A 43,978-nucleotide genomic window follows, 5' to 3' on the forward strand; every position below is an offset into this window, starting at 1 on the left:
CGGCGGGAACGGCCGGCCGCCATGGGTGTTCCGATCTCGCCTGGACAGCCGCACGAGCAGCACTCGATCATGCGCATGTTTCGGACTCCCCCGAACGCGAAAACGCTATCGCCACCCGATACCTGGTATGGGTGCTCGTGCGACAAGCTCGATTCGCCGAGGCCGAACGGGTAGCCGTAGCGGCCGCCGAACGTATCGCCCCGGCCATGTTCGATCACGACATCCAACGCGCCGGAATATTCGGCAATCTCCTGTTCAACGCTGCCACCGCCGCCACCCTCGCGAACAGCCACAGCCGGGCAGCCGATCTGCTCACCGAAGCTCGCACCGCTGCTGTTCGAGCTCCGGTCGACCAGATCAGCGAGGCCGCCATCTTCGGACAACGCGTCGCTGCGCTCCAAACCATCGAGCACACTATCCGCGCCGGAGAACCCGACATGGCCTTGCGCCAGGCAGCGGTAGTTCCCGACGGGCGAACACCAGCGTTCTGGGAAGCCGGGCATCACCTCATGCTGGCCGCTGCCGAACTAGAACTTCGACAGCGTGACAACGCTTTTGCCCGGCTCACCAAGGCAGTGAGCCTCGCTCCCGGATGGGCTCCCACTCAGCCACTCGGACGTCGCATCATGCGCGCTCTGGTCGATCGCGCACCTCGCCGCCGTAACCCTGAATTCGCTCGCCTTGCCACCATCTACCAAGCGGTATAAGCCTTGTGCTGGCGCCCGCACCGCAGAGCTCACCAGCTCTGCAGCAGCTGTTCGGCGAGCAGCGCGAGACCGATCAGGATCATGGCGGCCCCGGAGACTCGGCTGATTCCCCGCGCCAGTCGCGGTTTGGTGCCGAGCACATCGCGGGCGAGTAGCCCGACGCCGAAGTAGACGCAGGCGCACACCAGCAGGTGCACGCAGCCGAGCAGCACGGTCTGCACGGTGACGGGCCAGTGCGCCTGGCGGCTGAGGAACTGCGGCAGCACGGCGAGGTAGAGCATCAGCGCCTTGGGGTTGAGTCCGCTGACCCCGGCACCGCGCAGCAGCACACCGCCGGGGGAACCGGGTCCGTTCGCCCCGTCCCCGGTGTTCGCGGTCCCGGGACGCACGAGGGTCTGCACGCCGAGCAGCAGCAGGTACCCGGCCCCGGCGACGGTGAGGCCGGTGAGCAGCGCGGGGTTGGCGGCGACGAGCGCGGCGAGCCCGAGCACCACGAGCAGGGTGTGCCCGACGTAGCCGAGCAGCAGTCCGCCGACCGCCGGGGTGACGAAGCGGCCGCGCAGCCCGGCAGCGATCGCATAGGCCCAATCCGCGCCGGGCGTCAGCACCAGCAGTACATCCACCCCGAGGAAGGCACCGACCATGCCTGCGTTCACCGTGTTCCCACCTTTCTCCCTCGAGAGGTGAGACTAGGCGGGTTTTCCGGGCAGATGGCTGCAAATCGATGCGCTATCCCCGCCACAGCCGGTAGGATTTTGCGCATGGATGCCGTTGACGAGAAGATCCTTGCTGAGCTACAGCAGGATGGCAGGCTGACGGTCACCGAGCTGGCGGAGCGGGTCAATCTGTCCGCCTCACCCGCCCACCGCAGGCTGCGCGAGCTCGAACGCTCCGGAGCGATCCGCGGTTATCAGGCGATCGTGGACGCGGACGCGCTCGGGCTGGGTTTCGAGGCGCTGGTGTTCATCACGATGCGGCTGGAGGACCGGGACACGGTGGACCGGTTCGAGTCCGCACTCACCGAGGTGCCGCATCTCCAGCAGGCGCAACGGCTCTTCGGTGATCCGGACTATCTGCTGCGCGTGCTGACCACGGATCTGGCCGCGTACCAACGGCTCTACGATGAGCACCTGGCCACGCTCCCCGGGGTGCAGCACATCACATCCACACTGGTGATGAAGCAGGTCGTCGCCGAGCGTCCGCTACGAAGGCATTGAACCGACCGCGAAGGAGGGGCCATGACGACGCCGAACGGGGTCGGGCTGACCTCGGTACTGGTCGCCGAGGCACGGGCACGGGAATCCCGGCGGGCCGACCGGCTCTTCGAGGATCCGTTCGCGCAGCGGTTCGTGGACGCCTCCGGGTGGCAGCCGAGTGCGGAATCGAGGCGGACCACCGCGGACCGCTACGGGTTCACCTGGGTCAGTCTGCGGACCCGGTTCCTCGACGATGTACTCCGCGAGGCACTGGACGACGGCTGCACGCAGGTCGTCCTGCTCGGTGCGGGCCTGGACACCCGGGCACTGCGGCTGGGGATCGAGGTTCCGGTGTTCGAACTGGACACCGCGGAGGTGCACGCGTTCAAGCGTTCGGTGCTGCACGAGCCTTCGAGCCGGGTGGAGGTGGTCGCCGATCTGCGCGAGGACTGGCCGGATACCTTGCGCGCCTTGGGGTTCCGCGCCGACCGGCGGACCGCATGGATCGCCGAGGGGGTCCTGCTCTACCTGAGCGCGGCGGAGGTCGAGGCCGTACTGACGCAGGTGAGCGCACTGTCCGTCCCGGGAAGCGTCTTCGGCACCACCCTCACCCCGGCCGGGTACCTCGACCGGATCGAGACGCCGGCCGAACCGGACGGTGATCCGCTGGCCCCGGGCAATGTCGCGGCGATGTGGCGCTCCGACGGTCCGGCCGACCCCGCCGGGTGGTTCGCCGGATTCGGCTGGCGCGCCACGGTGTTCCGGCCAGGAGAACGAGCACGGGCCTACGGGCGGGATTTCCCGGACAATCCCAACCCGAACCGGCTGCTCGTCTCGGCCGTGCGGGAGACACCGGCCCCGCGCCCGGACACCGGCACGCCGCGCTAACCTCTCGAACACGAGAAACGCAGGGAGGTGCGGTGCTTACCGAGATCGCCACAACGCCCCTGCCCTATCTCGCCTTCCCGGTGCTCGGCGCGCTCGCCGGGTTCATCGCCCTGTCCCTCGGCTGGTTCCTCGCCTACGGCCTGGACCGCCACTCGGTGCTCACCGCGCACTCCGGGCCGATCGCGAACCGCATCGCACACCTGGTCGCCGCGGAGTTGAGCGCGCAGGAGCTGCTCTCCCGCATCGATCCGGAGACAGTGGCCGCGCGGCTGGACGGCCCGCTGCGCAAACTGGTCGACGAGACCACGGTCGAGCTGATGCAGCGGCACAAACCGGACCTGTGGGAGCTGCTGCCGCTGCGGATCAAGCGGGTGGTGATCGAACGTGCCCGGGACCGGGCGCCCGAGTTGGCCAGCGCGGTACTGGCCGCGCTCGAGGCGGATGCCGGGGATGTGCTCGAGCTCGAACCTCTCATCCAGCGGGTGCTCAGCGAGGATCCGGTGCTGCTCGCCAGGATCGGCCGGGAGGTGAGTACACCGATCCGGAACGCGCACACCCGTCGCGGAACACTGTTCTCGTTTCTGATCGGTGTTCTGGAAATCCCGCTCGTCGCCGGTACCCACTCCGCGCTGGCCGCCGCCCTCGCCCCGCTGGTGCTCGTTCCCGCGGCACGCTGGCTCGCCGGGCTGCGGCTGCCTGCCGATCTGGAACACAGCCGGGCACGGATCGCGGCCGCACTCGGCGAACGCATCGCCGATCCGGTGCTCGGCTTCGGCAACATCATCACCGAGCTCGTCTCCGGCCCGCGCAGCGAACGGGTGCGCCAGCTGGTCCGCAGGGAGGTCACCTCGGCCATCGACGCACAGGCCAGCGTGGCGAAACCACTCGTCTCCGCCGCACTCGGCGCGAACAAGTTCCAGCACATCAAGCGCGGGGCCGCGGAACGCGCACTGTCCGGGGCGCCCGCGCTCACCCGGCTCGTCGACGAGTACGCCGAGGAGTCCATGCAGGTGCGTGCCGCGCTCGCGTTCCGGCTGCGGCGCACTCCGGTGGACCGGCTCGAACCGCCGCTGCGCGCGGTGCTCGCCGCGGCGCGGGCGCGCTGCTACCTGATCGCGGTGCTCATCGCCCTCGTGCTCGGCGGGGCGCAGTTCGCGATCACCGCGGGAATGCCTGGCGTATCCTGATGCGATGATTCCCGCGACCGGGCCATCTGGGGAGGTGGGCTTGCATGCACGAGTTGCTCGTCGATTTTCGCGAGCACTGGCTGGTCTATTCTTCGATGCCGATCATCGCCGCGGTGATCGGGTATGTCACCAAGCGGGTCGCCATCGAAATGATGTTCAAGCCGATTGAATTCGTCGGTATTCCGGATACCAAGATCGGCTGGCAGGGCGTCCTCCCGGCGAACGCGCGGCGGATGGCCACCATCGCGATGGATCTGCTGATGAGCAAACTCGTGCAGCCACGAGAGATCTTCGGCAGGCTCGATCCGGACCAGATCGCGGCCGAACTCGAGAAACCGCTGTTGGCCACGGTGGACGACATCACAAGGGATGTACTCGAGCGCTATGAGCCGAACGTCTGGGAGATGCTGCCGCGCGGCGCGCAATCGCTGCTCATCAAGCGCGTGCAGGCGCAAGCCCCGCGGGTGATCAAGAGCCTCACCAAGGAATTGCGCACCGATATCGAGGCCGTGCTCGATGTCCGGGAAATGGCGATCAACGCGTGCACAAGGGACAAGCGCCTGCTCAATCGGCTGCTGAAAGAGGCGGGCGGCCCGGAATTCCGCTTCATCGCGCGCAGCGGTGTCTACTTCGGTCTCATCATCGGCGTGATCCAGATGTTCACCTGGGCGCTCACCAAAGAAGAGCTGATCATGCCCATATTCGGTTTCTTCGTCGGATTCATCACCGACTGGCTGGCGCTGAAACTGATTTTCTTCCCCCGGGAACCGGTGCGCGTTCTCGGCCTCACCTTCCAGGGCAAGTTCCAGAAGCGGCGCACCCAGGTCGCCGCGGACTACGGGCGGCTGATCGCCTCCGAGGTGCTCACCGTGCACAACGTGCTCGAGGCCGCGATCACCGGTCCCCGCTCGGACAAGCTGTTCGCGATGATCCAGCGCGTCGTGCAGCAGACCATCGACGAGCAGGCGAGCTTCGCGAAACCGTTCCTGGTGCTCGCCACCGGGACCGACACCTACAGGCAGATGAAGCAGACGGCCGCCGAACAGGTCATGGCCAAGGTCCCGGACACGATCCGGCACATCGAGGGCTACGCCACCGCGACCCTCGACGTGCAGGGCACCATCGTGCGCGGAATGAGCCAGCTCGACCCGATCGAGTACGAGGGGCTGCTGCGCCCGGCCTTCAAACAGGACGAGTGGAAGCTGATCCTGGTCGGCGCGGTCATCGGCGGCCTGGTCGGTGAACTGCAGACCCTGCTGGTCACCAACGCCGCCTAGACTCCGAGTCCGCCGGAAAGGGTGCGCACGAGCCGGGCGGCGAATCCCTCGGGCGCCGCGGGATCACCGGCGAAGTTCCCCAGGAAGGCCTGTTGCAGGCAGGCGCCGAGCAACAGCGCGGCGGCCGCTTCCGGATCCGCGGCCGCCGCGATCCCGCCCGCCGCCTGCTCGGCAGCGAGGTACCCGGCGACCGCATCGCGCACCGCGTGCGGACCCGCGCCCACCGCGTACAGGGCGCTGCGGTGCGCCGCGAGCAGTTCCGGTTCGGCGAACAGGGCGGCAGCCATCGGAAAGGTCTCGCCGTAGAAATCGAGTGCGGCCTGCGCGACCTCCTCGAGCGTCTCGGTCACCGCGCCCTCGCCCGCCCGCTCCCCGAGCCCGGCCAGCAGTGCGGCCAGCTCACCGGGCACCCGTTCGTGCAGCACCCCGATGAACAGCTCGGTCTTGTCCCGGAAGTGCTTGTACAGCGTGGCCTCCGAGTAACCCGCCTGCTTGGCGATCTCCTTCGTGGTCGCCCGCGCCAGGCCGCGACTCCGCATCACCTGCGCCGCCCCGTCGAGGATCCGTTCCCTGGTGCTTGACAACTCCCGCCCTCGTCCCAATAGTGGTGAGTAAGTATTCACTCACCTTAGCACGGCGAATACCCCGGAGGAACACATGTCCGAAACCACCGTTGTCTGCCTCGGCGACAGCATCACCCGGGGCCAGGTCAGCGTGCCCTACGTGGACCTGCTGCGCAGCCGGTTCCCGGAGCACCGCATCGTCAACGCCGGGGTGAACTACGACCTCGCCTACAACGCGCTCGGCCGCCTCGAGCAGGTGATCGCCGAGCGACCGGATGTGGTCACGGTGCTGCTGGGCACCAACGATGCGAACGCCACCCTCAGCGAGCGCAATCGCCGGATGATGACCAGGACCCGCAAACTGCCCACCCGCCCGACCGCGCAGTGGTTCCGGGAGAACCTGGAGGCCATCGTGACCCGGCTCGGCGCGGAGACCGGTGCCCGCATCGCACTGCTCGGGCTCCCGGTGATCGGCGAGGAGCTCGACTCGGAACCGCTGCGGCGGGCGGGCGAGTACAGCGGGATCGTGCGCGAGGTCGCCGCCGCGCACGACTGCGCCTATCTCCCGCTGCACGAGCGCCAGGTGGAGTATCTGCGCGCGACCGGACACCGGCCGGGAACCCGGTACCGCGACGGAATGCTGCTCTCCTCGACCGCGGCCACCCAGCATTTCGTGCTGCGCCGTGAATTCGACGCGATCTCGGCGGGCCGCGGCCTGCTGCTGAGCACCGACACGGTGCACCAGAACAGCACCGGGGCGCGGATGATCGCCGAGCTGATCGCCGAGTTCGTCGAAGTCGGCTAGGTGGCGATGGCCGGAGTGGCGTACTGCGGCCGGGTCCGGGCGAACACCCGGCAGCCGAGGTAGATCAGGAACGAGATCGTGGTGACGAAGGCACTCACCGGAGCACCGGGTGCGAGCGAGAGCACGATCCCGCCGAGCATCGAGACCTCCGCGAAGATCACCGCGAGCACCGTGGTGACCAGCGGACTGGAGCTCACCCGCGCGGCGGCCGCCCCCGGGGTGATCATCAGCGCGACCACGAGCAGCGCGCCGACGGTCTGCACCCCCAGCGAGGTCGCCACCCCGACGAGTACCGCGAACAGCGGGTTGAGCAGCTTGGTCGGCACCCCGCGTGCGGTGGCCATCTCGGGATCCACACTGGAGAACAGCACCGGGCGGTAGATCAGCGCGAGCACCACGAGCACCACGAGCGTGCACGTGATCATCAGGGTCAGGTCCGGGCCCTGGAGGCTGATGATCTGGCCGACGAGCAGGCCGAACTTGTTCGAGCCGCGCCCCGGATAGAGCCACAGCAACAGGATCCCGATGCCGAGGCCGAAGGAGAGCACCGCACCGATCACCGAATCCCGTTCGCTGCCCCGGCGCGCGAGCAGGCCGAGCGCGAGCGCGATGAGCACCGCGGCACCGAGCGCGCCGTACTGCACCCCGATCCCGGCCAGCAGCGCCGCCGCCCCACCGGCGAACGCGATCTCCGAGGTCGCGTGCACCGAGAACGCCATGCCACGGGCCACGATCAGCGGACCGATCAGCCCGGCGACCAAGCCGAGCAGGGCACCGGCGAGCAGGGCCTGCTGCACGAAGCCGAACCCGAGCAGTTCGCCGGTCGTGCCGAAGTCGAACAGCTTGCCCATCAGTCCTCCCCCTCCTCCGCGTGGTGGCACCCGGCCTCGTCCGCGCCGACCACGACCAGCTTTTCCCGTACCCGCACCACTTCGACCGGGGAACGGTAAAGCTCGGTGAGCGTCTCGGTGGTCATCACCTCGGCGGGCGCACCGATCCGGAACCGCCCGTCGACCAGGTAGAGAATGCGGTCGGCGAACTTGAGCACCGGGTTGATCTCGTGGGTCACGAACACCACCGCCGCACCGGATTCCCGGGCCGCGGTCCCGATGAGCTCACTCACCGAATGCTGATGGGCGAGGTCGAGGGAGAGCAGCGGTTCATCGCAGAGCAGCACATCCGGTTCGCCGACAAGGGCCTGGGCCACCCGCAGCCGCTGCTGTTCGCCCCCGGAGAGTGCGCCGATCGGGCGGTCGGCGTACTCGCTCGCGCCGACCGCGGCCAGCGCTGCCTCGACTTTCTCGCGCCGCTGCTTCCGCGCGCGCAGTCCGATCCCCCAGCGGTGCCCGTCCAGGCCGAGCCCGACCAGATCGCGCCCGCGCACCGAATACGAACCGCCCAGGGTTTTCTGCTGCGGCACGTATCCGACCCTGCGATTGCCCGCACCGGCCGCCTCGCCCGCCACGGCCACGCTGCCCCCGGTCAGCCCCTGCAGGCCGAGCAGCACCCGCAGCAGGCTGGTCTTGCCCGAACCGTTCGGGCCGAGCACGACGAGGAATTCCCCCTGCGCGACCGAGAGGTTCAGCCCCTCCCACAACGTGCGCTTGCCGAACCCGAGTCCGGCATCACGCAGCTCGATCGCGGACGGTTCCCCAGACGGAATTCCTTGTGCCACACCGACTTCCCGTGCAGCGGTCATCGTGCTCGCCCCTCTCATGCCCCGGCCTTGGCCAGCTGCTCGATCTCTGCGCCCATCCAGGCGAGGTAGTCGTCGGTGCCCTTGGGGAAGGTCTCGGTCACCGCGACGACCGGCAGGCCCGCCCGCTTGGCATTATCGCGCAGCTGATTCGCGGTGTCCGTCTGCGTCTGGGTGTTGTCCACGAGCATGCTCACCTTGTGCCCGGTGATGAGCTGATTGGTCTCCGCGATCGCGGCCGCCGGGATGTCCTGGTCCTTCTCCACCGCCTCGGCATAACCGGCCGGGGTCGCCTCCCGCACCCCGGCGGCCTCGAGCAGGTAGTCCGCCACGGATTCGGTGGCCAGCGCGGAGAGCTGCTTGCCCTGCCCGATTCCGCGGGCCTTCGCGATCAGCCCGTCGATCTTGCCGTCGAATTCCTTCGCGTTCTTGGTGAAGGTCTCCTTGGCCGAGCCGTCGATCGAACTCAGCTTCCGTGCGATTTCGTCGGCGACCTTTTTCACCGTCGGCAAATCGTAGAACACGTGCTCGTTCACATCGTCCCCGTGTTTTCCGGAGAGGGCGAACGCGTCCACATCCTCTTTCTGTTCCCCGCTCGCCTTGACCGCCTTACCGAAGAAATCGTCGTAGCCGCCGCCGTTGCGCACGGTCAGTTTCGCCTTGGCGATCTTCGCGGTGTCCGCGGCGCTGGACTCGTAATCGTGCGGGTCCTTCTCCGGGGAATCGATGAGCGAGCTCACCGAAACCTTGTCGCCGCCGACCGCCTTGGCCACCGAGCCCCACACGTTCGTCGAGGCGACCACGTCGATCTTGCCCGAGTCGCCCTGACTCGCCGAACCACCGCCCGAACCGCATCCGGCGAGGGCGAGCACCCCGGCGAAGCAGGCTGCGGACAAGGCGATCGTGCGGCTAGACATGAAGCACTCCTCGAAAATCGGTAATGGGAACCGTTTTCAACAATGTTACCCGAACATCGTGTTCACTCGCCGTTGGGGAGCAATACACGTAATGCGATTTTCCCGATACGGGGGAGCCCGTTCTTCTGAAACGGCTTCTGAACCGTTACGGTCTGCTGCATGCCCCGCTCTACCCCTGGTCGACGGCCCGCCACGCTGGCCTCGCTCGCTGCCGAGCTCGGTGTGTCCCGCACGACCGTCTCCAACGCGTACAACCGGCCCGACCAGCTGTCCCCGGAACTGCGTAAGCGCGTGCTCGACACGGCGCGGGTACTCGGTTATCCGGGCCCGGATCCGGTGGCCCGCTCGCTGCGCACCCGTAAGGCGGGCGCGGTCGGCCTGCTGCTGACCGAGAACCTCTCCTATGCCTTCCGCGATCCGGGCGCGATCGAATTCCTCGAAGGTCTCGCGCTCGCCTGCGAGGACGCCGGTCAGGGTCTGCACCTGGTGCCGGCAAGCCCGGAACGCGAGGACGTGGCCTCGGTGCACCGCGCCGGTGTCGACGGCTTCGTCGTCTACTCGGTGCCCGAGGACGACCCGCACCTGGCCGCGGTGCTCGAACGGCCGCTGCCCACGGTGATCGCCGACCAGCCGAGGGCGGCCTCGGTGGACCACGTCGGCATCGACGACCACGCCGCGATGCAGCGGCTCGCGCGGCACGTGATCGAGCTCGGCCACAAACACGTCGGGGTGCTGTGCATGCGGCTCGGCAGGGACCGCAACGACGGTTTCGTCAGCCTTCCCCGCCAGCACAGCGCGCGCTATCACGTGCAGCGAGCCCGGCTGGCCGGGCTGCGCGACGCGTTCGAGGCGGCCGGGGTGGACTGGAACACGGTCCCGGTTGTCGAGCGGTTCGACCACAGCCTCGCCGACGGGGCGCGCGCCGCGGGCCAGCTGCTGGACCGCGATCCGCAGGTCACCGCGATCCTGTGCACATCCGATCTGCTCGCGCTCGGTGCGCTCGACGAGGCGGGCCGCCGCGGGCTGCGGGTGCCCCAGGATCTGACCGTCACCGGTTTCGACGGGATCGCCGAGGCCCTGCGCACCGAACTGACCACGGTGCGCCAGCCGGTACTGGACAAGGGCCGCACCGCGGGCGAACTACTGCTGTCCACAAAGGACCCCGGACGGCCGCGCTCGGTCACCCTGGACACCGAGCTGATCACCGGGAAGACCTCGGCGGGACCGCGCGGCTACGAGGAGCCGTGGTTCGGGCCGTAACAGGCCGCTGGGGAGCCTCCTCCGTCACGAGCGGGAGTCAGCGTGCGGACGCCCCGCTGGACACCCGCACCCGAGATCAGCAAGAGTGGTCTCTAACAAACGGTGCTACCGAGCGCGCGGGCGAAAGCGCGCACGTTCTCGGTCTCGTTGTGCCGGGACCACACCAGCCCCAGATTCGAGGCGGGCAGCCCGGTGACCGGGACGAAGCGGATGTTCTCCCGGTTGTGGTAGTCGGCGGTCTGCCTGCACAGCAGCATGCCGCCGCGGTTCGCCGCGGCCAGGGTCAGCCCCTCCGCGATGGTGCGCACCGCCAGCTCGGTACGCAGCGGGGTGCCCGCCGGCGTCCGGTCCGGGGTCCAGGCCCGCCGCCAGTACTCCGGGGCGGGCCCGTCCACGCCGATCAACGGGCACCCGGCCAGGTCCTCCGCGGTGAGCTCGCCGCGATCGGCCAGCGGATGATCCCGCGCCAGCGCGAGGGTGGGCGGCTGCTTCGGTAGCACCGGACCGAGCACGAGATCCGGTTCGCACACCGGAAGCAGCACGACCGCGGCATCGAGTTCGGCGCGCTGCAGCGGACCGAACGGGTCCCCCAGCGGAATCTCGGTGACCTCGGTGCGCACCTGGGGATGCTGCTTCTCGAACGCGGCGATGGCACTGGTGAGCTGATCGTCGACGGTGCCCTGGAAGCCGATCCGCACGCTGCCGTGCACCCCGGCCGCCGCGCGCCGCGCCCGCTGCACGGTCTCGCTGAGCTCGGCGTAGGCGGGGCGCAGCTCCGCGAGGAACCGCTCACCGGCCGGGCTGAGCCGGACCACGCGGCTGGTCCGCTGCACCAGCACGGCACCGATGCGCCGCTCCAGCGCCCGCAACAGCTGGCTGACCCGGCTCTGGGTGAGGTAGAGCCGCTGCGCGGTCCGGCCGAAGTGCAGCTCTTCGGCGAGCACCAGGAAACACTCGAGCTCGCGCAGGTCCACCCGGGCACTCCTTTCGATAAGCCTGACTCATAGAAGGTTCGCGGATCGTTCGTTGTTCCCTGGCCCGGATCCGGCTTGGCTCGATGTCGTGACACAGACTTCGATCCAGGCTCCGGTACGCCCCATTCCCGCGGTGCTCGCCCTCGCCGCGAGCAGCTTCACCGTGGTGACCGCCGAGATGCTGCCCGTCGGCCTGCTCACCCCGCTCAGCGCCGCGCTCGGGGTGCGCGAGGGAACCGCGGGCCTCGCGCTCACCGTGACCGGATTCGTCGCCGCACTCGCCGCCCCGCTGCTGATTACCGCACTCGGCCGGTTCGACCGGCGCACCGTGCTCGGCGCGCTCATGCTGCTGCTGACGCTGGGCAATCTGATCGCCGCCCTCGCACCGGATTTCGCGGTGCTCATGCTCGGCAGGGTGCTCATCGGGATCGTCGTCGGCGGGCTCTGGTCGATCGCGGCGAGCATCCCGGCCCGGCTCGTCGCCCCGGCCAGGGTCTCCGCGGCCACCTCGGTGGTGTTCAGCGGGATCGGCATCGCCTCGGTGCTCGGGGTACCCGCGGGCACCTATCTCGGCGCGCTCGCGGGGTGGCGCGCCGGGTTCCTCGCGGTCGCCGCACTGGGCCTGCTGCTCGCCTTCGCGCTGCGGGCGAGCCTGCCGCGGCTCGCCGCGGAACCGGCGACCCGGTTCTCCGGGCTGCCCGGGCTGCTGCGAATCCCCGCGCTGCGCACCGGGCTCGCGGTCACCGCGCTGCTCGTCCTCGCGCACTTCGCGGCGTACACCTATGTGCGCCCAGCCGTCGAATCGAGCATCGCGGTCACCCCGGCCACGCTGAGCGCGCTGCTGCTTGGTTACGGGATCGCCGGGGTGTGCGGGAACTTCCTCGGTGGTTTCGGGGCCGGCCGCGCGCCACGGTGGACCGCGGTCGTGCTCGCCGCGCTGATCGCCGCCGCGCTGTTGGCCTGGACCGGTACCCACTCGCCCCTGCTGCTGACCGTGCTGCTGCTGGTGTGGGGGCTCGGCTACGGCGGGATCTCGGTGACCGCGCAGACCTGGCTGCTCGCCTCGGCACCGCAGGCGCGGGAGCTGGCCTCGGCGCTGTTCGTCGGGGTGTTCAATGCCGCTATCGCCGCGGGCGCACTGCTCGGCGGGCTGCTCGTGGACTCGGCGGGGTTGACGACGCTGCTACTCACCGGCGGTTCGCTCGCGATCGCCGGGCTGCTGGTGTGCCTGTTCGGCCGGGCACCGAAGGCCGATCGCTAGGTGATGCTGAACCGGACCGGCATGCTCGGCACCGGACCGAGCTTCGCGGTGACCTGGTAGTCGCCCTGCTTGACCGCGGTCCGTTTCGCGGGGCAACCGGGAGCGGAGGTGCGCCCGGCCCACTGCACGGAGAACGTGATCGGTTTGCCGGGCTGCATCGTCCGCTTCTCCGGCTTGGTCGCGGCGAAGGAACAGTCGCCCGAACCCCACAGCCGGCTACCGCCCGAATCGCTGATGACCAGTTCGCGCTGGGCGTGCCCCACATCCTGGATGCAGGGCTGACCGCCGATGTTCAGCACGCTCATGGTCAGCTTCGGCTGCTCGCCGAGTTTGTAGCTCGGCTTGTCGGTGGTGGCGAGCACGTGCAGGAACGAGGGATCGCACGGCTTCGGCGGGGCGGGCGGCGGTTTGGGCGCACTCGAGGACGGCGCGCCCGAGGACGGGGCGGCACCCGAGGAGGGCGCGGCACTGGACGACGGTGGCGCGGAGGAGGACGGCTGACCGCTCGGCGCGGCGCTCGAGGAACCCGCGGGAACCGGAGCACCGTGGTTCGGCGGCTGATCGTCGACGTTCCCCGTCTTCACCGCGTCGGCGTCCCGCTGTGTAGTGCCCGAGAACAGGGCCCCCAATCCCCAGACGACCAGCACGAACGCGAGGACGCCACCGGCGATCGCCAAGGCCCGGCGGCGCACATACACCGAGTGGGGCGCTGGCCCTCCTGGTTGCGTCATGCCGCGACCGTAACCCGGGAAACGCGGTGAGTTGTGCTTTCCAGGGTTTAGGCCATTCGGGCGTGTCGCAATGGGCGATACATTTAGCCCATATGGAGTACACACAGTTCAGTGACAAGATAAAATGACCACGGAGCGTCTCAATAAGGAGTTATGAGTGACCGCAATCGACGAACTGCTCGCCCGCCATTCCGGAGGCATCGACACCGGCCACCCGGAGATCCCGACTCCGGTGCCCAATATGCATGTCGCGATCGTGACCTGTATGGATGCGCGAATCAAGGTCTTCGACGTGTTCGGCCTCAAGCACGGTGAAGCCCATATCCTGCGCAATGCCGGTGGTGTGGTCACCGATGACATCATCCGCTCGCTCGCGCTGTCCCAGCGCAAACTCGAGACCCGCGAAGTGATCGTCATGCAGCACAATTCCTGCGGGCTCAATTCGGTCACCGAGGACGGGTTCAAGGACGAGATCGAGGAGGAGACCGGAATTCGGCCACCGTGGGCGGTCGAGGCGTTCCGGGACCTGGAGGCGAGCGTCCGCCAGTCGATGCAGCGGGTGCGCAGGAGCCCGTTCATCCCGTACCAGGACAAGGTGCGCGGATTCACCTACGACGTGGGTACCGCGCAGGTCACCGAGGTGCACTGAGCCCGCTGACAGCCCCCCGGCCGCGCGTGACAGCGCGGTGTGCGCACCATGCCAGCGCGGCCGGGCAACCTCGGTGGCATGACAGATGCGATCAGGGCCGAGGGCCTTGTCAAGAGATTCGGGCCGACGACCGCGCTCGCCGGGGTCGACCTCGCCGTGGAGCAGGGCACCGTGCTCGGTGTGCTCGGCCCCAACGGCGCGGGCAAGACCACGGCGGTGCGCATCCTCGCCACGCTGCTGCGCGCCGACGAGGGACACGCCGAGGTCGGCGGCTACGACGTACACCGTGAAGCGGCCGCGGTACGCAGGCTGATCGGGGTCACCGGGCAGTACGCCTCGGTGGACGAGGACCTTTCGGCCAACGAGAACCTGATGATGATCGGCAGGCTGCTCGGCTTCTCCCGCCGGGCCGCCCGCGCCCGCGGTGCCGAACTGCTGGAGCGCTTCGAACTCACCGAGGCGGCGAACCGGGCGCTCAAGGGGTACTCGGGCGGGATGCGCCGCCGCCTCGATCTCGCCGCGAGCCTTGTCGGCCGTCCCGCGGTGCTCTTCCTGGACGAGCCGACCACCGGGCTGGACCCGCACAGCCGCAACCAGGTGTGGGCGATGGTGCGCGATCTGCTCGCCGACGGGGTGACGGTGCTGCTGACCACCCAGTACCTGGAGGAGGCCGATCAGCTCGCGGACCGGATCACGGTGATCGACAAGGGCCGGGTGGCCGCGGACGGGCGCCCGGACGAGCTCAAGCGCCAGACCGGAGGGCAGACGCTGCAGCTGCTCCCGCACGATCCGCGGGACGCGGAGAAGGCCGCGCGCATCCTCGCCGACCTGACCGGTTCCGCGCCCGGCCGCAATACCGACACCGGGCTGCTCACCGTCCCGGTCGAGGATCCCGTCGTGCTCTCCGCGGTGGTGCGCAGGCTGGACGACGCCGGGATCCTCGCCGATGAGCTGGCGCTGCGGCTGCCGAGCCTCGACGAGGTGTTCCTCGCGCTCACCGGGCACGCGAGCGAATCGGAGGTTGCGGCATGACCACCCTCACGGCACCATCCACGCTGTCCGCGCGCCGGGTCAGCCCGCTGGCCACGCTGCGCGCCGGGGTCACCCTCGCCGGGCGCAGCATCATCCGCATCCGCAAGAACCCGGAATCCCTGGTCGACGTCACCCTGCAGCCGATCATCTTCCTGCTGATGTTCGTCTACATCTTCGGTGGCGCGATCGCCGGGAACACCCACCAGTACATGCAGTTCCTCGTTCCCGGGCTCGCCGTGCAGAACACCGTGTTCGCCAGCATGGGTATCGGGGTCGCGCTGAACACCGACATCACCAAGGGCGTTTTCGACCGGTTCCGTACCCTGCCGATCGCCCGCTCCGCCCCGCTGATCGGTGCGGTGTTCGGGGATGTGGTGCGCTACGTGCTCGCGGTGGGCTGGCTGCTGGTGTTCGCGGCGATCCTCGGCTTCCGGGTGCAGACCGGATTCGGCCCGCTGCTGCTGGCGATCGTGCTGCTGGTGGCCTTCGCGCTGTGCATGTGCTGGATCACGGTGTTCGTGGGACTGCTGGTGCGCAGCCCGACCGCGGTGCAGGGCCTGATGATGCTCGTGGTCTTCCCGCTGACCTTCGGCAGCAATGTGTTCGCCAATCCGGCGACCATGCCCGGCTGGCTGCGCGCCTGGGCGGATGTGAACCCGATCAGCAAGATCTCCGAGGTGAGCAGGGGCCTGATGGTCGGTGGACCGGTCGCCGGGCCGCTCGGTTACGCGGCACTGTGGATGGTCGGCCTCGTCGCGGTGTTCTTCCCGCTGGCGATGTGGGCTTACCGGCGAAGGGTGAGCTGAGCGCCCACCCGCTCGAACGCGGCGTCCCGGCCATCGAGGGCGCCGCGTTCGAACGCCTCGCGGTAGCCGTGTTCGCCCAGTGCCGCGGACAGTTTCTCGACCAGCGCGATGACCAGCCGGTCACCGAGGTCGAGGGTGCCGCGCACCGCCGTGCTCGCGCCCAGTGTCTCCGCGGCGCGTACCGGATGCCCCAGCGCGGCGAGCGCGGCGGCGATGGTGTCCACCGTGGCACCGATCATGGCCATGTCCCGGGTGCTGAGCGCGTCCGGGTACGACGCGCTCAGCAGGTCCAGCGCCTTCCCCGGATCGCCGAAGGTGAGCTCGTAGCGGGCGCGCACCGTGCCGAGGCGGGCGCGGGTGTGCCGGTGGGTCTGCATGCTGAGCGCGGCGAGCTGGGCCTCGGCGTGCCCGAGGTGTTCGCGGGCGAGTTCGGCACGTTCGGCGCTCACCCCGAGCTGAGCGAGCTCGAGATGCGCGGCGACCCGCACTTCCCGCATGCCCGTCTCGTCCGAATCGCTGCGCTCGAGCACCGCGAGCAGTCCCTGTTCGGCGGGCTCGAACCGGCCCGCGGCCCGCTGTACCCGGGCCAGATGCACCATGTGCTGGGTGGACATCTCGTTCGACCCCAGCTCCGAGCCGAGCCGGATCGCGTCCTGGTAGATGTCGATGGCCTCCTCGTGCTTCCCGGCGATCACCAGCCGGTCGGAGAGCGCACCGAGCGCCATCCCCAGGCCCCAGCGTTCCCCGATCCGGCGGAACGAATCCACCGCGAGCCGGGCCTGCTCATCGGCGGTCTTCGCATCCCCGCTGTTGTCCGCGATGATGCACCTGGCCAGGTGGCAGCAGGCGCGCACCCAGGGATCGGTGTTGTCCTCGAACCGTTCGATGGCCGCGAACGCCGATTCCGTGTCGCCGAAGTAGGAGCGGAACACCGGCTCCACGAGCACGAAGAACGGGAACCGCACCGCACCGCCGAGCTCAGCCCAGCGGTCGAGCAGCGTCATGATCTCCCGCTCCCGCGCGGTGGGATCGGGTTCGGCGATGTGCGCGAGCAGGCGCAGCACCACGGTCTCCAGCCGGTCCGGGTCCGGACCGGTGGCCAGTACATCCCGGACCAGCTCCATGTGCTGGTCCGCGAAGCCGGTGAACGACCACAGCACCAGCAGGGCCATGACCAGCCGGCCCGCGGATTCGCTTTCCCCGCGCGCGATCGCGGCCCGCAGCGCGGTGAGCGCGTTGTCCTGCTCGGCGGCCACCTGCCGCAGCGCGGTGAGCTGCTCGGCGGTGCGCATCCGCGGTTCGGCGTCCTCCAGCATCTCGATGTAGTGCGCGATCAGTGCGCGGGTGTCTGCCTCGCGCTCCCCTGCCTCGTCCAGCCGCTCCCCCGCGTAGGCCTTGATCGTCTCCAGCATCCGATAGCGCGGTGCGGCCACATCCCCGGTGACATCGAGCACCAGCAGGGACTTCTCCACCAGTGAGGACAGCAGCTCGTCCACGTCCATCCCGGTGACCGCGGCGACCGTCTCGGCGCGTGCCCCGTTCGCGAACACGGAGAACCGGCGGGCCAGCATCCGTTCGGGTTCGTCGAGCAGATCCCAGCTCCAGTCCACCACCGCGCGCAGCGTGCGATGCCGCTCGGCAGCGGAGCGGTCCCCGGAGGACAGCAGCCGGAACCGGTCCCCGAGGCGTTCGGCGACTTGCGCCGCGGTCATCGAGCGCAACCGGGCGGCCGCCAGTTCCAGGGCCAGCGGCATCCCGTCCAGGCTGGCGCAGATCCGGGTCACGGTCTCCGCGTCGAGCTCCGCTCCGGGGCGCGCGGCAAGCGCCCGTTCCCGGAACAGCCGCTGTGCCTCGGATTCGCTGAGCGGGCCGAGCCAGTGCAGCCGTTCCCCGGTGACCGCGAGCGGTTCGCGGCTGGTGGCCAGCAGGCGCAGCCGAGGGCAGGCGGCGAGCAGGGCGACCGAAAGCCCGGCCGCGGCCTCGATCAGGTGCTCACAGTTGTCCAGCACGAGCACGCCCTCGCGGCCGCCGAGCACATCGATGAGCCGGTCGAACACGGTGTGCACGTTCGGCTGGCCCGCCTCGGGCAGCACGAGTTCCCGGTCCACGACGGAAAGCACCGCCTGCGCCAGGTCCGCCTCCGCCCCGACCGGGGCGAGCGGGACGAACCACACCGTGCTCCCCTCCTCCGCGAGCGCGGACGCGAACTCGCCGGCCAGCCGCGTCTTGCCCGCGCCACCTGGGCCCGCAAGGGACACCAGTCGCGATTCGGACAGCGCCCCGCGCACCTCGGCCAACTCGGCCGTGCGGCCAACGAAGGAGGTCAGCGCGCCCGGCGGCCGCCCGCTGATCGGCACGGAACGCTTCGGGGTCTCGCCGCGCAGCACCGCTAGGTGCGCGGCGGCGAGCTCGGCACCCGGATCGGCGCCGAGCCGCTCGGCGAGTTCGGCGCGCACCCGTTCGTAGAGTTCCAGCGCGGCGGCGGTGCGCCCATCGGCGTGCAGCGCGCGCAGTTCGAGCGCGGCGAGCCGCTCGTCGAGCGGGTACTCGGCGCGCACCTCGTCCAGGCGGGCGAGCACCTCGGTGGCCCGCCCGCGCTCGAGCAGCCGGGTGCACAGTTGCTGCACCGCGGTACCGCGCAGTTCGCGCAGCCGTGCCAGGTGCGTGGCGGCGAACGGCAGCTCGCGCAGCGGTTCCCCGCGCCAGAGTTCGAGCGCCCCGGCCGGATTGCCCTCGGTGACCAGGCGCGCGAACCGGTGCGCGTCCACCCGGTCGGGTTCGATCGCGAGCCGGTACCCGCCGTTCGCGGACTCCACCGCGGGAATCACCTTGCGCAGCCGGGAAACCACCGACTGCAGCGCGTTCACCGCGTCGTTCGGCGGCGCACCGCCCCACAGTTCCTCGATCAGCACATCGGTCGGCACCGGATCCGGGACGGCGAGCGCCAGCCGGATCAGCAGTGCCCGCAGCCGGGCGCCGGGAACGGGGATCTCGGTACCGTCCTCGGCGGCCAGCTCGACGGGCCCGAGTACGCCTATCCGCACCAGGTCATTGTCGCAGGCCTCGCGGCGGCACGAGATACTTCCCCGCGTGGACACCGAACTGCTCACCGACTGGTTCCGTGCCGAGGGCCGCGATCTGCCGTGGCGGCACCCCGAATGCGACGGCTGGGGTGTGCTGGTCAGCGAGATCATGCTGCAGCAGACCCCGGTGAAGCGGGTGCTGCCCGCCTGGGAGGCCTGGCTGCGCGAATGGCCGAAACCCTCGGACTGCGCGGCGGCGAGCCAGGGCCAGGTGCTGCGCGCCTGGGGCAAGCTGGGTTATCCGCGCCGGGCGCTTCGCCTGCACGAGTCGGCCGCCGCGATCGCGCGCGAGCACGGGGATGTGGTCCCCGAGGACGTGGACACCCTGCTCGCGCTGCCCGGGATCGGCACCTACACCGCCCGCGCGGTCGCCGCCTTCGCCTACCGGAAACGGGTTCCCGTGGTGGACACGAACGTGCGGCGGGTGGTCGCGCGTTCGGTGCACGGTCTCGCCGACTCCGGTGCGCCCTCGGCGAACCGGGACCTCGCCGATGTGGACGCGCTGCTGCCGCCCGAGGACGAGGCGGCCGCCGTGGTCTCCGCGGCCATCATGGAACTCGGGGCGCTGCGCTGCACCGCGCGCGCTCCCGGTTGCGGGGACTGCCCGATCGAGCACGGCTGCGCCTGGGTCCGCGCGGGCAAACCGGACAACAGCACCTATACCAAGCCCGTGCAGGCCTATGCGGGAACCGACCGCCACGTCCGCGGGTTGTTGCTGGATGTGTTGCGCGGCACCGACACCCCGGTGCCCAAGACCCGGCTCGATCTCGCCTGGCCCAAGGGCGGGCAGCGCGACCGGTGCCTGGACACGCTGCTCACCGACGGTCTCGTGGAACAGCTCGCGGACGGCCGGTTCGCCCTTCCCGGAGAGCACCATGCCGGGGAGCACTAGCCGGGAGCATCAGAGCCGGGACAGGAAGGCTTCCACGGCACCGCGGTAGAATTCGGGCGCGTCCTCGTGCGCGAGATGCGCGGCCCCCGGTACGAGCACGTGTTCGGCATCGGGGGCTTTCGCGGCCATCTCGGCCATCTGCCCCGCGGGCATCAGGGTGTACTCGGCCTCGAGGTACAGCACGGGGGCGCGGGTGCCGGTCACGAAGGACCAGTACTGCTCGCGTCCCCATTCGGCGGCGATCCGCATGGCGTCCTCCAGCTCGGCGATCATCCGGTATCCGCCCGCGCATTCCTCGACGCATTCGCTGAAATAGCCCCCCGCGCCGGCGAAGAATTCCCGGACGTGCGCGATGGATTCGAATACTTCCGGCCAGGTCCGGAAAAGCGGCCGCCATTCCTCGACGGTCCTGCCCCGCTGATCGACGGCCATGTCCTCCACGACGACCCCGCGCACGAGTTCGGGACGGCTCGCGGCGAGCCCGAGCGCGTGCAACCCGCCCATCGAGTGCCCGATCAGCGTCGCCTGCCCGAGTTCGGCGACCACCTCGGCGAGATCGGCGACGAACACCTCAGTGGTGAAGGGCCCCGGTTTCGGGTTCCGCCCATGCCCGCGCGCGTCGACGCCGTACACGTGCCCGTAGGAACGCAGCCAGCGCGCCGTCCGCCACCAGGTGCGCGCCCGGCCCATGAGCGCGTGGGTGAGCACGATCGGACGGCCGGAGCCACCGAAATCGACAAGCCAGTCCCGCATGCCCGCTCCATATCCGAGTACCTGTGAACGGTCAAGTCTTGCATTCACCAACTACCGCGGAAACACTTGCCCGTTGTGATGACCACCCGGAGGATTCTGGTGTCCACCGCCGCGGCCTTCGCGAGCCTGGCGCTGTTCGCGGGCACCGCGACCGCCGCGCCCGCCCCGGGAAGCGACGGACTCGGTGACCCGTACTACCCGCAGGACGGCAACGGCGGCTACGACGTCAGCCACTACGACATCTCCTTCTCCTACGACCCGCCGAGCAAGAAACTCGAGGCGACCACCCGGATCACCGCGCGGGCCGAACAGGACCTCTCCGCGTTCAACCTGGACCTCTCCGGGCTCACGGTCGACGGGATCACCGTGGACGGAAAGGACGCGAAGTGGTCCCGATCCGGGGAGCACGAACTCACCGTCACCCCGGAAACCCCGCTGTCCCAACAACATCCGTTCACCGTCGAGGTCCGCTACGGCGGAACCCCCAAGCCGATCAAGGATCCCGCGCTCGGGGAGAACGGCTGGCAGTACGGGGACAACGGCGCCGCGTTCGCCGCGGGGGAACCGCATGGGGCGGCGACCTGGTTCCCGGTCAACGATTCCCCGCTGGACAAGGCCACCTACTCGGTCAGCGGGACACTGCCCAAACCGTGGACGATGATCGCCAACGGCCGGGAGACCGGCACCAGTCCCGGGCCGGGCAAGGACAAGCAGACCTTCAAGTGGGCCGAGCCGGTGCCGATGGCCAGCTATCTGGCCACGGTCGGAATCGACAAATGGACCATGGAGAAGGACAAGCTCGCCGACGGAACCCCGGTCGTGAGCAGCTACGCGCCCGGTACCCCGGAAGCAACCAAGCAGGCCGAGCACAAACTCCCCGAGGTGCTGGATTTCCTGTCCAGCAAATTCGGGAAGTACCCGATGGACGCGGCCGGCGGCATATTCGTGGGCACCGGAATCGGTTTCTCGCTGGAGACCCAGACCCGCCCGGTCTATTCGAAGGACATGGGTGATCTGGACACGATCATCCACGAGAACGCACACCAGTGGTGGGGCGATTCGGTCTCGGTGCACCACTGGAAAGACGTGTGCCTCAACGAATGCTTCGCCTCCTACGCGCCCTGGTTGTGGGACGAGGCCAAGGACGGCGCCGACCTGAACAAGCGCTATGACCAGAAGCTCGCCGAGCACAACGGGGACAAGGCGTTCTGGGCGCAGAAACTCTACGACCCGGGCAAGGGCAAGGAATTCACCGGTGTGTACGACAAGGGTCCGCTCGCGCTGCACGCGCTGCGGCATGCCATCGGGGATGACGCGTTCTTCCGGATCCTCGAGGAATGGCCCGCCGCGCACCGGGACAAGAACGCGAGCTGGGCGGAATTCGAGAAGTACGTGCAGCAGGTGAGCGGGAAGGACCTGCGCGGCTTCTTCGACGCCTGGTTCCACGGCGCGACGGTGCCCGGGAAGGAGTACCTGCATCCGGGCGGCGGGAACTGAGCACACGTAGTCTGGAAGGGTCCGATTTCCGAGTGAATAGGAGCCCAGCCAGATGGCAGTAGTCAAGATCAACGCGATCGAGATCCCCGAGGGAGCGGGCGAGGAGCTGGAGAACCGGTTCGCCAACCGCCTGCACGCGGTCGACAACCAGCCCGGCTTCCTCGGGTTCGAGCTACTGCGCCCCGTCGAAGGAGAGCAGCGCTACTTCGTGGTCACCCACTGGGAGACCCAGGAGGACTTCGACAACTGGGCGAACGGTCCCGCCAAGGAAGCGCACGCCGGGCAGGCCCGCAAACCCGTCGCGACCGGAGCCTCACTGCTCGAGTTCGAGGTCGTGACGAGCGCGGGACCGATGTACCAGAAATGACCGATCAGGATCCGAGACCCGCGCTCGACGCCGCCGCCGAGCTCATCGAGTCGGCGCAGGCGGTGCTCGTCTGCGCCGGCGCGGGGATCGGGGTGGACTCCGGGCTCCCGGACTTCCGGGGCGACGAGGGATTCTGGCAGGCCTACCCGCCCTACGCCGAGCTCGGGTTCTCCTTCGCCGAGATCGCCGATCCGGTGCATTTCGCCAAGGACCCGCATCTGGCCTGGGGTTTCTACGGGCACCGGCTGCAGCTGTACCGGCGGACCGAACCGCACAAGGGCTTCGCGATCCTGCGGCACTGGGTGGAGACCGCGCCGCTGGGCGGGAAGGTGTTCACCTCGAACGTGGACGGCCAGTTCCAGAAGTCGGGGTTCGCGAGCGAGGACGTGATCGAGGCGCACGGCTCCATCCACGCGCTGCAGTGCCTGCGCCCCTGCGGGACCGAGGTCTGGACCGCCGAGGACACCGACCTGATCATCGACGAGTCCCGGATGCGGGCGCTGAATCCGCTGCCACGCTGCCCGAACTGCGGGGATGTGGCCCGCCCGAACATCCTGATGTTCGGCGATCTCGACTGGCTGGGCGCGCACACCCAGGAAGCCGTGGCCGGGCTGTCCGCCTGGCGCCGCGAGCTACGCGGAAAACGCCTGGTCACCGTCGAGGTGGGGGCCGGGACCGCGGTACCGACGGTGCGCAGGCAGGCCGAGCTCTCCAGCGCGACGGACAGCACGCTGATCCGGATCAATCCGCGGGAGCCCCAGGTGCGCCACGGCCGGGGCATCGAGGTTCCGCTCGGCGCGCTCGAAGCGCTCACCGCGATCAACGAACGTCTCGGTTGACCTGAACAAGGGTTCAGCTTGCAGGATCGGGTTATGCCCCTCGACCTCGGCATGCTCCTTCCCCATCCGGAGACCGGCGTGCGGATACCCGATGCGGCGCGGATGGCGGAAACGCTCGGGCTCGATTCACTGTGGTCCGGCGACCACCTGATGACGGGCTCGGCCGTGCTCGATGCCCCGATCACCCTGGCGACCGCGGCCGCCGTGACCGAGCGGATCGGCGTCGTCCTCGGTGTCTACCTGCCCGCGCTGCGCCAGCCGGTGTGGGCGGCCAAGCATATCGGCACCCTCGCGCACCTGATCCCCGACCGGTTCCGTCTCGGAGTCGGGCTCGGCGGGCGGATCGGCACCGGACCGAGCGAATGGGACGCCGCCGGGGTGCCGTGGGCGGGAAAGGGCCGCCCGCACGGACACCTTCCTGGGCAAGCTGGATCGGCTGCTCGCGGCCGAACCGACCGAGCTGGACAGTCTCGGCACCGTCACCCTCGCCCCTGCCGTACCGAAGCCCCCGGTGTGGATCGGCGGCACCGCCGAGGCATCACTGCGCAGGGCCGCCCGGTTCGGCGAGGGCTGGCTGGGCGCCTTCGCCACTCCGCGGCGGCTGCGTGAGTCGGTGGACCGGCTCGGCGAGTTCGCGCGGGAGTACGAGCGGCCACGGCCCCGCGTCGGCCTCGTGCTGCACGGCGGCCTGCTCGACCGGGCGAGGACGCAGGACCGGGAACGGCTCGCCGCACGGCTCGCCGCGACCTACGGCATGGATCCCGCCGACGCGCGAGCGGTGCTGCTGGTCGGTGGCCCCGAACAGGCGGCAGAGCAGATCGCGGCGCTCATCGAGGCGGGCGCGGACCTGTTCGCGTTCGTCTCGAGCACCCCGTGGCGGCGCAGCTGCGAACTGCTCGCGCGGGTGCGGGAACTGCTCCGGTGACACGAGAACGGCCCGGTCACCGTGGTGACCGGGCCGTTCTCGACTGCTGTGGCTGCTAGGCGCCGCCGGAGGCAACGTCCGTGCCACCCGCGCCGATCTCGACCGGGGTGTCCGGGACCTTGATCTCCGCGAGCCGCGTGGTGAACACGAACTTGGCGTCCGTGGTCTCCTCGCTCTCGTCGTCCCAGCCCTCGACATCGGCCTGCACGACCTGGCCGGGCTGCACGTTCCCGGACAGGATCTGCTCGGAGAGCTGGTCCTCGATCTCGCGCTGGATGGTGCGGCGCAGCGGCCGGGCACCCAGCACCGGGTCGAAGCCCCGCTTGGCGAGCAGCCGCTTGGCCTTGTCGGACAGTTCGAGGGACATGTCCTTGGCCTTGAGCTGTTCCCCGACGCGGGTGATGAGCAGGTCCACCATCTCGACGATCTGCTGCTGCGTGAGCTGGTCGAACACGATGGTGTCGTCGATACGGTTGAGGAACTCCGGGCGGAAGTGCTTCTTCAGCTCGTCGTTGACCTTCTGCTTCATCCGCTCGTAGTTCGAGCCCTCGGACTTGCCACCGGAGAACCCAAGCCCGACCGCCTTGGAAATATCGGATGTCCCCAAGTTGGAGGTGAAGATCAGCACCGTGTTCTTGAAGTCGACCGTGCGGCCCTGACCGTCGGTGAGCCGCCCGTCCTCGAGCACCTGCAGCAGGGTGTTGTAGATCTCCTGGTGGGCCTTCTCGATCTCGTCGAAGAGCACCACGGAGAACGGCTTGCGGCGGACCTTCTCGGTGAGCTGGCCGCCCTCCTCGTAGCCGACGTACCCGGGAGGCGCGCCGAACAGCCGGGAGGCCGTGTAGCGGTCGTGGAACTCGCCCATGTCGATCTGGATGAGCGCGTCGTCCTCGCCGAACAGGAAGTTCGCCAGCGCCTTGGACAGCTCGGTCTTCCCGACACCGGACGGACCGGCGAAGATGAACGAACCGGACGGCCGCTTCGGGTCCTTCAGCCCGGCACGGGTGCGCCGGATCGCCTGGGACACCGCCTTGACCGCGTCCTCCTGGCCGATGATGCGCTTGTGCAGCTCGGTCTCCATGCGCATCAGCTTGGTGGTCTCCTCCTCGGTGAGGCGGAACACCGGGATACCGGTCCAGCTGCCGAGCACCTCGGCGATCTGCTCGTCGTCCACCTCGGCGACGACGTCCAGGTCACCGTCCTTCCACTGCTTCTCCCGCTCGGCCTTCTGCCCGAGGAGTTTCTTCTCCTCGTCGCGCAGCCGCGCGGCCCGCTCGAAGTCCTGCGCATCGATCGCGGACTCCTTGTCCCTGCGGGTGTCGGCGATCTTCTCGTCGAAGTCGCGCAGGTCCGGCGGCGCGGTCATCCTGCGGATCCGCATCCGCGCGCCCGCCTCGTCAATCAGGTCGATCGCCTTGTCCGGCAGGTAGCGGTCGTTGATGTAGCGGTCCGCCAGCGTGGACGCGGCCACCAGCGCCGAGTCCGTGATCGTGACCCGGTGGTGCGCCTCGTACCGGTCGCGCAGCCCCTTGAGGATCTCGATGGTGTGCTCCAGCGAGGGCTCGCCGACCTGGATCGGCTGGAACCGGCGCTCGAGCGCGGCGTCCTTCTCGACGTACTTGCGGTACTCCTCGAGGGTGGTCGCCCCGATGGTCTGCAGCTCACCGCGGGCCAGCATCGGCTTGAGGATGCTCGCCGCGTCGATCGCGCCCTCGGCGGCGCCCGCTCCGACCAGCGTGTGCAGCTCGTCGATGAACAGGATGATGTCGCCGCGGGTCTTGATCTCCTTGAGCACCTTCTTCAGCCGCTCTTCGAAGTCACCGCGGTAGCGCGAGCCCGCGACCAGCGAGCCGAGGTCCAGCGTGTAGAGCTGCTTGTCCTTGAGCGTCTCCGGGACCTCGCCCTTGACGATCGCCTGGGCCAGCCCCTCGACCACGGCGGTCTTACCGACGCCGGGCTCCCCGATCAGCACCGGGTTGTTCTTGGTGCGCCGGGACAGCACCTGCATGACCCGCTCGATCTCCTTGGTCCGGCCGATCACCGGATCGAGCTTGGCCTCACGGGCGCTCGCCGTCAGGTTCCTGCCGAACTGGTCGAGGACGAGGGACGAAGACGGTGTCCCTTCCCCCCGTGCACCAGCCTCCGCGGGCTCCTTGCCCTGGTAACCGGACAGCAGCTGCAGCACCTGCTGGCGCACCCGGTTCAGGTCGGCGCCCAGCTTGACCAGCACCTGCGCCGCGACGCCCTCTCCCTCGCGGATCAGACCGAGCAGAATGTGCTCGGTACCGATGTAGTTGTGGCCGAGCTGCAGCGCCTCGCGCAGCGACAGCTCGAGCACCTTCTTCGCGCGCGGCGTGAACGGAATGTGACCACTCGGGGCCTGCTGGCCCTGACCGATGATCTCCTCCACCTGCTGCCGCACGCCCTCGAGCGCGATACCGAGGGACTCGAGCGCCTTCGCGGCGACGCCCTCACCCTCGTGGATCAGACCGAGGAGGATGTGCTCGGTACCGATGTAGTTGTGGTTGAGCATCCTGGCCTCTTCCTGGGCCAGCACAACCACCCGCCGTGCGCGGTCGGTAAACCTCTCGAACATTCGCACTCCCTACGAGCGTGCCAGGCTGCGTTACGTGGGGTTGGCATCTAGTCGCGCGACTACACACCCGCCGTGCCAACCACTGTAGTAGGCATCGGCCACCGTGCGTGTGCCCGGCGACCTCCGGTTGTCACCCGGCGACCCGCCGACCGCGGCCGGTCCCGGATGATTACATGCTTACACACCGAACAACGTGGGAAAACAGGGCATCATTCCATTGAGGCCCCGGTTCCGCTTTGGGTGAACACGCCCTTCGGAACCGCCCGCACGAGACCGCACGGTCGCCGCGGAGGAGGCCACGCGCCCCCGGAGACGGCCTGCCCAGGACATGACGAGGGCCGCCCTCCGGACGCCCGGACGGCGGCCCTGCCTCCAGCGGTGTCAGCCGTGGTAAGCCTCGAGCACCTCGGCCGGGATACGGCCGCGCTCGGAGACCTGGAAGCCGTTCTTCCGGGCCCAATCCCGGATGGCCTGGTTCTGTTCGCGATCCGCCGCGACCTTGTTGGCCTTGGCGCCGCTGCCCGCGCGGCCACGGCGCGCGCGGCCACCGGAACGCCGGGCGGATTCGATGAAATCGGCGAGCGTTTCGCGAAGACGATCCGCATTTTCGTCGGAAAGGTCGATCTCGTAGATCGCACCGTCCAAACCGAACTCCACGGTCTGGTCGGCATCGGAACCATCCAGATCGTCAACCAGGCTGTAAGTAACCTGCTGCGCCATACCAATACCTCCTATAAGCAACGAATAGGGCGGCCGGGTCCACGTTCCCCTGCTCTCGCAACGCAATATAAATGTTTGTTTGGAGAAATGCTAACCCAAAACGCCGCCGGATGGCTATCGAGGTCGGATTTCACCGGGCCCGCACCATTGGCGCAGGCATAACGGTAATCCGCGAAACAGCGCCGAGCGGCACCGATTATTCGGGCCGGACCTGCGGAAACAGGATGGTCTCCCGGATACCGAGACCGGTAAGCGCCATCAGCAACCTGTCGATACCCATTCCGACACCACCTGAAGGGGGCATTCCGTATTCGAGTGCACGCAGGAAGTCCTCATCGAGGGGCATCGCTTCGTCGTCGCCCTGTGCGGCGAGCAACCGCTGCGCTTCGAAGCGTTCCCGTTCGATGACCGGATCGACCAGTTCGGAGTACCCGGTCGCAATCTCCACACCGCGCATGTACAGGTCCCATTTCTCGGCCAGCCGGGGATCCTCGCGGTGCTGACGGGTCAGCGGGGAGGTCTCCGCGGGCATATCCCGCACGAATGTGGGCTCGTGCAAATGGTCGCCGACGTGGTGCTCCCACAACTCCTCGACCAGTTTGCCGTGCCCGTAATGCGCCGGGAACTCCAGTCCCGCGGAATCGGCGAACTCGCGCAGCTTCGCCGCCGGGGTGTCCGGGGTGATTTCGGTGCCGAGCGCCTCGGAAAGCGAATCGTACATGCGCAGGTTCGCCCACTGGCCGGACAGATCGTATTCCGTCCCGTCCGCCAGGGTCACGGTGAGCGTGCCGAATACCCGCTCGGCGGCGCGGCGGATCAGTTCCCCGGTGAGGTCCGCCATCGTGTCGTAGGTGGCGTAGGCCTGGTAGAACTCGAGCATCGCGAACTCCGGCTGATGCGAGGAGTCGCTGCCCTCATTACGGAAGTTCCGGTTGATCTCGAATACCCGCTCGATTCCGCCGACCACGCAGCGTTTCAGATAGAGCTCGGGAGCGATCCGCAGGAACAGCTCCATATCGAAGGCATTCGAATGGGTCACGAACGGCCGGGCACTCGCCCCGCCCTGCAGTGCCTGCAGCATCGGGGTTTCCACCTCGATGTAACCGTGCTCCTCGAAGGTGTCCCGCAGCGAGCGCACCACGGCCGCCCGGTTCCGCACCGTGTCCCTGGCCTGCGGGCGCAGGATGAGATCCACGTACCGCTGGCGGATGCGGGTCTCCTCGGCGAGGTCCTTGTGCGCGACCGGAAGCGGGCGCAGTGCCTTCGAGGTGATCCGCCAACCGTCTGCGAGCACGGAAAGCTCACCGCGTTTCGAGGTGATCACCTCGCCGTGCACGAACACGTGGTCACCGAGATCGACCTCGGCCTTCCATTCCGCGAGCGATTCCTCGCCGATTTCCGCGAGCGAGAGCATGGCCTGTATTTCGGTCCCGTCACCCTCGACCAGCTTGGCGAAGCAGAGCTTGCCGGTATTACGGATGAAACGCACCCGGCCGGTGATGCCGACCGACTCGCCGCTTCGCGTGTCGGTTTCCAGATCCGCGTACTTTTCCCGCAGCTGACGAAGGGAATGGGTACGCTCGACCTCGACTGGATAGGGGTCGACACCGCGAGCGAGCATTCGCTCACGCTTCTCCCTCCGGATCCGCATCTGCTCCGGAAGGTCTTCACTGGGTTCACCGGATTGCGCTGTCACGGTGGCCAGGGTAGATCAGCCCCGATTACGTTCGAACACCAGCCGCAATCCGTAGAGGGTGAGCTCGGGGACGTGCCTGTCGATCACCGCGGTTTCCCCGACGAGCAGTCCGGCCAGTCCTCCGGTGGCGACCACGGTCACCTCGTCGAGCCCGAGTTCCGTTTTGATCCGCCCGACGATTCCGTCCACCTGACCGGCGAATCCGTACAGCATTCCGGACTGCAGGCATTCCACGGTATTGCGTCCGATCACCGCGCGCGGGCGGACCAGTTCCACCTTGTGCAGGGTCGCGGTGCGCATGGCGAGAGCGTCCAGGGAAATCGTCACTCCGGATGCGATCGCCCCGCCGAGGAATTTCCCATCAGCCGAGATGACATCGATATTGGTCGAGGTGCCGAAATCCACCACGATGCAGGCGGTGCCGAACAGTTCTCGCGCGGCGAGGGTGTTGACCAGCCGGTCGGCCCCGAGTTCGCGCGGACTGTCCACGTGCAGCGCCACCCCGGTGCGCACCCCCGGTTCGACCAGCACGGTCGGCAGGCTCGCGTAATAGCCGGAAAGCATTTCGCGCAGTTCGTGCCGCACGGTCGGCACCGTGGACAGCGCGGCGACCCCGGTGATCCGGTCCGCGTACTCCCCGAGCAGCCCGCGCAGCTGCAGCGCCAGTTCATCGGCGGTGATCGCCGGCACCGTGCGCATCCGCCAGAGCCGGGTCAGCTCCGGCCCCCTACCCGGCTCATCCGGGTAGAGCCCGAGCGCGGTGTTCGTGTTCCCGACGTCGATGCACAGTAACAATGGCTCGGCTCCTCATCCGCTCCGCTCCTCGCTCGCCAGGGCTCACTACGATGCTCACTCCATCGTCACTCTCGCAGGTGACAACGGCTCGGCCCTACTCGCTCGCGCCGATGGTGAGCCCGGAGTTGTCGATCAGCCTCGTCTTGCCGAGCTTCGCGGCGATCAGCATCCGCGCCTGCCCGGAAACCGGCGCCGGGCCCAGATCCAGTGCGCGCAGCTCGACGTAGTCGGGTTCCACCTCGGGCCGGGCGGCGAGTACCTCGTGTGCGGCGGCCAGCGCGGCGGCACCGTCCTGGCGTGCCGCGGTCCTGGCCGCGGTGAGCGCGGCCGAGATCGCCAGCGCCGATTCCCGCTCCTGCGCGGAGAGGTAGACGTTCCTCGAGGAAATCGCCAGCCCGTCGGCCTCACGAACGGTGGGAATACCGATCACGTCGACGCCCATGTTGAGTTCCGCGGCCATCCGCTTCACCAGGACGAGCTGCTGATAGTCCTTCTCGCCGAAATACGCGTAATCGGGGCGCACGATGTTGAACAGTTTCGCCACCACGGTGAGCATCCCGGCGAAATGCCCTTCCCGGTGCGCGCCCTCCAGTTCCGCGCCGAGCGGTCCGGGCTGCACGGTGACCTGATTCCCGCCTTCGGGATACATCTGCTCGACCGGGGGCGCGAATACGAATTCCGCCCCGGCGCTCGCACAGGTCGCCACATCGGAGTCGAATGCGCGTGGATAGCGATCGAAATCCTCGTCCGGGCCGAACTGCAGCGGATTCACGAAAATCGAGACGACAACGGTCGTTCCCGGTACCCGCCGGGCCCGTGCGATCAGCTCGGCGTGCCCGGTGTGCAGCGCGCCCATGGTCGGCACGAGCGCGATCCGGCGCCCGGTGCCGCGCAGCGCCCGCATCAGCTTCGCCAGCTCGGCCGGGTTCCGGTACACGGTCGGTGCGGTTGGTTCAGTCATGAGGCCCTTCGAGTGCGTCCAGAACGTCCTGTTCCCCCGTCGCGCCGAGCAGCCCGGCGCCCTTCGCCCGCGCGGCGGTGCGCCTGGCCAGCTCGCGGTAGGCGGCGACGGAGTCCGGGGCGTGTTCGCCGAGCTCCCGCAGGTGGGCCCGCACCGTCTCGGCGTCCCCGCGCGCGACCGGCCCGGTCAGCGCACGGTCCCCGAACCGCAGGGCATTGTCCAGGGAGGCGGACAGCAGCGGGGCGAGCAGCCGCTGGGGCACCTCGGCCGATGCCGAGCGCAGCAGCTCGGTGGCCTCGGCGACCAGGGTCATCAGGTGGTTGGCTCCGTGGGTGAGCGCGGCGTGGTACAGGGCGCGCGCGGTCTCCGGGATGCGCACCGGTTCGGCGCCCATCTCCATGACGAGTGCCTCGGCCACATGCCAGGCGCCCTCGTCCCCGTCCCGCGCGGTGACCCCGAAGCAGCAGGAGGTGAGCCGTTCGGTGTCCTCGGCGCGCCCGGTGAAGGTGAGCACCGGGTGCAGCGCGAGGGTGAGCGCACCCAGTTCCTCGGCGGGGCGGAGCACCTCGATGCCGTGCGCCCCTGAGGTGTGCACGACGATCTGACCGGACCGCAGCGCTCCGGCGGCGACCAGCCCGCGCACGGTACCGGCGAGCGCATCGTCCGGGATGGCGAGCAGCACGAGATCGGCGGCCGCCGCGGTCCGGTCCGGTGGTTCCACCGGAACCCCGGGCAGCAGCTGCTCGGCGCGTTCGAGCGAGGCCGCGGACACCCCGGAGACCGCGGTGATCGTGTGGCCCGCGGTGTGCAGCGCGGCACCGAGTACCGCACCGACCCGGCCCGCCGAGACGATGCCGATCGCGAGGCGCGCTGGCCTGCTCATGGTTCGTACCTCCTCGGCGCAACAGTAGCCAACGCCCGCACCCGCGCGGCGGCCGCGTCGAGTTGGGCCAGCAGTTCTCCGGTGCGCTGCCGCACCTGCCATTCGGGGAGCCCGCGGCCCATCGAACGGCGCAGAAAGGCCAGTTCGGTGACCGCGGCCTGGTATTGGCGTACCGCGTTCGCGGCCTGCCTGCCGTGCCGCGCGCCCACGGTCTTGCGCCACTGTTTGCGCCCGCGCAGGCTGGCGAGCAGTTCGACCTCGCTCGGCGCGATCCAGCCCGCCTCGCTCATCCACGGCAGCGCGGAGCTGATGGCCTGCTGCTCGCGGCGGCGCTGCCAGCCGAGGAACACGATCACCCCGATCCCGACCGGCACCATCACCAGCAGGTACAACCACACGAAGCCGCGCATCCCGCCGAAGGTGGCGCTCGCGTTCCACGCCGCGTGCAGCCCGACCGCGAGCGCGTAGCCGAGGATCGGGGCGAGCCAGCGGTGCTTTCGCCTGCTCGCCGCGGCGATCCCGATGCCGATCCCGGTCATCACGGTGAACAACGGATGCGCGAACGGGGAGAACACCCCGCGCACGATGAAGGTCTCCACGAGCGCCCCGTGTTCCCCGGAGAGTCCCGCGGCGTCGAAAGCGCGCCCGAAGTACGTGATGTTCTCGGTGAAGGCGAATCCGGCCGCGGTGATGCCCGCGTACACCACGCCGTCGATCACGCCGTCGAACTCGGCGCGCAGGAACAGCCAGATACCGAGCACGAACGCGCCCTTGACCGCCTCCTCCACCAGCGGTGCGGACACCAGCGCGGTGACCGGTGCGTCCCCGGTTCCCCCGCTGACCAGGTAGTCGGCCGTGCTGTTGATGGCCAGTGCGGTGAGCGCGGCCACACTTGCTCCCCAGCCGAATGCGGCGAGCAGCAGCTTCGGCGGTTCGGCTTCCCAGCGGTCCAGCCACAGGAACACCCCGACGACCGGTCCGACCGGAATGAGGGCGAGCGCGGCCCCTGCGGGCAGTCCGCCGTCGTCGCCGAGCACGGCGAGCAGGACCAGGGCGAGGGCGGCGACGACGCACAACACGAACACGACGGTGAGCACGGTCGTGGTGCGCCTGCGGAAGTACGAGGCTTGGCTCACTACTGGAAACCTACCGATAGCCCAGCGGCGGGCCGTTCACCCCCGTACCGGGTGCTCCTAGTCCTCGCGCCTGCGGCGGCGCCCGGTCGATCCGGGGTCCTTGCGCCCGTGCGCGGCGAGCAGATCGGAGACCGCGACACCCGCACCGTGCGCGCCCGGTTCCTGCTCGGGTTCCGGTTCGGGCTCGGGCACCGGTTCGGGTTCCGGTTTGGCGTGGCCACCGCCTTGTGCGGCCGGAACCCCGTGCCGTCCGCTCGACTGTTCGGGGCGCGGCAGGCCGCCGAAGGATTCGGTGAAGCTCACCCCGTCCGGGCGACGACGACGGCCCCCGGTCTCGGCAGGCTGAGGATTCTCGGCGCTGTCCTGGTCACCGCCCGGGGCGGGACCGCTCGGCACCGCACTGCCCGGGGCGGCGCTGCTCGGGGCGGCGCCGTGCTGCGCTGCCGCGTTCGGCCCGGCACCGTTCGGGGCAGCACCATTCGATGCGGCACCGTTCGAGGCAGCACCGTTCTGGATACCGCCCGGGTGCCCGTTCGAACCGTTGCCGCCCTGCCCGTTGGAGCCGTGCCCGTTGGAGCCGTTACCGCCCGCGATACCGGACAGATCGGGCTGCCAGGAGTTGGCCCAGTCGGTGGCGGCGGGCTGCCTGGCCTCGCGGTCCTGCCGGTGCCCCGCCCGGTTGGCGGATTCGGCCGCTTCCCAGGACGGGGTCCAGCTGGGATCGATCGTGGGCACGTGACCGTTGCCGTTGACGCCGTACTGCCTGGGAGCCTGCCTCGGCTCCTGACGCTGAGGTTCCGGCTGCCGCTGAGGTTCCGCCTGACGCTGCGGCTCCGGCTGCCGCTGGGGTTCGGCGGGTTTGGCCACCGGCTGCTCGGCGGGACGCTGCTGCGCCGCCGGGGGCTGCTGACCGGGCTGGCTGGGCTGACCGGGCTGATTCGCCTGACCGGGCTGGCTGGTTCGCGGCAGCGAGGGCCACATCGCCGAGGCGGGCTGTTCGGTGCGCGGCGCGCGGCGCTCGGCGGGGCGCTGGTTCGGCGGCGGGGTGTTCGCCGCCGGGGTGCCGGCGGACTGGCCGTTCCCGGAGGCGGCGCTGGCAGCCGAGCCGTTCACCACCGGATCGGGACCGCTGACCGGGTCGTGGCGCATCGTCTGTTCGCTGGCCGCGAGGTTGGCTGGTCTTCGGGCGGGCGCCGCACGACCGGCCGAGCCGAGCTGCTGGTTGAGCTGGTCCTCCTGGTTGCGGGTGCTGTCCCCGAGCCCGAGCATCCTGGTCGATTCGGCGTGCAGGGCGACCCGTTCCACGAGTACCTCGCCGCCGAGCAGGGTCTCCAGGTGTTCCCGCAGCGTGCGCAGTTCCGCGCGCAGTGCGGCGATCTGCTCGGTGGACGCCGCTTCCGCCCGCTCCTTGGCCTCGGCCTCGATCTGCTGTTCGCGCTCGCGGTGGGCGGTGATCTCCCGCTCGAGTTCGAGTTCGTAGGCGGTGTGCAGAGTTTCGATCTCGGCGGAGCGCACGGTGGCGTCCCTGCGGTAGCGGGCGGTCACATAGGCACCGGCGAGCGCGGCCCACAGTGCGGCGATCAGGCCGAACCGCAGCAGGTCGAGGCTGTTCGCGAGGACGAGGGCCAGCGTCGCCCCGACCGCGAGCACCAGGCCGACGACGACGAGCACCCGGACGAGCGTGACCTGGGGCAGTCGCTTCGCTCGGTCCTGCGCACCCTCCTCGGCGGGCGCGAAGTCTTCGTCATCGGGCATGTCCCCTACGATACCTGTTCGTTATCGAGAACCAAGTCCCCTTGCCCTGACTAGCGTTTTTGATCTTGGTCCGCGTCGTCATCGGGCCCCTTCGGGACGCGGCAGCAGTGCTCGAGCCACAGCCCGGCAGCGGCGAGCGCCACCGCGCACAGGCCGCCCACGATGCTGGATGTGACGTCGTGCGCGATCACCTCGGAGCGCCCCTCGCGCGGGAGCAGATAGGCGAGCAGCCCGGCCCAGGCACCCAGCATGAGCGCGCCGAGGATCGCCGAGGCCTTCGCGACGGCGAGCACGCGCAGCGCGGTCACCGCGGCCACCGGGGTGGTGCCCTTACGCCGTTCGAACCGCGGCCGGAACGCGATGGCCAGCAGCGCGTCGATGATCGCGATCGCGAGCAGCACCAGGCCCGCGATGATCGGCATCTGGGGCAGCGAGTCGTAGTTGAACCGCACGAGCAGGTGCACGAGGACGAGCACGATCACCGCGACGATGACGAGGTCCCGGATCCGCGTGGGTTTCACGGCAGCTCCAGATCAGCACGGGCGAGCACCCCGGAGCGCTCGGTCTCGGCAAGAGCGTCGGCGAGCTCGGCGACCGGGCCGTGCCCCGGCAGGTTCGCCTCCGGATCGGCGGCGAGCCAGGGCAGCAGCACGAAACCGCGCAGCTGGGCCCGCGGATGCGGAAGGGTGAGCTCGGGATCGGCGCTGCGCTGCTCGTCCACGGTGATCACATCCACGTCGAGGGACCGCGGTCCCCACCGGCGCTGGCGCACCCGCTGTGCCTCGGCCTCGCATTCCCGGCCGAACTCCAGCCAGTCGCGCGCCGACGCGGTCTCGTCCTCGGTGATCAGCACGGCGTTGAGGAAGGCGGGCTGATCGGTCACGCCCCAGGGCGCGGTCTCGAACACCCCGGAGCTGGCTCGCAGCCGGGTACCGAGCCGCGCGGTCACCAGGCGCAGGTTGGCCAGCCGGTCCCCCAGGTTGGAGCCGATGGAGAGCACCGCACGCGTCATACCCGGCTCCGGGAAACGGTGACGGCGACATCGGCGAACTCGTGCGGGATCGGGGCGCTCGGTTTGTGCACGGTGATCTCGCAGCGGGTCAGGCGCTCGTCGTGACCGAGGACCGCGTCCGCGATCCGCGCGGCCAGCTTCTCGATCAGGTTCACCGGCTCGCCGGTGATGTGGGCGACGACGAGATCGGCGACCGCGCCGTAGTCGATGGTGTCGGCCAGCTCATCGCTCGCGGCGGCCGCGGTCATGTCGAACCACAGCCGCAGGTCCACCCCGAATTCCTGGCCGTCGCGGCGTTCGTGGTCGAACACCCCGTGATTGCCGCGCGCCCGGAGCCCGGTCAGTGTGATCTGCCCGGCCGGGGTCGATGGTCCGCTCGCGAGCTCGCTCACGGTGTCCCCCGCAGCCAGGCGGCGGCAACGGTCACCGCGTCGACCGAGCGCTGCACGTCGTGTACCCGGACCGCGGCCGCGCCGTGCGCCGCGGCGAGCGTGGAGATGGCCGCGGTGGCGTCCTCGCGTCCCGAAGGCGGCCGGGGTGTCCCGTCCGCCGCGAGCAGTGCGCCGAGGAACCGTTTGCGGGAGGCTCCGACGAGCACCGGGAAGCCGAGCGCGCACAGCGTCTCCAGGCCGTGCAGCAGGGCCCAGTCGTGTTCGGCGCGCTTGGCGAACCCGAGCCCGGGATCGAGCACGATGGCCTCGCTGCGCACTCCGGCGGTGAGCGCCGCCTCGATCCGCGCGCTCAGTTCCGAGCACACCTCGGCCACCACGTCGGTGTAGTTCGCCAGCTCGATCATCCGCTCGCTGTGCCCGCGCCAGTGCATGAGCACATAGGGCACCCCGGCCGCGGCGGCCGTCTTGCCCATCTCCGGATCGGCGAGCCCGCCCGAGACGTCGTTGATCACCCCGGCGCCCGCGTCCACGGCCGCTTCGGCGACCGCGGCGCGCGTGGTGTCCACCGAGGTCGGCACGCCCGCTTCGGCGAGCGCGGCGATGACAGGGACCACCCGCTCGCGCTCCACATCCGCGGCGACCCGCCCGGCACCCGGCCGGGTCGACTCGCCGCCGACGTCGATGAGGTCGGCCCCCTGGGCGCGCATCAGCTTGCCGTGTTCCACGGCGTCCGCGATGTCCAGGTAGCGCCCGCCATCGGAGAACGAGTCCGGGGTGACGTTGAGGACCCCGACCACGGCGCACCGATCCTCGCGTACCAGCATCGCGGTCACCGGCTCCTGATCAGCTGGAGCGCCTCAGACCTCGATGTCGCCGAACTCTTGTGAATCCCGCGCACCGCGGAGGTCGTGGTGCGCGAGCCCGCCTTGCGGATCCCGCGCATCGACATGCACAGGTGCTCGGCGTCCACCACCACGATCACCCCGCGCGGGTCGAGCCTGCGCACGAGCGCATCCGCGACCTGCGAGGTGAGCCGCTCCTGCACCTGCGGACGGCGCGCGTACAGGTCCACCAGCCGCGCGAGCTTGGACAGGCCGGTCACCTGCCCGTGCGCGTTCGGGATGTAGCCGATGTGCGCGACCCCGTGGAACGGCAGCAGATGGTGCTCGCAGTGCGAGTAGACAGGGATGTCGGTGACGAGCACGAGCTCCTCGTGGCTCTCGTCGAACGTCTTGTCCAGCACCTCGTCCGGGTCCTGGTAGAGCCCGGCGAACATCTCCTGGTAAGCGCGAGCGACCCGGGCCGGGGTCTCCCGGAGACCGTCCCGATCCGGATCCTCACCGCAGGCGCGCAGCAGCTCGGCTACCGCACGCTCGGCGCGCTCGGCGTCGAATTCCCTCGTCACGTCCCCTCGCGACCGTTTTGCTCCGGGTCCCTGTTCGACCAGTCCGCGCCCTGGTTCCCGCCGTTCCACGACGGGGTCCACGGCTGCGGATCCCGCTGCGGCTGCGTCGCGGGCTGCCAGCCGGGAGGCGCGTCGTAGTACGGCGGGCCCGCGCGGTGGCGGCGCGGCTGCTCACCCGGCTGCGGCTGGTAGCCGTTCGGGGTGGGCTGCTGCTCGGCACCGGTGGGCTGCGGCTCGGCCGGAGCCGCGGGCGCCGGGGTCCTCGGCTGTTCGTCGGTGACCGCGGCGGCGGGCAGCGACTCGCCGCGCTCGCGGGCGAGCTCGACGCGCGTCTTGATCGGCGGCTTGTCCGAGGGGATGCGGTCGCCGAAGTCGTTGAAGTCGGTGATCCGCGGGCGCTTCTGCACCCTGGCGAAGATCCGCTCCAGGTCCTTGCGGTGCAGCGTCTCCTTGTCCAGGAGTTCGAGCACGAGGTCGTCGAGCACATCCCGGTAGGTGTTGAGCACCTGATAGGCCTCGGTGTGCGCGGCCTCGATGAGCTTGCGCACCTCCTCGTCGATCTCGTGCGCCACCTCGAGCGAGTAGTCGCTCTGGTTGCCCATGGACCGGCCGAGGAACGGGTCACCCTGTTCCTGCCCGTAGCGGACCGCGCCGAGGCGGCCGCTCATGCCGTACTCGGTGACCATGGACCGGGCGATCTTGGTGGCCTGATCGATGTCCGAGCTGGCTCCGGTGGTCGGCTCGTGGAAGACCAGTTCCTCCGATGCGCGCCCGCCGAGCGCGAACACCAGCCGCGCGATCATCTCCGAGCGGGTCATGAGGTCCTTGTCGTCCTCGGGGACGGCGAGCGCGTGCCCACCGGTCCGGCCGCGGGCCACGATGGTCAGCTTGTAGACCGGTTCGATGTCCGGCATCGCCCACGCGGCGAGCGCGTGCCCGCCCTCGTGGTAGGCGGTGATCTTCTTCTCCTTCTCGGAGATGATCTTGCTCTTCCGCCGCGGTCCGCCGACCACCCGGTCGACCGACTCCTCGAGGGAGGCCCCGTTGATCGCGTTGCCGTTCTCCCGCGCGGTCAGCAGCGCCGCCTCGTTGATCACGTTGGCCAGGTCCGCACCGGACATCCCGATGGTGCGCTTGGCGAGGCTCTCGAAGTCCACGTCCTTGCCGAACGGCTTGCCTTTGGCGTGCACCCGCAGGATCTGCTTGCGGCCGGCCAGGTCCGGTGCGGTGACCGGGATCTGACGGTCGAAGCGGCCGGGACGCAACAGCGCCGGGTCCAGGATGTCGGGCCGGTTGGTGGCCGCGATCAGGATGATCCCGCCCCTGGTGTCGAACCCGTCCATCTCCACGAGCAGCTGGTTGAGGGTCTGCTCGCGCTCGTCGTGCCCGCCGCCGAGCCCGGCACCGCGCTGACGGCCGACCGCGTCGATCTCGTCCACGAACACGATGCACGGCGCGTTCTGCTTGGCCTGCTCGAACAGGTCGCGGACCCGGGATGCGCCGACACCGACGAACATCTCCACGAAGTCCGAACCGGAGATCGAGTAGAACGGCACCCCGGCCTCACCGGCGACCGCGCGGGCCAGCAGCGTCTTACCGGTCCCCGGCGGCCCGTAGAGCAGTACGCCCTTGGGAATCTTCGCGCCGAGCGCCTGATAGCGGCCGGGATTCTGCAGGAAGTCCTTGATCTCGTGCAGTTCCTCGACGGCCTCGTCCGCGCCCGCGACATCGGTGAAGGTGTTCTTCGGCATGTCCTTGGACAGCTGTTTCGCCTTGGACTTGCCGAAGTTCATCACCCGGTTGCCGCCGCCCTGGGCGTTGTTCATGACCCACATGAACAGCAGCAGCATGATGCCGACGGGGATCAGGATCATCAGGAACTGGCCGAAGAAGGAGTCCTGGGTGACCTTGGTGTCGAACTTGACGTTCTTGTTGCGCAGTGCGCCGAAGATGTCGTCGGAGGCACCGGCCGGGTAGTACGAGATGACCTTCTGGCTGCCGTTGACCGGGTTCTTCAGTTCCAGCTTGAGTTGCTGTTCCTTGTCCCCGATCGTGGCATCTTTGACGTTGCCCGCGTTGACCTGGGCAATGGCCTGAGAGGTCGGAACCTGTGCGTAATCCCGGTTCTCGTCGAAGAGCTGGGTGAATACGAAGTACAGGATCACGAAGGCCAATATCCACAGAAGTGGGTTACGAAGCAGGCGCTTACGGTCCATGAAACTACGGCCGCTGGTCGGCCTCGACCCTCCCTGTGTTCCGCCTGTTGATGTCGCTGGTTAACCGGCAGGCTTCGTGCCTGACATGCCCGGTTCCCCAAGCGTACCGCTCTGCACGAACCACCATCGTCTCACGGCGGTGGCCGCTCGCTCACGCTGGTCAACGGCCGGGGACTCCCTGGTGTTCCGTGCTGGACATGTGGTTTTGATTACGAGGAGTACACGCGGGGCTCGAGGGTGCCGATATAGGGCAGATCCCGGTAGCGCTCGGCGAAATCCAGGCCGTATCCGACCACGAACTCGTTCGGGATGTCGAACCCGACGTAGTCCACCTCCACGTCCACTCGCACCGCGTCCGGCTTGCGCAGCAGCGTGCACACCCGCAGGGACCGCGGATTGCGCTGCGCGAGGTTCTTGACCAGCCAGGACAGGGTCAGCCCCGAGTCGATGATGTCCTCCACGATGAGCACATCCCGGCCCGCGATGTCCCGGTCCAGGTCCTTGAGGATGCGCACCACGCCCGAGGAACTGGTGCCCGCTCCGTAGGAGGTCACCGCCATGAACTCGAGCTGCGCGGGGACCGGGAGCGCGCGGGCGAGATCGGTCATGAACATGACCGCGCCCTTGAGCACCCCGACGAGCACGATGTCGCCCGCCGCCTCCTCGTGGTCGGCGACGATGAGCTTGGCTAGTTCGTCGATCTTCTCGCTGAGCTGCTGCTCGGAGAGCAACACCGAGGCGATATCGCCGTCATACACCCGGACGACTCCCTGATTCTCCCGGCTCCCTGCTGTGCTCGCCCAGCTTGCCACAGCCGGGTCAGCCGCCTTGCCGAACGGTCAGCGCATCCCGCTCCCGCCGCACGGCTACGCCGCCGGGCAGCCAGTGCGGCCCCTGCCCGCGCCACGCGGTGACCAGGGATTCGACCGCGCGCAGGTGCGCATCGCTGAGCTCACGCGCCCCGGAGCCGAGCAGCCAGCGGCGCAACACCCGCCTGCGCACCGGACCGGCGAGCGCGGCCAGTTCGCGGACCGGGAGGTCACCGCTGGCGGGTTCGTTCGCGGCGAGCTCATCGAGCACCGCGGAGTCCTCGCGCACCTGCCGCGCGGTGCGGGCCAGTGCCTCGGCGACCCCGCCGTGCAGCACGTCCTCGAGCAGCGGAAGGACCTCGGTGCGCAGCCGCGCCCTGGTGTAGGCCCGGTCGGCGTTGTGCGGATCGGACCAGAACGCGAGCCCGAGCGCGGTGCAGGTGCCCTCGGTTTCCGTCCGGCGCACGCCGAGCAGGGGGCGCACCAGTGGCCCGTCGAACGGGGCCATCCCGGCGATCGAGCGCGCGCCGGATCCGCGCGCGAGCCCGAGCAGCACCGTCTCGGCCTGGTCGTCGAGAGTGTGCCCGAGCAGCAGCGGAGCGTCCCCGGCGGCCGCGCGCAGTGCCGCATACCGCGCGTCCCGCGCCGCCGCCTCCGGTCCGCCGCGCTCCCCGACCCGCACCTCGAGCACCCGAGCCTCGTCCGCGCCGAGTTCCCGTGCCTGATCCGCCGCGGCCGCCGCGACCTCGGCGGAACACTCCTGCAACCGGTGGTCCACGGTCAGGCAGCGCACCCGTTTCCCGCCGCGGTGCGCCAGCGGGATCGCGAGCGCGGCCAGGGCGAGCGAGTCGGGCCCGCCGGAGAGCGCGACGGTGACTGTCGGTGCCTCGAGCAGCGCCAGATGTTCGCGCACAGCTGAACGAACCGCGGCCACCCGCGGATCCCGGATGCTCAGCGGTCCCGGGCCGTGCTCAGCCATGGACCCGCTTGCGCCACGCGGCGGGGTCGGCGATCTCCTCCCTCGTCGGCAGGGTCTCCGGGCTGGTCCACACCGCGTTGAACCCGGCCATGCCGACCTCCTCGATCACCGCCCTGGTGAACGCGGCCCCTTCGGCGTACTGGCGCAGTTTCGCGTCGATACCGAGCACCGCCCGCAGCACCCGGTCGAACAGCCCGCCCCCGGAACGGCGCGCGGTGAACCGGTTCCTGATCCGCTCCACACTGGGCACCACGGCGGGGCCGACCGCGTCCATCACGTAGTCCGCGTGCCCCTCCAACAGCGTGGAGACGGCGAGCAGCCGGTGCAGCACGGCGCGCTGTTCCGGTGTCTGGAGCAGTTCGAACAGGCCGATCGCGCCGCCCTGCAGGGTTCCCGAGCGCAGTGCGCCGACCGCGTCCCTGCCGACCTCGAGCAACCGTCCCGGTCCGGCGTTCGCGGTCTCCTCGAGCCCGCCGATGAGCCCGCGCACCTGCTCGGAGAAGTACCCGGCCAGCCAGTCCACCGCGGTGAACTGCAGGCGATGGGTGCTCTCGTGCAGGCACACCCACATCCGGAAATCGCTCGGATCCACGTCCATCGCCCGCTCGGCCGCGACCACGTTCGGCGCCACCAGCAGCAGCTTGCCCCCGCCGGGAGCGAACGGGTCGAACTGGCCGAGTACCCGCCCGGACAGCAGCGCGAGCACCGCGCCCGCCTGCGCCCCCGAGGTCCCGGCGAGCACCGGAAGCAGCGGCGACTCCTGGGCGTTGATCACGCCGTCGGTCAGCGAGCGCAGCCCGGAGATCGCCGAGACCACCCAGCCGGATCGGTCCACGACCTCGGCCTCGAGCAGTGGCAGCCCCTCGCCGAGCCCGGTCAGCTCACGCACGTGCTGTTCGGCGACCGGGGAGACCGCGCGCAGTTCGGCGACCGCCGCTTCCGCCTCGGCGCGCGGGATCACCGGCCCGCCGCGAGCGAGCCGGCTACCGACGCTCGAGGCACGCTCCCAGTCGACAGGTGAGTTCGTTGACACCATCGGGCTCCTCACTCCGTTCGGGGGCCGTGGCGCCGAGGCTACCCGCAGCCACAGTCCCGCAGGGTGGCCGCGATCGCGTCGAGTGCGGGCTTCTGCTGGGCGAGGTCGCCGCCGTTCGACATGAAGGAGAAGGCGAGCACCTGGTTGTCCTTGGTCTGCACGTACCCGGCGAGCGCGGAGACCGCGGTCAGCGTCCCGGTCTTGGCGCGCACCCAGCCGCGCCCCTGCTCCGAGGGACCGGACTGGTACCGGTTCTGCAGTGTTCCGGTGCCGCCCGCGATGGGCAGTCCGTCCAGGATCGGGCGCAGCTTGCCCGCCCGCCTGCCCTCTCCGGTCGCCGCGCCGAGAACCGAGGCGATCAGCTGGGCGGGAACCCGGTCCTGGGTGGAGAGCCCGCTGCAGTCGACCGTGTTCATCCCGCTGATGTCGAACCCGTTCCTGGTGAGCACCTGGCGCACGGCGGCGACCGCTCCCTCGAACGTCGGCGGGTGCCCGGTGGCGATGGCCAGTTCGCGCCCGACCGTCTCGGCGAGCACGTTGTCCGAGATGGTCAGCAGGTTCGCGACGAGGTCCTTGAGCGGGGCCGAGCGGATCTCGCCGAGCACCTTCGCGTTCTTCGGCGCGCTGCCCTCCCCCGCGGCGCTCGCCCCGATCCCGCCCGCGAACTTGGCGAGCAGGTCCTTGCCCGGGTTCGGGGTGCGCGGGGTCTGCTCGGCCATGGTCGGATCGGTGCGCCCGCCGTCCAGGATCGCGGGCACGATCGGGGTGTAGTTGCCCGCCTGGATGTCGGCCTTGTCCCAGCCCTTGGCCGCGGAGTCCCCGGTGTACCGGCTCTCGTCGATGCGCACCGTCTTGATCCGCCCACCGCTGGCCTTGCGCACCTGGGCGACCAGATCGGAAAGCCGTGGCGCGTTCCAGTACACCGAGTCCCTGCCCGCGGGCAAGGAGTTGATCGTGGGGTCCCCGCCGCCGACCAGTACCGCGGTCGAGGGGTCGTTGCCCTGCACCACCTTCGTGGTGAACCGGGTGTCCGGGTCGAGTTGCAGCACCGCGGCCGCCGCGGTCAGCAGCTTCTCGGTGGAGCCCGGCGCGCTCGGCGTTCCCGGCCCCTGCTGCCACAGCGTGTCCCCGGTGCGCGGATCCACGACCATCCCGGTCAGCTTGGCCAGCGCCGGGTTACTGGTCACCTTGGCCAGCGCCGCGTTCACCGCCTGCGCGCTCGGCGACTTGCCTCCCGAGAGTCCGCGCAGCTGCCGCTGGACCGCGATCGCATTGGCGCGGG

General features: G+C 69.5%; 43 protein-coding genes and 1 pseudogene. 16 read left to right on the top strand and 28 right to left on the bottom strand.

Going from position 1 to position 43,978, the window contains the following annotated elements; translation table 11 throughout:
* Both AD72_RS19430 and AD72_RS19435 read right to left on the bottom strand, forming a co-directional pair.
* Positions 1-503, bottom strand: a 503-nt coding sequence (locus AD72_RS19430; RefSeq protein WP_156365269.1) for a hypothetical protein, incomplete at its 3' end; no start/stop codon positions are given.
* A 233-nt stretch (positions 504-736) separates the two neighbouring features.
* Entirely contained in the window at positions 737-1,363 is a 627-nt protein-coding gene (locus AD72_RS19435; protein ID WP_197285019.1) for a LysE family translocator, read from the bottom strand.
* A gap of 105 nt (positions 1,364-1,468) precedes the next feature.
* On the opposite strand from AD72_RS19435, the gene AD72_RS19440 reads away from it, so the two are divergent.
* Genes AD72_RS19440 through AD72_RS19455 form a run of 4 tightly spaced genes read left to right on the top strand, consistent with a single transcriptional unit; the run spans position 1,469 to position 5,255 of the window.
* Positions 1,469-1,924, top strand: a complete 456-nt coding sequence (locus AD72_RS19440; RefSeq protein ID WP_031467952.1) for an Lrp/AsnC family transcriptional regulator — start codon at positions 1,469-1,471, stop codon at positions 1,922-1,924.
* Between the two features lie 21 nt (positions 1,925-1,945).
* Positions 1,946-2,791: an SAM-dependent methyltransferase gene (locus AD72_RS19445; RefSeq protein ID WP_051898784.1), complete on the top strand. Its 846-nt coding sequence runs from the start codon at positions 1,946-1,948 to the stop codon at positions 2,789-2,791.
* A 32-nt stretch (positions 2,792-2,823) separates the two neighbouring features.
* A complete protein-coding gene (locus AD72_RS19450; RefSeq protein ID WP_031467954.1) occupies positions 2,824-3,978 on the top strand; it encodes a hypothetical protein in 1,155 nt (384 codons plus the stop codon).
* A gap of 44 nt (positions 3,979-4,022) precedes the next feature.
* Complete coding sequence (locus tag AD72_RS19455) at positions 4,023-5,255, top strand: DUF445 domain-containing protein (RefSeq protein ID WP_031467955.1); 1,233 nt, start codon at positions 4,023-4,025, stop codon at positions 5,253-5,255.
* On the opposite strand, the gene AD72_RS19460 is transcribed toward AD72_RS19455, so the two are convergent.
* A complete protein-coding gene (locus tag AD72_RS19460; RefSeq protein ID WP_231644895.1) occupies positions 5,252-5,839 on the bottom strand; it encodes a TetR/AcrR family transcriptional regulator in 588 nt (195 codons plus the stop codon). The genes AD72_RS19455 and AD72_RS19460 overlap by 4 nt on opposite strands.
* Positions 5,840-5,912: 73 nt before the next feature.
* On the opposite strand from AD72_RS19460, the gene AD72_RS19465 reads away from it, so the two are divergent.
* A complete protein-coding gene (locus AD72_RS19465; protein WP_031467957.1) occupies positions 5,913-6,623 on the top strand; it encodes an SGNH/GDSL hydrolase family protein in 711 nt (236 codons plus the stop codon).
* Here the strand turns inward: AD72_RS19465 and AD72_RS19470 are convergent.
* The 3 genes from AD72_RS19470 to AD72_RS19480 are packed head-to-tail and all read right to left on the bottom strand — an operon-like array spanning position 6,620 to position 9,236.
* Positions 6,620-7,474, bottom strand: a complete 855-nt coding sequence (locus AD72_RS19470; RefSeq protein ID WP_031467958.1) for a metal ABC transporter permease — start codon at positions 7,472-7,474, stop codon at positions 6,620-6,622. The genes AD72_RS19465 and AD72_RS19470 overlap by 4 nt on opposite strands.
* A complete protein-coding gene (locus AD72_RS19475; RefSeq protein ID WP_051898786.1) occupies positions 7,474-8,322 on the bottom strand; it encodes a metal ABC transporter ATP-binding protein in 849 nt (282 codons plus the stop codon). The genes AD72_RS19470 and AD72_RS19475 overlap by 1 nt, the downstream gene beginning before the upstream one ends.
* A 14-nt stretch (positions 8,323-8,336) precedes the next feature.
* The gene (locus AD72_RS19480) at positions 8,337-9,236 is read right to left on the bottom strand and encodes a metal ABC transporter solute-binding protein, Zn/Mn family (protein ID WP_031467960.1); all 900 of its coding nucleotides are present in this window, start codon (positions 9,234-9,236) and stop codon (positions 8,337-8,339) included.
* 159 nt (positions 9,237-9,395) lie between these two features.
* On the opposite strand from AD72_RS19480, the gene AD72_RS19485 reads away from it, so the two are divergent.
* Complete coding sequence (locus AD72_RS19485) at positions 9,396-10,496, top strand: LacI family DNA-binding transcriptional regulator (protein ID WP_031467961.1); 1,101 nt, start codon at positions 9,396-9,398, stop codon at positions 10,494-10,496.
* Between the two features lie 92 nt (positions 10,497-10,588).
* Here the strand turns inward: AD72_RS19485 and AD72_RS19490 are convergent, their stop codons facing one another.
* Complete coding sequence (locus tag AD72_RS19490; protein WP_231644896.1) at positions 10,589-11,470, bottom strand: LysR family transcriptional regulator; 882 nt, start codon at positions 11,468-11,470, stop codon at positions 10,589-10,591.
* 88 nt (positions 11,471-11,558) lie between these two features.
* Here AD72_RS19490 and AD72_RS19495 point away from each other — a divergent pair, with 88 nt between their 5' ends.
* Entirely contained in the window at positions 11,559-12,731 is a 1,173-nt protein-coding gene (locus AD72_RS19495; RefSeq protein ID WP_231644897.1) for an MFS transporter, read from the top strand.
* Here the strand turns inward: AD72_RS19495 and AD72_RS36675 are convergent.
* Positions 12,728-13,462 carry a hypothetical protein gene (locus AD72_RS36675; RefSeq protein ID WP_031467964.1) on the bottom strand — a complete coding sequence of 245 codons (735 nt, stop codon included), beginning with the start codon at positions 13,460-13,462 and terminating at the stop codon, positions 12,728-12,730. The genes AD72_RS19495 and AD72_RS36675 overlap by 4 nt on opposite strands.
* Before the next feature lie 157 nt (positions 13,463-13,619).
* On the opposite strand from AD72_RS36675, the gene AD72_RS19505 reads away from it, so the two are divergent.
* From AD72_RS19505 to AD72_RS19515, 3 genes are all read left to right on the top strand, one after another.
* Positions 13,620-14,111, top strand: a complete 492-nt coding sequence (locus AD72_RS19505; RefSeq protein WP_031467965.1) for a beta-class carbonic anhydrase — start codon at positions 13,620-13,622, stop codon at positions 14,109-14,111.
* A 78-nt stretch (positions 14,112-14,189) separates the two neighbouring features.
* Entirely contained in the window at positions 14,190-15,143 is a 954-nt protein-coding gene (locus tag AD72_RS19510) for a daunorubicin resistance protein DrrA family ABC transporter ATP-binding protein (RefSeq protein ID WP_031467966.1), read from the top strand.
* Positions 15,140-15,949: an ABC transporter permease gene (locus AD72_RS19515; RefSeq protein ID WP_031467967.1), complete on the top strand. Its 810-nt coding sequence runs from the start codon at positions 15,140-15,142 to the stop codon at positions 15,947-15,949. The genes AD72_RS19510 and AD72_RS19515 overlap by 4 nt, the downstream gene beginning before the upstream one ends.
* Here AD72_RS19515 and AD72_RS19520 read toward each other — a convergent pair.
* A complete protein-coding gene (locus tag AD72_RS19520; RefSeq protein WP_063890774.1) occupies positions 15,928-18,993 on the bottom strand; it encodes an ATP-binding protein in 3,066 nt (1,021 codons plus the stop codon). The two genes, AD72_RS19515 and AD72_RS19520, sit on opposite strands and share 22 nt — an antisense overlap.
* A 46-nt stretch (positions 18,994-19,039) precedes the next feature.
* Between AD72_RS19520 and AD72_RS19525 the strand changes: the two genes are divergently transcribed.
* Entirely contained in the window at positions 19,040-19,924 is an 885-nt protein-coding gene (locus AD72_RS19525) for an HhH-GPD family protein (RefSeq protein WP_031467969.1), read from the top strand.
* 9 nt (positions 19,925-19,933) lie between these two features.
* Here the strand turns inward: AD72_RS19525 and AD72_RS19530 are convergent, their stop codons facing one another.
* Positions 19,934-20,677, bottom strand: a complete 744-nt coding sequence (locus tag AD72_RS19530; RefSeq protein WP_031467970.1) for an alpha/beta fold hydrolase — start codon at positions 20,675-20,677, stop codon at positions 19,934-19,936.
* A gap of 78 nt (positions 20,678-20,755) precedes the next feature.
* On the opposite strand from AD72_RS19530, the gene AD72_RS19535 reads away from it, so the two are divergent.
* The 5 genes and pseudogenes from AD72_RS19535 to AD72_RS37960 all read left to right on the top strand — a co-directional run bounded on the left by AD72_RS19535 (position 20,756) and on the right by AD72_RS37960 (position 24,305).
* The gene (locus tag AD72_RS19535; RefSeq protein ID WP_031467971.1) at positions 20,756-22,174 is read left to right on the top strand and encodes a M1 family metallopeptidase; all 1,419 of its coding nucleotides are present in this window, start codon (positions 20,756-20,758) and stop codon (positions 22,172-22,174) included.
* A gap of 52 nt (positions 22,175-22,226) precedes the next feature.
* Positions 22,227-22,541 (top strand): antibiotic biosynthesis monooxygenase family protein, encoded by a 315-nt coding sequence (locus AD72_RS19540; protein WP_031467972.1) that lies wholly within the window; start codon positions 22,227-22,229, stop codon positions 22,539-22,541.
* Entirely contained in the window at positions 22,538-23,380 is an 843-nt protein-coding gene (locus tag AD72_RS19545) for an SIR2 family NAD-dependent protein deacylase (RefSeq protein WP_031467973.1), read from the top strand. The genes AD72_RS19540 and AD72_RS19545 overlap by 4 nt, the downstream gene beginning before the upstream one ends.
* Before the next feature lie 51 nt (positions 23,381-23,431).
* A pseudogene (locus tag AD72_RS37955) lies at positions 23,432-23,707 on the top strand (LLM class flavin-dependent oxidoreductase); the annotation flags it as partial.
* A 109-nt stretch (positions 23,708-23,816) separates the two neighbouring features.
* A complete protein-coding gene (locus AD72_RS37960) occupies positions 23,817-24,305 on the top strand; it encodes an LLM class flavin-dependent oxidoreductase (protein ID WP_255357168.1) in 489 nt (162 codons plus the stop codon).
* Positions 24,306-24,360: 55 nt separating this feature from the next.
* Here AD72_RS37960 and AD72_RS19560 read toward each other — a convergent pair whose 3' ends face one another.
* The 18 genes from AD72_RS19560 to dacB form a co-directional block, all read right to left on the bottom strand.
* Complete coding sequence (locus AD72_RS19560; RefSeq protein WP_031467974.1) at positions 24,361-26,901, bottom strand: ATP-dependent Clp protease ATP-binding subunit; 2,541 nt, start codon at positions 26,899-26,901, stop codon at positions 24,361-24,363.
* 381 nt (positions 26,902-27,282) lie between these two features.
* Positions 27,283-27,621 carry a histone-like nucleoid-structuring protein Lsr2 gene (locus AD72_RS19565; RefSeq protein WP_031467975.1) on the bottom strand — a complete coding sequence of 113 codons (339 nt, stop codon included), beginning with the start codon at positions 27,619-27,621 and terminating at the stop codon, positions 27,283-27,285.
* Positions 27,622-27,817: 196 nt separating this feature from the next.
* Positions 27,818-29,272: a lysine--tRNA ligase gene (gene lysS / locus AD72_RS19570; RefSeq protein ID WP_051898791.1), complete on the bottom strand. Its 1,455-nt coding sequence runs from the start codon at positions 29,270-29,272 to the stop codon at positions 27,818-27,820.
* 60 nt (positions 29,273-29,332) lie between these two features.
* Positions 29,333-30,112, bottom strand: coding sequence for a type III pantothenate kinase (locus tag AD72_RS19575; RefSeq protein ID WP_031467977.1), 780 nt, complete (start codon positions 30,110-30,112; stop codon positions 29,333-29,335).
* Between the two features lie 94 nt (positions 30,113-30,206).
* Positions 30,207-31,073, bottom strand: a complete 867-nt coding sequence (gene panC / locus AD72_RS19580) for a pantoate--beta-alanine ligase (RefSeq protein ID WP_031467978.1) — start codon at positions 31,071-31,073, stop codon at positions 30,207-30,209.
* Positions 31,066-31,956, bottom strand: coding sequence for a Rossmann-like and DUF2520 domain-containing protein (locus AD72_RS19585; protein ID WP_031467979.1), 891 nt, complete (start codon positions 31,954-31,956; stop codon positions 31,066-31,068). Before AD72_RS19585 ends, panC begins: the two co-directional genes overlap by 8 nt.
* Positions 31,953-33,092: a PrsW family intramembrane metalloprotease gene (locus AD72_RS19590; RefSeq protein ID WP_231644898.1), complete on the bottom strand. Its 1,140-nt coding sequence runs from the start codon at positions 33,090-33,092 to the stop codon at positions 31,953-31,955. The genes AD72_RS19585 and AD72_RS19590 overlap by 4 nt, the downstream gene beginning before the upstream one ends.
* Before the next feature lie 57 nt (positions 33,093-33,149).
* Entirely contained in the window at positions 33,150-34,847 is a 1,698-nt protein-coding gene (locus tag AD72_RS19595) for a DUF6779 domain-containing protein (protein WP_037346507.1), read from the bottom strand.
* 50 nt (positions 34,848-34,897) lie between these two features.
* Entirely contained in the window at positions 34,898-35,368 is a 471-nt protein-coding gene (locus AD72_RS19600) for a DUF3180 domain-containing protein (protein WP_031467981.1), read from the bottom strand.
* Positions 35,365-35,859: a 2-amino-4-hydroxy-6-hydroxymethyldihydropteridine diphosphokinase gene (folK, locus tag AD72_RS19605; protein ID WP_031467982.1), complete on the bottom strand. Its 495-nt coding sequence runs from the start codon at positions 35,857-35,859 to the stop codon at positions 35,365-35,367. The genes AD72_RS19600 and folK overlap by 4 nt, the downstream gene beginning before the upstream one ends.
* Positions 35,856-36,251: a dihydroneopterin aldolase gene (gene folB / locus AD72_RS19610; RefSeq protein ID WP_031467983.1), complete on the bottom strand. Its 396-nt coding sequence runs from the start codon at positions 36,249-36,251 to the stop codon at positions 35,856-35,858. The genes folK and folB overlap by 4 nt, the downstream gene beginning before the upstream one ends.
* Positions 36,248-37,075 (bottom strand): dihydropteroate synthase, encoded by an 828-nt coding sequence (gene folP, locus AD72_RS19615; RefSeq protein WP_031467984.1) that lies wholly within the window; start codon positions 37,073-37,075, stop codon positions 36,248-36,250. Before folP ends, folB begins: the two co-directional genes overlap by 4 nt.
* 5 nt (positions 37,076-37,080) lie before the next feature.
* A complete protein-coding gene (folE, locus tag AD72_RS19620) occupies positions 37,081-37,656 on the bottom strand; it encodes a GTP cyclohydrolase I FolE (protein WP_031467985.1) in 576 nt (191 codons plus the stop codon).
* Positions 37,653-39,872, bottom strand: a complete 2,220-nt coding sequence (ftsH, locus tag AD72_RS19625) for an ATP-dependent zinc metalloprotease FtsH (RefSeq protein WP_031467986.1) — start codon at positions 39,870-39,872, stop codon at positions 37,653-37,655. Before ftsH ends, folE begins: the two co-directional genes overlap by 4 nt.
* 209 nt (positions 39,873-40,081) lie before the next feature.
* Positions 40,082-40,630 carry a hypoxanthine phosphoribosyltransferase gene (gene hpt / locus AD72_RS19630; RefSeq protein WP_031467987.1) on the bottom strand — a complete coding sequence of 183 codons (549 nt, stop codon included), beginning with the start codon at positions 40,628-40,630 and terminating at the stop codon, positions 40,082-40,084.
* Between the two features lie 61 nt (positions 40,631-40,691).
* A complete protein-coding gene (tilS, locus tag AD72_RS19635; protein ID WP_051898792.1) occupies positions 40,692-41,660 on the bottom strand; it encodes a tRNA lysidine(34) synthetase TilS in 969 nt (322 codons plus the stop codon).
* The gene (locus AD72_RS19640; RefSeq protein ID WP_031467989.1) at positions 41,653-42,696 is read right to left on the bottom strand and encodes a zinc-dependent metalloprotease; all 1,044 of its coding nucleotides are present in this window, start codon (positions 42,694-42,696) and stop codon (positions 41,653-41,655) included. The genes tilS and AD72_RS19640 overlap by 8 nt, the downstream gene beginning before the upstream one ends.
* 38 nt (positions 42,697-42,734) lie before the next feature.
* Positions 42,735-43,978 (bottom strand): D-alanyl-D-alanine carboxypeptidase/D-alanyl-D-alanine endopeptidase (gene dacB, locus AD72_RS19645; RefSeq protein ID WP_031467990.1); only part of this gene is annotated, 1,244 nt, incomplete at its 5' end.

The organism is Sciscionella sediminilitoris (assembly GCF_000737195.2).
Lineage (GTDB): Bacteria > Actinomycetota > Actinomycetes > Mycobacteriales > Pseudonocardiaceae > Sciscionella > Sciscionella sediminilitoris.

Bases quoted from the DNA above. Each gene is read 5' to 3' on its own strand.
- AD72_RS19510 (WP_031467966.1), top strand. From the start codon at position 14,190: ATGACAGATGCGATCAGGGCCGAGGGCCTTGTCAAGAGATTCGGGCCG.
- AD72_RS19445 (WP_051898784.1), top strand. From the start codon at position 1,946: ATGACGACGCCGAACGGGGTCGGGCTGACCTCGGTACTGGTCGCCGAG.
- panC (WP_031467978.1), bottom strand. From the start codon at position 31,073: ATGACTGAACCAACCGCACCGACCGTGTACCGGAACCCGGCCGAGCTG.
- AD72_RS19515 (WP_031467967.1), top strand. From the start codon at position 15,140: ATGACCACCCTCACGGCACCATCCACGCTGTCCGCGCGCCGGGTCAGC.
- AD72_RS19455 (WP_031467955.1), top strand. From the start codon at position 4,023: ATGCACGAGTTGCTCGTCGATTTTCGCGAGCACTGGCTGGTCTATTCT.
- AD72_RS19565 (WP_031467975.1), bottom strand. From the start codon at position 27,621: ATGGCGCAGCAGGTTACTTACAGCCTGGTTGACGATCTGGATGGTTCC.
- ftsH (WP_031467986.1), bottom strand. From the start codon at position 39,872: ATGGACCGTAAGCGCCTGCTTCGTAACCCACTTCTGTGGATATTGGCC.
- AD72_RS19640 (WP_031467989.1), bottom strand. From the start codon at position 42,696: ATGGTGTCAACGAACTCACCTGTCGACTGGGAGCGTGCCTCGAGCGTC.
- AD72_RS19540 (WP_031467972.1), top strand. From the start codon at position 22,227: ATGGCAGTAGTCAAGATCAACGCGATCGAGATCCCCGAGGGAGCGGGC.
- AD72_RS19440 (WP_031467952.1), top strand. From the start codon at position 1,469: ATGGATGCCGTTGACGAGAAGATCCTTGCTGAGCTACAGCAGGATGGC.
- folP (WP_031467984.1), bottom strand. From the start codon at position 37,075: ATGCTGGTACGCGAGGATCGGTGCGCCGTGGTCGGGGTCCTCAACGTC.
- AD72_RS36675 (WP_031467964.1), bottom strand. From the start codon at position 13,462: ATGACGCAACCAGGAGGGCCAGCGCCCCACTCGGTGTATGTGCGCCGC.
- AD72_RS19530 (WP_031467970.1), bottom strand. From the start codon at position 20,677: ATGCGGGACTGGCTTGTCGATTTCGGTGGCTCCGGCCGTCCGATCGTG.
- folK (WP_031467982.1), bottom strand. From the start codon at position 35,859: ATGACGCGTGCGGTGCTCTCCATCGGCTCCAACCTGGGGGACCGGCTG.
- AD72_RS19465 (WP_031467957.1), top strand. From the start codon at position 5,913: ATGTCCGAAACCACCGTTGTCTGCCTCGGCGACAGCATCACCCGGGGC.
- AD72_RS19480 (WP_031467960.1), bottom strand. From the start codon at position 9,236: ATGTCTAGCCGCACGATCGCCTTGTCCGCAGCCTGCTTCGCCGGGGTG.
- AD72_RS19595 (WP_037346507.1), bottom strand. From the start codon at position 34,847: ATGCCCGATGACGAAGACTTCGCGCCCGCCGAGGAGGGTGCGCAGGAC.
- AD72_RS19535 (WP_031467971.1), top strand. From the start codon at position 20,756: ATGACCACCCGGAGGATTCTGGTGTCCACCGCCGCGGCCTTCGCGAGC.
- AD72_RS19560 (WP_031467974.1), bottom strand. From the start codon at position 26,901: ATGTTCGAGAGGTTTACCGACCGCGCACGGCGGGTGGTTGTGCTGGCC.
- lysS (WP_051898791.1), bottom strand. From the start codon at position 29,272: ATGCGGATCCGGAGGGAGAAGCGTGAGCGAATGCTCGCTCGCGGTGTC.
- AD72_RS19545 (WP_031467973.1), top strand. From the start codon at position 22,538: ATGACCGATCAGGATCCGAGACCCGCGCTCGACGCCGCCGCCGAGCTC.
- AD72_RS19485 (WP_031467961.1), top strand. From the start codon at position 9,396: ATGCCCCGCTCTACCCCTGGTCGACGGCCCGCCACGCTGGCCTCGCTC.
- tilS (WP_051898792.1), bottom strand. From the start codon at position 41,660: ATGGCTGAGCACGGCCCGGGACCGCTGAGCATCCGGGATCCGCGGGTG.
- AD72_RS19470 (WP_031467958.1), bottom strand. From the start codon at position 7,474: ATGGGCAAGCTGTTCGACTTCGGCACGACCGGCGAACTGCTCGGGTTC.
- AD72_RS19585 (WP_031467979.1), bottom strand. From the start codon at position 31,956: ATGAGCAGGCCAGCGCGCCTCGCGATCGGCATCGTCTCGGCGGGCCGG.
- AD72_RS19475 (WP_051898786.1), bottom strand. From the start codon at position 8,322: ATGACCGCTGCACGGGAAGTCGGTGTGGCACAAGGAATTCCGTCTGGG.